This is a genomic window from Streptomyces sp. NPDC048612 (assembly GCF_043199295.1).
Lineage (GTDB): Bacteria > Actinomycetota > Actinomycetes > Streptomycetales > Streptomycetaceae > Streptomyces.
Genome location: NZ_JBICVV010000002.1, coordinates 56,682 through 111,249 on the forward strand (window position 1 = coordinate 56,682; position 54,568 = coordinate 111,249).

Sequence of the window (54,568 nt, forward strand, 5' to 3'; positions counted from 1 at the left end):
CCGGCGACGCTCTGCGGCGCGTGCCGGCGCAGCTCGGCGAGATGGGCGGCGACGGTTCCGGCGTCGCCCCGGGCGACCGGGCCGGTGAGCGCCGCGTCACCGGACCGCAGCGTGTTGTCCAGGGCGGCGCCGAGCAGCGGGCCCAGCATCCGGTCCGGGGCCTGCACCCCGGCGTCGTGCAGCAGCTCCATCGACTGGGCGACGAGTGTGACCAGGTGGTTCGCGCCGATGGCCAGCGCCGCGTGGTAGAGCGGGCGGGCGGATTCGGTGATCCACTCGGGCTCCCCGCCCATCTCGATGACCAGCGCCTCGGCGGCCATCCGCAGCTCGTCGGGCGAGGTCACGCCGAACGAGCAGCCGGCCAGCCGCTGGACGTCCACGGAGGTGCCGGTGAACGTCATGGCCGGGTGCAGGGCGAGCGGCAGGGCGCCGGCGCGGGTGGCCGGGTCCAGGACCGCCGTTCCGAACCGGCCCGAGGTGTGCACCAGCAGCTGGCCGGGCCGTACGGCGCCGGTCTCGGCGAGGCCGCTCACCAGGCCGGCCAGGGCGTCGTCGGGGACGGTCAGCAGGACCAGGTCGGCGCGGGCGAGGACCTCGGCCGGGGGCACCAGGGGAACGTCGGGCAGCAGCTCGGCGGCGCGGCGTACGGAGGCGTCGGACACGCCCGACACGGCGACCGGGCGGTGCCCCGCGAGCTGCAGCGCGGCGGCCAGGGCGGGCCCGACCCGGCCGGCGCCGACGACGCCGACGGTCAGCCGGGCGGGGCGGTCCTGGGCCTCGAGAGGTGGGATTGCATTCACGCGGCAATGGCCTTCCGTTCCAGTCCGCGGGGGGTACCGGACGATTCCTCGCCATGCTACGCGAGTGTTTCCGGTGGCTTTCAGAGCTGTACGGAAGGTGAGACCGGGGTCTCTTCCGAGAGTTATCCACAGGGGTCGCGGAGCGGCGCGGGGCTGCGCGACGATCGGTGCGTCGGCACGCGAAGGCGTGGGGAAAGAGCGGTCAGGGGGGTGTGAGGCGGATGCGGGAAGCAGGTGGACTCGGTCCGGACAGGGGCTCGCGGGAAGCCGCGGGTGGTAGCTCGGGGAGTGGTTCGGCGGATACCTCGGGCGGCGTTCCGGGCGATGCCCCGGGGGACGCCGCGAGCGGGGCGGGTGCCGCCCGCCCCGCGCCGGAACGGATGCGCGCGGCGCTCCGAGGCGCCCGGCGCGTGCTGCCGGGCGGCCTCGTGCGGGAGACGGTCCGCGAGCGGCTGGACCGCCTGGTGGCCGACGCTCCGGCCGCGTACGACCTGGACAAGGCGGTCGACATCTACGGGGACGGGGACAGCGTCATCGGCGAGCTGGAACGCCGGACCGCCGCCGCCCTGGGCACCGAGGCCGCCGCCTTCTTCCCGACCGGCACGATGGCGCAGCAGGTGGCGCTGCGCTGCTGGGCGGGGCGTACGGGCAACGCGACGGTGGCCGGTCATCCGCTGTCGCATCTGGAGGTCCATGAGCGCGATGCCTATGCGGTGGTCAGCGGGCTGCGGATGGTGCACCCGACGAGGGCCCCACGGCCGGCGACCGCCGCGGAGATCCACGCCCTGCGGGAGCCGTTCGGCACCCTGGCACTCGAACTCCCGCTGCGGGACGCCGGGTTCGTGCTGCCGTCGTGGGACGAGCTGACCGCGGCCGTGGAGGCCGCGCGGGACCGTGACGCGGTGGTGCACTTCGACGGCGCGCGACTGTGGGAGTGCGGCCCGCACTTCGGCCGCACGCTCCCGGAGATCGCGGACCTCGCGGACAGTGTGTATGTCTCCTACTACAAGTCGCTGGACGGCATATCGGGCGCCGCGCTCGCGGGCACCGAGGACTTCGTCGACGAGGCGCGGGCCTGGCGGCACCGGTACGGGGGGCAGCTGGCCCAGCAGTGGCCTGCCGCACTGGCCGCCCTCGCCGGCCTGGACCGCGAACTGCCGCGGCTGCCCGCGTACGTGGCGCACGCGAAGGTGGTGGCCCGTGCGCTGCGGGAGGGCCTGGCCGGGGCCGGGGTGCCGTGGTTCCGGGTGGACCCGGAGACGCCGTACACACATGAGTTCCGGCTGTGGCTGCCGTACCCACCCGGCCTGCTGAACGAGGCCGTGGTGCGCCAGGCGGAGGAGACCGGGACGGCGCTGTTCAGGAGCTGGTACGAGCCGGACCAGGCCGGCCCGACCGGGGTGACGCTGACCGAGATGACGGTGGCCTCGTCCGCCCTGGCATGGACGGAAGGAGACATCCGGGCGGAGGTGGGCAAGTTCGTGGACTTCGTCGAGGCCGTGAGGGCCGGGCGGATGAGGTGACGCGAGGGGACGGGACGGGCGGTCGCCGAGGGGGCGACCCACAAGGGGTCACGGCGCCCCTGCCCCGGCCCCCCTGGCGCCCCGGCGGAGCAAGGTCGTGGCGGCGGTGCGGAGGGCGCCGCGGAGGCGGCCCGGGAGGCGGTCGGTGGGGGCCGTGACGACGGCGCGGAAGCGGTACCACCGGCGGATCTCGCGGGCGGTGCGGACGGTGTGGGTGCCCGGGGCGGGCGGGGCGGACTCGTCTCGCCGGGAGGCACGGTAAAGGTCGAGGAGGTGCTGCTGACCGGCGTTCATGGCCCTCACTGTGCGGTGGTCCGGCCGCTCGGCGCGCGTCGTTTGACGGGAGCCGTCAAACGACGTCCACGCAGGTGGGAGCCTCACGCATGATGGGCGCATGGCCAACGTCATCGACATCACCGGGCTGCCCCCGGAGCGCGTCGTCTTCGCCCCGTCCCCCTTGGCGGAGCTGGGCGCCGCACTGCACGCACTGTCCGAACCAGGGCACCATCCGGGGCTGCACGGCTGGGTCATGGCGACCAACGCGGCGCTGAAGACCGACCTCGCCGACCGGCTGTGCGAGGCCGACTTCCTGTGGCGGTCCGCCCGTTCCGATATCCTGCTGCCGGCCCGCCCCGGGGCGACGCTGGCCGAGGACCTGGACGAGCTGGACAGGATCGATGACGAGCGGTTCGTGGCCGCCGCGTTCGAGATCAGCTGCTCGCCGCGCTACAGCCTGCCCACCCCGTCGCCGCTGGTCGACGCGGACGAGCGGGCGCGGGTGCGGGAGATGGCGGCCGCTCGCGGCCCGCGGCAGGCGGCCTTCACCGACCGGATGCTCACCGACCCCGACGGCCTGCGGGTGTGGCTGCGCCGCCTGTTCGAGGACTGCGAGGAGGCGTTCTTCGGGGACATCTGGCGGCGGGTCGGCATCCAGCTGGCGGCCGACGCCCGGCACAAGACCGAGCTGCTGCGCCGCAAGGGCCTGGCCGAGACGCTGTCCGCGACCTCGCGGGCGCTGCGACTGGAGGACACGCAGGACGGCAGCGGCGGCACCCGCATCCTCCTCGACAAGCTGGCCCAGGGGCGCACCACGGCGTTCGCTGACCCCGCCGATCCGGGCGTCACCTTCCTGCCGACGTCCTTCGGCTGGCCGCATCTGCTGTTCAGCCATGCGCAGGGCTGGCGCCCCGTGCTCCAATACCCCGTCGCCGGGCAGGAGTTGCCGCCGCCGGCCGCGCTGGAACTCGTCCAGCAGCGGCTGGAGGCGCTGGGCCACCCGATGCGGATGCAGCTGTGCCGGACCCTGTCGCGGGGGCCGCACACGACCGGGGAGCTGGCGAACGCGTTCGGCATCACCTCGCCGGAGGTGTCCCGGCACATCGCGACGCTGAAGAAGGCCGGCCTGATCCAGACCCGGCGCCGGGGACGCTATGTGCTGCACCAGCTGGACCTCCAGGTGGTGGCCCGGCTGGGCAGCGACTTCCTTGAGGGCGTGCTGCGTTGAGGACCCGCCGGGTGCGCGGCGGCCCCGGGCCCTAGGCCCCCGACCCGCCGGCCCGCACCAGACCCGTCTCGTACGCCAGGACCACCGCCTGGACCCGGTCGCGGAGGCTCAGCTTGGTGAGGATGCGGCCCACGTGGGTCTTGACGGTGGCCTCGGAGAGCACCAGCCGCGCCGCGATCTCACCGTTCGACAGGCCCTGGGCGACCAGCAGCAGCACCTCCCGCTCCCGCTCCGTCAGCCGCTCCAGCTCGGGCCGGGACGGCTGGCCGGAGGTGCCGGGCAGCATCGGCGTGAAGCGGTCGAGGAGCCGGCGGGTGGTGGACGGCGCGACGACCGCGTCGCCGCTCTCCACCGCCCGGATCGCGGCGAGCAGCTCCCCCGGCGGGACGTCCTTGAGCATGAAGCCGCTGGCCCCGGCCTTCAGCGCGGAGAAGGCGTACTCGTCCAGGTCGAAGGTGGTCAGGATGAGGACCTTCGGGGCGCCCTCCTTCTGGCCGCCCTCGCAGATCCGGCGGGTGGTCTCCACCCCGTCCAGCTGCGGCATCCGGACGTCCATGAGGATCACGTCGACCTGGGTGCCGCGCAGCACCTCCAGGGCCTCCACCCCGTTTCCGGCCTCCGCGACCACCTCCATGTCGGGCTGTGCGGCGAGCACCATCCGGAAACCGGTGCGCAGCAGCACCTGGTCGTCGACGAGCATCACACGGATGGTCATGGCAGGGGGTCCCTTCGGGGAGGAGTGGGGGGCGAGCGTACGGGGTGGGGTGCGGGGGGCCGGTGTGGTCCCCTCATAGGACGCCGTCCGGTCCGGACCGGTTCGCGCGGTCACCGGGCCGGTTTGAGCGGGAGGACGGCGCTGACCCGGAAGCCGCCGCCGGGGCGTGGTCCCGCGGCCAGGGTGCCGCCGACCATGCCGACGCGCTCGCGCATCCCGATGAGGCCGTGGCCGAGGCCGTCCGCCCCGCCCTCCTCGTAGAGCTCGCGCTGCGCGCCGCGGCCGTCGTCCTCGACGAGCAGGTCGAGATCCTCGTCCCGGTAGGCGAGCCGGACGGTCGCGCCGACATGGGGGCCGCCGTGTTTGCGGGTGTTGGTGAGCGCTTCCTGGACGATGCGGTACACGGTCAGGGCGACGCTGCTGGGCAGTTCGCGGGGTTCGCCCACGGTCCGGAAGTCGACCGGCAGTCCCGCGCCGCGCACCTGCTCGATGAGGTCGGTGAGCTGCTCGACGCCGGGCTGGGGGACGTATTCGCCGCTCTCGGGCTGCTCGCCGGTGCGGAGCACACCCAGCAGGCGGCGCATTTCGGCCAGCGCCTGGCGGCCCGTGCCGGAGATCGTCTCCAGGGCCTGCCGGGTCTGTTCGGGCGCGGAGTCGAGCACGTAGGCGGCGCCGTCGGCCTGGACGACCATCACCGAGACGTTGTGGGCGACGACGTCGTGCAGTTCGCGGGCGATACGGGCGCGCTCGGCCGCCACCGCGATCCGGGACTGCGCCTCGCGCTCCTTCTCCAGCCGGGCGGCCCGCTCCTCCAGTTGGGCCCAGTAGGCGCGGCGGGTGCGCATGGAGTCGCCGAGCACCCAGGCCAGGACGAACGGCACGGTGAGCAGCACGGTCACGAACAGGCTCTCCCCCACCCGCCGGCCCTCGGCGCTGCCGCTGAAGCGCCAGAAGGAGAGGGCGGGCCCGAAGACGGCGCCGGCGAGCGCGCAGCGAGAGGCCCAGCGGGGGATGGCGGGCCCGGACGCGACGGTGTAGGTGATCACGAACATCGCGGCGTCGCCGGGGTTGGTGTCGATGCCGAAGATCAGTTGGCAGACGCCGATGGCGGCCGTCAGCAGCAGCATCTTCACGGGGGCCCTGCGGCGCAGCGCGACGACGAGACACAGGCCGACCGTGCAGACCCCGGCGAGCACCTTCTGGAAGCCGCCCGTCTCGAACGCCACCCAGGGGACAGTGACCCCGAGCAGGAGGACGGCCCAGAAGCTGTCCACCCCTGTCGGGTGCCTGCGGATGAAGTCGTAGAGGCGCTGCACGTAACCCAGCGTAGGCACCGGGAATACATGTACGAGTCAACCGAGCGAGCGATCCTGTCCGCCGCGCCTACTCCCCAAGGTGGAGACTCTGCTCCGAATGTGTCGGCCCCCTGGACGGAAGGCACCTGGTGCCGTCCGTCCGGGGGCCGGTGCCCGCCCGTACCGTGGGGCAGATGACGAACGAGTGGTGCGGGTGGCGCGAGGCCACGGAGCGGGCGCTGTACGGCCCGGAGAGCGGCTTCTACACCCGGCCCGGCGGCCCCGGCCCGGCGGGCCACTTCCGCACCTCCGTCCATGTCTCCCCGCTCTACGCGGGTGCCGTCGCCGGCCTCCTGTGCCGCGTCGACGCCGCGCTGGGCCACCCGGACGAGCTGGCGCTGGTCGATGTGGGCGCGGGGCACGGCGAGCTGCTCACGGGGGTGCTGGCGGCGCTGCCCGCCGAGGTGTCCGCGCGGCTGCGCCCGTACGCCGTGGAGCGCGCCGGGCGCCCCCAGGGCCTCGATCCGCGGATCGTGTGGCGGGACGAGCTGCCCGCGCCGGGTTCGGTCACCGGGCTGCTGTTCGCGAACGAATGGCTGGACAACGTGCCGGTCGAGGTCGTCGAGACGGATGACGACGGTGTGCCGCGCCGGGTGCTGGTCCGCGCCGACGGCACCGAGCGGCTGGGCGAGCCGGTGGACGGCGCGGACGCGGAGTGGCTCGCCCGCTGGTGGGCGCCGCCGGCGGGCGCCACCGGGGGCGGCCCGGGGCTGCGCGCCGAGGTCGGCCGCCCCCGGGACGCGGCCTGGGCTCGGGCCGTCGGCACGCTGCGCGCCGGTCTGGCCGTCGCCGTCGACTACGTGCACGAACGGGGCGGCCGCCCGCCGTTCGGCACGCTCACCGGCTTCCGCGACGGCCGCGAGGTGGCGCCCGTCCCGGACGGCAGCTGCGACATCACGGCGCATGTGGCGCTGGACGCCTGCGCCGGGCCGTCGGCGAAGCGGCTGACCCAGCGGGCGGCGCTGCACGCCCTGGGGGTGGACGGCCGGCGCCCGCCGCTCTCCCTGGCCGCCACCGACCCGTCCGGGTACGTACGGGCCCTCGGCGCGGCGGGCGCGGCGGCGGAGCTGACCGACCCGGCGGGCCTGGGCGGCTTCGGCTGGCTGCTGGAGCCGGTGGGCGGGGCGTGCGCGGCCCTGCTCAAGGACTGGGACGGCTGAGGGCCCAGGGGTCCGGTGGGGCGGTGGCCTGCGAGACTGTTGCCATGACGGAGACGACGGTCGGCATCGGCGGCGCGGCGGAGAGCACCGACATGGTGCTGAACATCGGCCCGCAGCATCCCTCGACGCACGGCGTGCTGCGGCTGCGACTCGTCCTGGACGGCGAGCGCATCCAGCACGCCGAGCCGGTGATCGGCTATATGCACCGCGGCGCCGAGAAGCTCTTCGAGGCGCGCGACTACCGCCAGATCATCATGCTCGCCAACCGGCACGACTGGCTGTCGGCGTTCTCCAACGAGCTGGGCGTGGTGATGGCCGTCGAGCGGATGCTGGGCATGGAGGTGCCCGAGCGTGCCGTCTGGATGCGGACCCTGCTGGCCGAGCTGAACCGGGTGCTGAACCACCTGATGTTCCTCGGCTCGTACCCCCTGGAGCTGGGCGGGATCACCCCCGTCTTCCACGCCTTCCGGGAGCGGGAGGAGCTCCAGACCGTCATGGAGGAGATCTCCGGCGGCCGGATGCACTACATGTTCAACCGCGTCGGCGGCCTCAAGGAGGACCTGCCGGCCGGCTGGCTGGGCCGGACGCGGCAGGCGGTGGCCGATGTGCGCTCCCGGATGGGCGTCTACGACGACCTGGTCCTGGGCAACGAGATCTTCCGCGGCCGTACCCGCGGGGTCGGTGTCCTCGCGCCGGAGACGGTGCACGCGTACGGGGTGTCCGGGCCGATCGCCCGCGCCTCCGGTGTCGACTTCGACCTGCGGCGCGACGAGCCGTACCTGGCGTACGGGGAGCTGGGGTCCACGCTCGATGTGGTCACCCGGCAGGAGGGCGACTGCCTGGCCCGCTTCGAGTGCCTGCTGGCACAGAGCCACAACGCGCTCGCCCTGGCCGACGCCTGTCTGGACAGGCTCGCCGAACTGCCGCCGGGGCCGGTCAACCAGCGGCTCCCCAAGGTCCTGAAGGCCCCCGAGGGCGCGACCTACGCCTGGACCGAGAACCCCCTCGGCATCAACGGCTACTACCTCGTCTCCAAGGGCGAGAAGACGCCCTACCGCCTCAAGCTGCGCTCGGCGTCGTTCAACAACATCCAGGCCCTGGTGGAGCTGCTGCCGGGCACGCTGGTCGCCGACATGGTGGCGATCCTGGGCTCGCTGTTCTTCGTCGTCGGCGACATCGACAAGTAGGCGGAGGCGGGTGCGGTCGGGGCCCTGAGCCCCGTCGGCGTACCGTCCCGCGGCGCACGGCGCGCGGCGGCTCCTCCACACCCTGTGGACAACGGGCCCGCCCGGCCCGGAACGCGGATCGGCCCCGGAGTTCAGGAGAACTCCGGGGCCGATCGGCTGTCCGGCCGGATCAGGAGATGGCGGTGCGCAGTGCGCCGATCTCGAACTGCTCGGTCTCGTCGTGCGCGGTCAGGTCGATGACCTCACCGCTGCCGGTGGTCGTCTCCCCGTCCGTCTGCCCGTTCCGCTCGTCCGGTCCCGACGGCTCGTCCTGCCCGGACGGCCGGGCGTCGGCCTCGGCGGACTCCGCGGACGGCTGGGTACGGGCCGAGTGCTCGGCGACGGCCTCGTCCCCGACGACGTCCGCCAGGTCCTCCTCCATCGGCCCGGTCAGCTGCCGGGGACCGGAGTCCGAGTCGGCCGCGTTGCCGAAGAAGTCGAAACCACCCGTCGCACGGGACGTGGCGGGCCGGGACGGGGTGACGGCGGAGGCGGTGGCGGGCACCGGCCGGAGCGCGGGCCCGGCGGCGGTGGCCTTACCGGCGGGCCCGGCGGCGGTGGCCTTACCGGCGGGGCCGGTCCCGTCCGTACGCTGCGCGGCTGCCGCCGGGGCCTTCCCGCGGCCCTGCGCACCGTCCCGGCCGGCCCGGTCGCCGCGGCGGGCGGGCGGTCCGGAAGGGGTGAGGTCCTCGGCGCCGCCCTTCGGCGCGCGCGCCTGCTGGGCGGCGCGCTGCCGGGCGGCGTTGCGGGCCAGCCGGCGCAGCGCCTGGTCGGCCTGCGCGTAGGTGGCGGGCTCGCGGCGGCCCGGAACGAGCGGCTCCGAGGGATGGGCGGCGTCCCCCTGCGCGGACGAAGTCGAGAGCCGGAGGGGGGAGTTGACGAGCCGTGGAAGACCGGCGGCGGGCAGGGCCTTGGCCGGGGCCGCCTCGATGGCGAGCAGCCGGCGGCCCTCCAGGGCACTGGCCCGTTCGGTCTCGGCGGTGGCGTAACGGCGGAGCAGTGCGGCGTGTTCGCTGCGCAGCCGGGCCAACTCGGCGCGCTTGGCGCGGAGTTTGGTCTCCAGGCCGGCCCGGATCTCGCGGGCCTCCTCGACATCCGTCTCCAGCTCGGCGATCCGCTCCTCGGTGCGCCACTCGTCGCGCACCCGGGCGCGGGTGAGTTCGGCGACCCGGCGGCCGGCGTTACGGTCCCAGGTCCGCAGAAGGACGGCGCCGGTCAGTGCGGCGGCCGCGGCGCCCGCGGCGAGCACCCGTTGCACCAGATCGTCGCCGACACACCACGCGCCCGCGGCGCAGGCGATTGACGCACCGGCGACCGCCGAGGGAGGAAGCAGCCGGTGGAGGGGTGGGGATTGGCGGTGGCGTCCTCGTGGCATGGCCAGAAACTTACCGTGCGTGCGGGACTTATGGGGCCACGCACACCGATCCGTTTCACGCTGGTTACTTCTCCACCGGTCCTTCGCATTCTGAAGAGGCCGACGTCCTCGGGAGCGGGCCCGTACCCCCGCTGCCGTGCGTCTTCTCCCGCCCCGCCCCCGCGGTTCGCGGTCTCCGCGGCGCCGCGTCGGCCCGGCCCGGCGTCACACCGCCGCGTCCACCCCGCCGTTCCCGTTGCCGTCGTCGTCGGGCAGCTTGCACACCCGCTCCAGGAAGATCGCCGCGGCGACCACCGCCGCTCCGGCGAGGACCGACAGCCCGGCGTGGATCGCCTGGTCCCGGCGCGGCGCGACCTCCAGCCCGGCGGTCAGCAGAAAGACACCGACTCCGCCGTACAGCCCGGCCACCAGCGCCGCCACCAGCGCGCTGGCCTGACCGAGAATCACCGCACGGGCGGCCACCAGCGGTTCGACGCCCTTGGCGCCCGGCCGGCGCTCGCGCTGCGCGCGCAGCCGCGACCGGAAGGAGAACGCGGTGGCGGCGAGCATCGCGGCGATCAGCGCCAGCACGACCGGGGCGGCGACGGGAACGCTGGGCAGGGTGCCGAACGCGTCCCACAGCCGGGCGCCGCCCCAGGCCAGCACCCCGGCCGCCAGAAACAGCCCGACCAGCACCTTGATGTGTAGCTGCTTCACCGAGCGATCGCCCCTCGCACCGTCATGACCTTCCCTGCCGACACGGCCGCTCCTGTCGTCCCGGCCGCCGTGTCCGTTCCGTACGGATGCCTCCCTCGGGAAGCCCACCCGCAACCCTCACACCTACTCCGGCAGCCGCAGTTCCAGGTCCGCCCGCGGCTCGACACCGTCGCGGCCGACCGCGGACAGCAGCTCGGCCACCCCGCCGAGCCCGGGGACCACGGCCTCCGGGTCGATGTCGTGCCACGGCACCAGCACGAACGCCCGCTCATGGGCGCGCGGGTGCGGCAGCGTCAGCCGCGGGGCGTCGGAGACCACGTCCTGGTACGCCAGGATGTCGACGTCGATCGTGCGCGGGCCCCAGCGCTCGTCGCGGACCCGCTCGAAGGCCTCCTCGATCGCCTGCCCGCGCTCCAGGAGGGAGTCCGGCGGCAGCGTCGTCTTGATCAGCACCACGGCGTTGAAGTACGTCGGCTGGGAGCCGGGGTCCACGCCCCACGGCACGGTCTCGTAGACCGGGGAGACCGCCTTGACCCGCAGACCGGGGGTGTCCTCCAGCGCGTCGACGGCGCCCTGGAGGGTCTCCAGGCGGTTGCCGAGATTGCTGCCGAGGGAGATCACGGCGCGTTTGGGGTTGGAGAGCGTCACATCGGCGGCGTCCACCTGCTCCACCACGGAGGCGGGCACCGGCTGCACGGTCGGGTCGCCCAGGCCGGGACGCGGCGCTGCGGCTCCGGCGGGGGCGGTGGTCGGCTGACGGGCGGAATTCATACTCGGCTCCGAGTGATGGTGATGGTCACGTCATCGAAGGGGACGGTGATGGGCGCGTCCGGCTTGTGCACCACCACCTCCACCTCCTGCACGCCCTCGTGCTTGAGGCACTGGTCGGCGATGCGCTCGGCCAAGGTCTCGATGAGGTCGACCGGCTCACCCTGCACGACGGCCACCACCTCCTCGGCCACGACGCCGTAGTGCACGGTCTTCGCGAGATCGTCGCTGGCCGCGGCCCTGCGGGTGTCCAGGCCGAGCACCACGTCGACGATGAAGGTCTGGCCCTCCTCGCGCTCCCGGGGAAACACCCCGTGGTGGCCCCGGGCCTTCAGCCCACGCAGCGCGACACGATCCACGCGAATCACTCCCACTGGTCCACGGCACCTCTGGCGCCACTGTTCGTCGGATTCCGGGCCGCCGCCGGCAGCGACCGGCAACACTCCCCGCCGTCGAATCTACCTTCGAGCACCGACGGTCCTCGCCCACGGGGGCTATGGACAAGACCCCGTCCTGCTGCTAGATGCCGCCCCGTGAGGCAGCGGCCAGCGGGCCGGGAGATCGTCCGCGCGGCCCTCTTACCCCCCTGCCCACGCCCCACCCCTACCCGTGCCGCACTTGGCTCGAACGGGTGCGCCCTCACCCGGATGGCTGACGTCCGCCCCTACGGCCGCGCAGGCCGCCGCCCCGGACACAAGGGCGGGCGGTCATGGCAAGGCTCACACCCCGCCCGCGCCCGGGAGCCGCCCGGCCCGGCGGCCGCCTCCCGGACGGCGCTCAGAGGGCCTCCTCGCCGCCCTCGCCGGCTCCCCCGTCCTCGTCGTCCCCGTCCTCGTCCTCGCGGTCCGCGAGCACCGGTGAGCCGTGGTGCGACCACACCCGCCAGCCGTCCTCCGTGCGCCGGAAGACATTCGTCGCCACGACCAGCTGGCCGATCAGCGGCCCCACCGAGCCGTCGTCCTCGGCGGGCCCGCCGCTGAGGATGTTCTCGGTGCAGGTCACCAGCGCGGTGTCGCCGACGACGTCGATCTCCACATCCGTGAGGAAGAACTGGATGTACTCGGTGTTCGCCATGATCAGCGCATAGGAGCGCAGCACCTCGCCGCGCCCCCGCAACACCGGCCACCCCGGGTGGACCACGCTCACCTGGCCGTCCAGCCACAGCCCGGACAGCGCCTCGTGATCGCCGCGCTCGATGGTCTCGTACAGGGTGGTGTTCGCCTGCTCGACCAGCTCGATGTCCGTCTGCGGGCCCAAGCCGCTCACACCGTTCCCGTCGTGTCCGCCGTCGTCCCGCCTGCCGCGCACTCCACGGCACGGGCCACCCGTACCGCGTCCGCGCTCGCCCTGACCTCGTGCACCCGCACCGCCCAGGCCCCCTCTCGCGCCACGATCGCCGACACCGCCGCCGTCGCGGCATCCCGCTCCCGGGCCGGCGGTGCGGCGGCTTGCTCGCCGCCTGCCAGCACCCTGCCCAGGAACCGTTTCCTCGAAGCGGCCACCAGCAGCGGACGGCCCAGCGCGCGCAGCCGCTCCAGCCCGGCGACCAGCGCGAGGTCGTGCCCGGCCTCCTTGGCGAAGCCCAGGCCGGGGTCGAGCACGATCCGGTCCGGGTCGATCCCGCCGGACACCGCACGCTCCATGCTCTGCTCCAGCTCGGCGACGACCTCGGCGACCACGTCCCCGTAGACGGCACGGTTGTTCATGTCGATGGACTGGCCGCGCCAGTGCATCACCACGAACGGGACGTGGTGCGCGGCCACCGCCGGCACCATCGCCGGGTCGGCCGCGCCCCCGCTGACGTCGTTGACCAGCCGCGCACCGGCCTCCACGGCCCGCTGGGCGACGGAGGCCCGCATGGTGTCCACGGAGACCACCACACCGGCGGCGGCCAGCTCCCGGACCACCGGGACGACCCGGCGCAGTTCCTCGGCCTCGTCCACCCGCGCCGCGCCCGGCCGGGTCGACTCGCCGCCCACGTCCACCATGTCGGCGCCCTGCGCCACCAGGTCGAGACCGTGTTTGACGGCGAGTTCGGTATCGAACCAGTCACCGCCGTCGGAGAACGAATCGGGCGTCACATTGACGACGCCCATCACCGCGCAGCGTTCCCAGTCCGGCAGTCCGGCCACCCGGCCACGCAAGGTACTCATGGCACCAGCGTAGGCCGTGTGCCGACCGGCCGGATTGCCGCCACCGCATGCGGGAACCGGCCCCGGCCGGCCAGGGGCCACGGCCCGCCGCGCGCGGCAGGGGACGGCCCGTCCGGGCGGCCGTCCGGGCTCCCGTCAGGCGGCCCGCCCGACCGCCCCCGGCGCGGCGGCCGGCTGCGGCAGATGGGCGCACGGCCGCGGCGGCGCGGTCTTCCTGCGCCGCAGTACGCGCGGCAGGCCCAGCTCCAGGTAGCCCTCGGCCTGGAGCGCGGCCAGGCCGATGCGGGGAATGTCACGGCTGTTGCGGAAGACCACGAAGCGGGGCTCCCAGCGGGGCCGGAACTTGTCGTTGAACTTGTACAGCGACTCGATCTGGTACCAGCGGGACAGGAAGACCAGCATGCCGCGCCAGACCCGGATGACCGGTCCCGCGCCGAGCTTCTCGCCGCGCTCCAGCGAGGAGCGGAAGACCGCGAAGTTCAGCGACACCTGCTTGACGGCGAGGTCCGGGGCGGCCTGCAGCGCGGCGACGATCAGCAGCTCGTTCATCCCCGGGTCGGCGCCGCGGTCGCGCCGCATCAGCTCCAGCGAGATCCCGCTGTCGCCCCACGGCACGAAGTGCTGCATCGCCTTCAGGTCGCCGTACGGGCCGGGCTCCTCGCCCTCGGCCGCGGCCAGATGGGCGGTGGCGATCACCGCGTCGCCGTCGGCCTGCGCGTCGATCCGGCCCAGCGCCATGGAGAACCCGCGCTCGGTGTCGGTGTCCCGCCAGGCGTTCGCGGCCTGCTGGATCTGCGCCAGCTCGGCCGGGTCCAGATCACGCACCCGCCGCACCTGGGTCCGGTAGCCGTTGCGCTCGATGCGCTTGACCATCTGCCGGACGTTGCGCATCGCGCGGCCGCTGAGGGTGAAGCCGGCGACGTCCACGATCGCCTCGTCGCCGAGCTCCAGCGCGTCCATGCCGGTCTCCCGGGTCCACACCTGGCCGCCGGTCTCGCTGCAGCCGGTGACCGCCGGGGTCCAGGAGTGCGCCTTCGCCTCCGCCATGAAGCGCTCGATGGCGCCCGGCCAGGCCTCCACGTCGCCGATCGGGTCGCCGCTGGCGAGCATCACACCGGAGATCACCCGGTAGCAGACCGCGGCCTTGCCGGTCGGGGAGAAGACCACGCCCTTGTCGCGGCGCAGCGCGAAGTAGCCGAGCGAGTCCCGGGCGCCGTGCCGGTCGAGCAGCCCGCGCAGCTGCCGCTCGTCGTCGTCGGTCAGCCGGGCGGCCGGATGCTCCGGGCGGAAGGCGAGGTACGCGGTGGTGGCGACGGTCAGCAGGCCGAGCGCGCCGAGCGAGTAGCCGACGGTGTAGTCGACGTGGTGGGTGTAGCCGACCGGGCCCTCGAAGCCGAACAGGCCCCACAGGACGTGCTGGGCGCGCGCCCAGAGGGAGGGCGAGCCGATGGTCTTGTGGGGGTGCGAGCTGACGATGACCAGGCCGATGCCGAAGCTGACCCCGCCGAGGACGACGAAGTTGGCCAGCGCCTTCCAGCGGCTGCGCGGATCGGGCAGCGCCGCGAACTCCCGCCGGTGCCACACCAGGTACACCAGGAGCGCCAGCGAGAGCACCGCCCCTAAGACGGAGTGGCGGTAGACGAGCTGGGCGGCGATCCCCACCGGGAGCAGCGCCACGGCCGCGCCCCAGGCGCGCCGCTTACGCCGCTTGAGTCCGTGGGCCAGAAGGAGCAGCAGGATGCCGACGACGATGGAGGCGGCGGCCGCCAGCGGGCTCACCGCGCCCGGCAGCACCTCGGCCAGGGCGTGCATCCGGCTGTGCCGGAAGCGCGGGAAGACCCCCGCGGCCAGGTTCAGCAGGCCGACGACCACACCGGCCGTACCGACGATCCCCGGCACCGCTTCGGGCCGCGGGCCGCGGAGCCAGCGTGGCGTTCGCCACGCAACCGTCTCCGAATTTTCGCCATCTAGCCTGTCAGACATCACTTTCCCGTCGCCCCGGTCGAGAGAACGTGCGAGCCTTGTCGCAGCATCTGGACTTTTTGCGCCCTGTATGACGGCGTTTCAGGGCTCGGGGTTCCACCAGCGGTACGGATGGCCCGGCCGCCCGGAAGAAAGCACCACATGGGTCTCACCAGCAAGAAAGTGCTGCTTCTTGCCGTCCTCGTCGCGGTGGCACTGTTCGTCCTCACGATCTGGCTCTGGCCTCGCCTCTCCAAGGGGAACTGGCGCGCCGTTCTCGGCCGTATCGGCCTCCTGATGGCGACGCAGATCACCCTCTTCGCCGTGATCGGTCTCTACGCCAACAATTCCTTCGGGTTCTACGCGTCCTGGGCCGACCTGTTCGGCCAGGAACAGGAGCCGGGCGTGGTCACCGATTACAAGACCGGACCGCACGGCACCGAGCTGCGGATGCTGGGCACCGAGCGGGTGAGCGTACGCAACGGCTCCCGCCCGGAGACCGGCGGCCGGATCGACAAGGTGCTGGTGCAGGGCGAACACTCGCAGATCGCCAGCCCCGCGTTCGTCTATCTGCCGCCGCAGTACTTCCAGAAGAAATACGCGCACAAGAAATTCCCGGCGGCCCTGGTACTCACCGGCTACCCGGGCACCGCCCAGGCGCTCTACAAGAAGCTGCATTTCCCGCAGACCCAGCACGAGCTGCTCAAGAAGCGCAAGATGCAGCCGACCGTCCTGGTCATGATGCGCCCGACCGTCGCCCCGCCCCGCGACACCGAGTGCATGGACATACCGAACGGCCCGCAGACCGAGACCTTCTTCACCAAGGACCTGCGCGCGGATATCTCGGCGCACTACCGAATAGGGCGCGAGGCCAAGAGCTGGGGCGTCGTCGGTGACTCCACCGGCGGCTACTGCGCGCTGAAGATGACCATGCGCCACCCCGAGGCGTACTCCAGCGCGGTCGCCCTCTCCGGCGCCTACAAGGCCCCGCGCGACGCCACGACCGGTGACCTCTTCGGCGGCAGCCGGCAGCTGGAGCGCGAGAACAACCTGCTGTGGCGTCAGCGGCATCTGCCCGCGCCCCGGGTGAACCTGCTGGTCACCAGCAGCAAGCAGGGCGAGGCGAATTACGACCAGACGCTGCGGTTCATCCAGCAGACGAAGTCGCCGAGCCGGGTCTCGTCGATCATCCTCGACAGCGGCGGCCACAACTTCAACACCTGGCGCCGCGAGATCCCCGCCGCCCTGGCCTGGCTGGGCGGCCGCCTCACGGTCTGACGGGCGCCATCGAGCCCTGCACGACGCCCGGGTCCCTGCATCGCCCCGGGCCCGGGCATCACCAGCCGGTCCGCACCAGATGCCCGTTGGACAAGAAGCTCAGGTGCGGTTCGAGGCGGAAGCTGTAGAGCGTGAAGGGCTTCGTCCCACCAGCGAGGCGTGGCCTCACCGCACGGACCTGGACCCATTCGGCTTCCACAAGATCCACGGGATGGAGCTCGGGCACAAAGGTGCCGCGTCTGAGCCAGCTGTCCGCCACGATCAGCTGGGAGGTACGGCCGTCCGCACGCGGCGTGAACCGGGCTCCAATGATCTTCGCCAGCTCGGCCAGAAACGGGATGTTCGCGCTGACCAGCACCCGTCCCCGCATACTCCGTAACCGTGTGCCGTCGCCCTCTGCGTACCCGTCGAGGAAACCCTCGAATGTCTCGATGTCGCGCAGCACCACGCGCGGAAATCGCTGCCGCAAGTGATGAGCGTCCCCGCCCACGTACTGCCGCAGCGCATCCGCCAAATATGAGCACACAGGCCGGACCCGGAAGCCCGGGACGTCCCGCCCGAGGTAGCCCGACGGCCGGGTCACCGGCTGGACACGGACCACCAGCCCCGTCGCGCTTTCCAGGGCTTCGGCGTACTTGTCGGCGAACGCCTCGTCGTTCACCACCAGCGAGACGTAGGTCGAGCCCACCGTGCCGTCAGCGCACGTGGCTCCGATCAGGTAGCCGAAGTGATAGCCGGGACGGAGGGAAAGCCGCTCCCGGCACAGCTTCCGGGCGGGCGTCCACTCCACGACGGTATCCATGGCCTCGGCGGCATGCACCCAACCGTCAGGGCTTGAGAGCAGCAGGCTCGCATCTGCGGTGAACGCCGCCTTGTCCGTGGTGACATCGACCAGGCTCCGCGACTTCACGGTCGCCACCCCGGTAACGACCGTGCACACCGTCTGCCTGCCGACCACCGTCCAGAGCCGGTCCCCCACCCCGACGTCCTTTGCCCGCTTGCGCCCCCCTACGGCGTTCACGGTCTGCCTGCTCGGCAACCCGCCGTTGCCCATACCGCCACCCCTAGCCTGTGAACGACTCGTCACAGAAAGTACAAGAGACCACTGACAGCTGGGCGCGCTCGGCGCGGGACCGGAACTAGCGGGCCATTATCAGGCTCATCGCCTCTGCACGAGTGGAGGCGTCCCTGAGCTGACCCCGCACCGCAGAGGTCGTCGTCTTCGCACCAGGCTTGCGAATGCCGCGCACGGACATACACATGTGCTCCGCCTCTACCACCACGATGGCGCCCCGGGCTTCGAGGATGCTCATCAGCGAATCGGCGATCTGCGTGGTCAACCGCTCCTGAACCTGGGGCCTGCGGGCATAGACGTCCACCAAGCGGGCGAGCTTCGACAGACCTGTGATCTTTCCGGAGTCCGCCGGGATGTAGCCGACATGGGCCACTCCATGGAAGGGCAGGAGGTGATGCTCACAGAGGCTCACGATCTCGATGTCCTTCACCAGGACCATCTCGTCGTGCCCCAGATCGAACGTGGTCGTCAGCACCTCCTCCGGCTTCTGCCAGAGTCCGGCGAGAATCTCCCTGTACGCCCGTGCCACCCGTGCCGGCGTCTCCAGCAGTCCCTCGCGGTCCGGGTCCTCGCCCACCGCGATGAGGAGTTCGCGTACGGCGTTCTCGGCGCGCTTCTCGTCGAACGTGCCGATCTTGCCGCCGACGTCCAGCGTCACAGGGTCCGTCATGTGGTGCCTCGTTCCTTCTGCGCCCGCTCGAATCGCGGTGGAAACGCGGAATGCCGCGCCCCCCAGACTAAACCGGGGTGGCGCGGCATCTATTCCAGGGCCCCGGAGGGCCGCCGGGATCAGCTCTCGGGCCGCTGCTCCTCGGGTGCCTCCGCCTTCTCCGTGGAGACGGTGGCGGTGGTGGTCACCGAGCCGTTGGCCGGGGCCAGCTCCTTCGGCGACAGCACCGGCGGGCGGCTGGAGGGCGTACGGCGCGACGAGCCGGTCCACGCCGGGCGGGCCGGGCGCTTGACCACGTGCTTGAACAGCTCGGCGATCTCCTCCTTGCCGAGCGTCTCCTTCTCCAGGAGCGTCAGCACGAGGTTGTCGAGCACGTCGCGGTTCTCGACCAGGATCTCCCACGCCTCGTTGTGCGCGGTCTCGATGAGGCTCTTGACCTCCTCGTCGACCAGCGCGGCGACCTCTTCCGAGTAGTCGCGCTGGTGACCCATCTCACGGCCCAGGAAGGGCTCGGAGTTGTCGGTGCCGAACTTGATCGCGCCGAGCCGCTCGGTCATGCCGTACTGCGTGACCATCGCGCGGGCCGTGGCGGTGGCCTTCTCGATGTCGTTCGCGGCACCCGTGGTCGGGTCGTGGAAGACCAGCTCCTCCGCCGCGCGGCCGCCCAGCATGTACGCCAGCTGGTCGAGCATCTCGTTGCGGGTGGTGGAGTACTTGTCCTCGTCGGGCAGGACCATGGTGTAGCCCAGGGCCCGGCCGCGGGACAGGATCGTGATCTTGTGGACCGGGTCGGAGTTCGGGGAGGCCGCCGCGACCAGGGCGTGTCCGCCCTCGTGGTACGCGGTGATCTTCTTCTCCTTCTCGGACATGATCCGGGTCCGCTTCTGCGGTCCGGCCACGACGCGGTCGATCGCCTCGTCCAGGAAGTGGTTGTTGATCAGCTTCTCGTCGCTCCGGGCCGTCAGCAGCGCGGCCTCGTTGAGGACGTTCGACAGATCGGCACCGGTGAAGCCGGGGGTGCGCTTGGCGACGGCCGAGAGGTCGACGTCCGGCGCGACCGGCTTGCCCTTCTGGTGGACCTTGAGGATCTCCAGACGGCCCTGCAGGTCCGGACGGTCGACGGCGATCTGCCGGTCGAAACGGCCGGGGCGCAGCAGCGCCGGGTCGAGGATGTCCGGACGGTTCGTGGCGGCGATCAGGATCACACCGCCCTTGACGTCGAAGCCGTCCATCTCGACCAGCAGCTGGTTGAGGGTCTGCTCACGCTCGTCGTGGCCACCGCCCAGGCCCGCACCGCGGTGCCGGCCGACGGCGTCGATCTCGTCGACGAAGACGATCGCCGGGGCGTTCGCCTTGGCCTGCTCGAAGAGGTCACGGACCCGGGAGGCACCGACACCCACGAACATCTCGACGAAGTCGGAGCCGGAGATCGAGTAGAACGGGACGCCCGCCTCACCGGCGACGGCACGCGCCAGCAGCGTCTTGCCCGTTCCGGGCGGGCCGTACAGCAGCACGCCCTTGGGGATTTTGGCACCGACGGCCTGGAACTTCGCCGGCTCCTGGAGGAACTCCTTGATCTCGTGGAGTTCCTCGACCGCCTCGTCCGACCCCGCCACGTCCTTGAAGGTCGTCTTGGGGGTGTCCTTGGTGATCAGCTTCGCCTTCGACTTCCCGAAGTTCATCACCCGGGAGCCGCCGCCCTGCATCTGATTCATCAGGAACAGGAAGACGATGGGAAGCAGAATGAAGGGGAGCAGCGTGATCAGCAGGCCGACGAACGGGCTCTGCTTCTCCGGGGAGACGGTGTAGCCGTCCTTGATCTCGCCGGTCTGGTACTTGGCCTGCAGGTTCTTGGCCACGTCGACGCCCTGGTCGCCGATGTAGCTCGCCTGGATCTTGTTGGAGCCCTCAACCTTGTTGGAGCCCGACAACTCGACCTTGATCTTGTTCTCGTCACCGGTCGTCAGCTCGGCGGACTTCACCTTGTTGTCAGCGATCGCCTTGACGACCTGACCGGTGTCCACCGTCTTGTAGCCGCCGGACGAGCCGACGACCTGCATCAACACGACCACGGCGAGGACGGCCAGCACGATCCACATGACCGGCCCACGGAAGTATCGCTTCACGTCCATCCATACGGAGCCGCTGAGGCCCCGTCCCTCCTGCCACAGTGAGGCACAACGCCCTTGGTAGGGCTGGTCGTGCGTTGCGTACGGTGTATTACTGGCCCGAAAAAAGAACTGCCTTCGGACGGTACCCCAGCATTGTCACTCGGCGCCTGCGCCGACGGTGAACATGCGGCCCGGGATTCCGCTCTCCCTGCTCCAACGGCGGGAGACCCCGAAGGGTTCCCGCCGGGCCGCGGCGGACCGGCCGCAGCCCGTCCGGCCACGCCCAGCCGGACGAGCGCCGGGACGCCTCAGCCGCCGTAGACGTGCGGCGCGAGAGTACCGACGAACGGCAGGTTCCGGTACTTCTCCGCGAAGTCGAGGCCGTACCCGACGACGAACTCGTTGGGAATGTCGAAGCCGATCCACTTCACGTCGATGGCGACCTTGGCCGCGTCCGGCTTGCGCAGCAGCGTGCAGACCTCCAGCGAGGCCGGCTCGCGCGAGCCGAGGTTCGACAGCAGCCACGACAGCGTCAGGCCGGAGTCGATGATGTCCTCGACGATCAGGACGTGCTTGCCCTTGATGTCGGTGTCGAGGTCCTTGAGGATGCGGACCACGCCGGAGGACTGGGTGCCCGCGCCGTACGACGACACGGCCATCCAGTCCATCGTGACGGGGGTGGACAGCGCGCGCGCCAGGTCCGCCATCACCATCACGGCGCCCTTGAGGACGCCGACGATGAGCAGGTCCTTGCCCGCGTACTCCGCGTCGATCTTCGCGGCCAGCTCCGCCAGCTTCGCGTCGATCTCTTCCTTGCTGATGAGTACCGACTGAAGGTCGGAACCCATGTCCTTGTCGTCCACCCGTGCCACTCTCGCTCAGTTCGGTGTTCGCGTCAGTCGTGAGACTTCGGAAGCGGGGCAGCGTCTGCGGCTCAGCCCTGCCGAATCACCAGTCTGCCACCCTGCCGTCGCACACCCACGCGCCCGGGGAGGTTGATGGCCCCCTGCCCCCTCCAGGCCGTGATCAGCCGGTCCACTTCCTCGATGTGGCGGGCGAAGAGCGAACCGGCCGGTGAACCGGCGCCGATCACGGCCCGGCGCAGCACCCGGCGGCGCACCGCGGGGGGCAGCGCGAACAGGGCGGAGATGTCCAGGGAGCCGTTGTCGTCGAGCACCGAGCCCTCGGCGTCGGCGGCCCAGGCGTCCAGGGCGTCGGCGTCGTCGCGGGAGAGCTGGGCGGTGCGGGCCAGCGCCTCGACGACGCCCTTGCCGAGCGCCTTCTCCAGCGCGGGCAGACCCTCGTGGCGGAGCCGTGAGCGGGTGTAGGCGGGGTCGGCGTTGTGCGGGTCGTCCCAGACGGGCAGCGCCTGGATCAGACAGGCCTTGCGGGCGGTCTGGCGGTCCACGTCGAGGAAGGGCCGGCGATAGCGCCCGTCCCGGCCGCTGGTCGCGGCCATCCCGGAGAGCGAGCGGGTCCCGGAGCCGCGGGCGAGACCCAGCAGCACCGTTTCCGCCTGGTCGTCGCGGGTGTGGCCGAGGAGGACCGCGGTGGCGCCGTGGCGCTCGGCGACGGCGTCCAGGGCGGCGTAGCGGGCGTCACGGGCGGCGGCTTCCGGGCCGCCGGCCGGGCGGCTGCCGCTCCCCCGGCACGCGGTGCCGTGCGCCACCTTGTTCGGTTCGCCCACGTCGACGGCGACGGCCTCTACGGGGTCGAGCCCCAGTGCCCGCAGGCGCAGGGAGACCTCGGCGGCGCGGAGGTCCGAGCCCTCCTGGAGGCCGTGGTCGATGGTGACGCCCCCGGCGCGGAGCCCGAGCTTGGGCGCCTCGAAGGCGAGAGCGGAGGCGAGCGCCATGGAGTCGGCGCCGCCGGAGCACGCGACGAGCACGAGCGGGGGCTCGTGCCGGTCGTGCGCGGAGTGGTGGGTGAGCACGTCGTGGAGTACGCGGCGGACCGCCAGGCGTATCGCGGCGACCGCTGGATGGGGACCCATGTCCGTTTCCAATCGTTCAGCTGGGGAGCCTCGGGCCGTGGACGGCACTTCGTCACACAGAGTGCCTAGATGGTGACAGAGGCGAGCGGTTCCCCGAGCATTGCACGCCTATCCATCCGTAACGGTCCCTCAGACGGGTGATTGAAGGGGCGCTCTACTGCCACGTGGCGTGCCCAGCACACACCGCTCGCCTACGGTGCCCCGTCCGCCTTGCGGTGCACCCGCGCGATCCAGTCCGCCGGTTTGGCGATCTCCTGTTTGGTCGGGAGGGTGTTCGGCGACGTCCAGATCCGGTTGAAGCCGTCCATGCCCACCTCCTCGACGACGGCGCTGACGAACCGCTCGCCGTCGCGGTACTGCCGCAGTTTGGCGTCCAGGCCGAGCAGCTTGCGCAGCGCCTGGTCCAGCCGGCCGGCGCCACTGGCCCGGCGCTTCTGGAACTTCTCCCTGATCTCCGCGACCGACGGCACGACATCGGGGCCCACGCCGTCCATCACATAGTCCGCGTGCCCCTCCAGCAGGGACATCACCGCGGTCAGCCGGCCCAGGATCTCGCGCTGCGCGGGCGTCTGGACGAGGTCGACCAGCGAGCGGCCCTCGTCCTCGCCCTCCTCGCCCTCGGGCTTGGCACCGGCCAGCGACTGGGCGGCCTCCCGCAGCCGCTCCAGGAGCGTGCCCGGGTCGATGTCCGTCTCGGAGAGGAAGGACTGGATCTCGCCCTCGATGTGGTCGCGCAGCCACGGGACGGCGGTGAACTGGGTGCGGTGGGTCTCCTCGTGGAGGCACACCCACAGCCGGAAGTCGTGCGGGGCCACTTCGAGCTCGCGCTCGACGTGCACGATGTTCGGCGCGACGAGCAGCAGCCGGCCGCCCTGGGCCGCGGCCGGCAGATCCCGGGAGGCCGGAGCGAAGGTCTCGTACTGGCCGAGCACCCGCGACGCCAGGAACGACAGCAGCATGCCCAGCTCCACGCCGGTCACCTTGCCGCCGACCGCGCCGAGCACCGCGCCCCCGGGGCCGTTCGGGCGGCGGTCCTCCATCTTGGCCAGCAGCGGCTTGAGCACGGCACGGAACCCGGCGACGTTCGCCTTGATCCAGCCCGGCCGGTCCACGACGAGGACCGGCGTGTCATGCGGCGCCTCGCCCGTCGCGTCGGGCTGTGCCATCCGCGTGAACGCGCGGACATGCGCCTCGGAGGACTTGGCGTGCTTGCGCAGCTCGGCGACGATCGCGCGCGCCTCGTCCCGGCTCACCTCTGGGCCCGGCCGCACGAACCGGGTCGCGGTCGCGACCGCGAGGTTCCAGTCGACCATCTCGGTTCCACCGATGCTCGTCATGAGTTCACCGTACGTGGGGGCTTGGCGTGGGGGTAGCCGGTTCGCTGCGCTTTGGCTGCGCTTTGGCGGCGCGCCCCACGTGTTCGGCTTTCCCGCCGTGGGGGCTGGGGTGGGGTCGCCTGCGGCGGGCTCGGTCCGCTGCGCGGGGCTGTCGGGGTGCGGGGACGGGCCTCCGGGGCCTCATGTGCGGACTGCTTCGCTTTACGTCCGCACATGAGGCCCCGGAGGCCCGTCCCCTCCCGTGGGTGGGTTGGGGGAGGTGGGTGGGGGTGGGGCTTGGTGGGTTGCTTTCCGTTGGGGGCTTCTCTGGGGGGGGCGTCCAGTGGGCGGGCGGCTGTCCGGTGGGTGGCTGTCCGGTGGGTGGCTGTCCGGTGGGGCTTGCCCTGAGGGGATTTCCTTAGCGGCAGCCGCAGTTGGCTACTGCCGAGGCGAGTTTGTCCAGGGCGGTCTGGGCGCCTTGGGGGTCGGTGGTGCCGGTGGTCATGAAGGAGAAGACGAGGAGGCGGCCGTCGGCGTCGACGACGGTGCCGGCCAGGGTGTTCACGCCGGTGAGGGTGCCGGTCTTGGCGCGTACGGCGCCGGCGCCGGCGCTCTGGCCCCGGTAGCGGTTGCTGAGGGTGCCGGTGAAGGCGGCCACCGGGAGGCCGGTGACGACGGGGCGCAGGGCCGGGTGGTCGGGGGACGAGGCGTGCAGCAGGAGGCGGGAGAGCAGGGCGGCGGTGACCCGGTCGTCGCGGTCCAGGCCGCTGCCGTCCGCGAAGACGGCGCCGGACAGCGGGAGGTGCTCGCGCTGGAGGGTGGTGCGGACGGCCTTTCCTGCACCGGCGAAGCTGGCGGGCTGCCGGGAGGCGAGGGCGGTCTGGCGGGCCAGGGCCTCGGCGATGTCGTTGTCGCTGTGGGTGAGCATGCGCTCGACGAGCGCGGACAGCGGCAGGGAGTGGACGGCGGCGATCCGCTCGCGCTTCTTGGGGGCCTTGGCCCCCTTGGGGTCGCCGTGCACGGTGATGCCGCGGTCGTGGAGCAGATCGGCGAAGGTGCGGGCCGCGGTGCGGGCCGGGTCGGCGTCGCGGGGGGCGGTGCCGTGGTCGGAGTCGTCGAGGCGGGCCTCGTCGGTCATCAGCGCGGTGACGGGGGCGATGTTCTCGTTCGGGCCGATGGGGTGCTCGGCGGGGCCCGTGTAGGCGGAGGTGTCGTAGCCCAGGCCGATCTTGGTGGTGTGGCGCTTCTTGAGGGCGCGGGCGGTGGCGTCGGCGAGGGTGCGCAGGCTCGCGGGCTGCTCCTCGGCGCCGGAGTGCGGGGCGCGGGCGGTGAGGGTGGGGTCGCCGCCGCCGACCAGGACGAGGCGGTCCTTGCCGGCCAGGACGGTGGTGGTGTCGATGCGGTGGTCGGGGCCGAGTGCGGAGAGCGCGGCGACGGCGGTGGCGAGCTTGACGGTGGAGGCGGGGGTGGCGGCCTTGCCCTGTCCGTCGCCGAAGACCTCGCGGCCGGCGGCCACGTCCAGCACGGAGGCGGTCCGCAGCGGGCCGAGCGCCGGGTCCTTCAGCAGCGGTGCGAGCGCGTCGGCGAGCCCGGCGTCGGTGGGGGCGGGCGCCGCGCCACGGCCCGCGGCACCGTGCGCGCGGCCGCCGAGCGCGGGCAGGACGGGCGGTGCGCTGGGCGCGGGCCGGGCGTCCGGAGCGTGATGCTCGCCACTGGCGCCGTCCATCGCCGCCGCCTCGGCCCGCTCGGCCGTACGCTGACCCGAGTCCCACGGCCCGGACGCCGCCACCGCGACGACCGCGACCGCGAGGCCGGTGGCTGCGGAGACCGCTGTCAGCTGCCAGGTCTGCTGGGTATGGCGCGGTGTGGCGTGCCATACCTGCTGCGTGGTCGCGACCGCAGTCTGTGCCGACCGGACCGCCGCGCGCGTCGCCGACCGCGCGGCTCGTTCGGCCGACTGCCATCTGACCTGCCACTTTCCGGTCTCCGGCACCTCGGACCAGCCCCTTTCGCCACCACACACCTGCGTGGGGGACACTTAATCACCAGACGTATGTGTTGATCATGGAGGAGCCACCCGTGGAGTTCGACGTCACCATCGAGATCCCGAAGGGTTCGCGGAACAAGTACGAGGTGGATCACGAGACCGGTCGAATCCGCCTGGACCGTCGACTCTTCACCTCGACCAGCTACCCGGCCGACTACGGCTTTGTCGAGAACACCCTGGGCGAGGACGGCGACCCGCTGGACGCCCTGGTCATCCTGGACGAGCCGACCTTCCCCGGCTGCCTCATCAAGTGCCGCGCCATCGGCATGTTCCGGATGACGGACGAGGCCGGCGGCGACGACAAGCTGCTGTGCGTGCCGGCGTCCGACCCGCGGGTGGAGCACCTCCGGGACATCCACCACGTGTCGGAGTTCGACCGCCTGGAGATCCAGCACTTCTTCGAGGTCTACAAGGACCTGGAGCCCGGCAAGTCCGTCGAGGGCGCCAACTGGGTCGGCCGCACCGAGGCCGAGGCGGAGATCGAGGCCTCCTACAAGCGCCTGGAGGCGCAGGGCGGCGCGCACTGACGTAGCGTCCCGGCACCTCGCCGGCGGGGCCGGGAGCGGCCCCGTCCGGGGAGGTGCGCGCTCCGCTTTTCGTACGCGAACGGGCGGCACCCGGTCAGGTGCCGCCCGTCGTGCGTGTCGGGGCCGCGTGCCCGGCTCACTTCCCGCGGTACGGATATGGAGCACCCACGGGCCGGCGGCCTGCGCCCTCCTCAGGCAGAGGTGAGGGCGGGCGCCGCGGCGGTCTTCCCGGCCGGCAGCGCCGCGCGCTCCTCGTTCCGGGTCAGGACGTAGAGGAGCGCCGGGTGGGTGGCGCCGAAGGCCAGCACGAAGCGGTTGAGCCCCATGAACTGCCCGATTCCCAGGTGGAACACCGTCATCGAGCCGAGCCACGCCTTGGCGGCGGGCTTCGGGAGCACGAAGACCAGCGGGAAGCCGACCTCCGCGGCGATCGTTCCCCAGGTGATGAGCTTGCCCAGCATCGGGTACTTGTGCACGAGTTCGAAGATCCGCGGGTCCCCGTAGTTGTGCGTACGGATGACGCCGCTGAAGGCCTCACCGCTGAGCCACACCGGGGAGACCAGCTTGACCACGCCGGACGCGACGTAGGAGATGGTGGTCTCCAGGGCCAGGGCGCGCATGGCCACGTCGCGGGCCTTCTCGCCGTCCTTGAAGGTGCCGGTCGAGGCGAGGACGACGTTGATCACCTGCTGGAGCTGGTCGGCGCCGTCGCCGCCGAAGGGGGAGCGCAGCCGCCCGGCCGCACCCGTCACCGCCAGCACGGCACTGCCCGCCGCGCGTACGCCGCGCTTGTGACCCCAGATCAGCGTGGCGGCGGAAGCACCCGCCTGGACCCCGTAGAGGGCGACCGCTGCCTTCTTGGAGTTGAGGGCGCGGGTCAGCCGGGGAAAGCGCTTGGCCAACTGGGGGCGCATGTTCGCCAGTTGACCGCTCAGCATTTCGCCGTCTTCGAACTTACGCGTCTGGCTCAGCATTTCCAGTGCGGAGACCAGCGTACCCAGCGAAGCCACTCGGCGTGCCGTGACCTCGGGCGGAGCGCTGAGGAACATGGATGGGTGCTCCCGTTGATGTGATGCGAGTACGGTGGGTATGGAAAACGGCGGCACGGTATGCGTATCGGGCGTACCGTGCCGCCGTGTCTTTTCTCAGACGGGGCTAACGATGCCGGTCAGCATCGCCTGCCGGCCGGCTGATTCAGCGCTGGATGTCCTTGGTGACCTCGTGCAGCGCGTAAGCGGTGGCGGAGGTCACGGCGACGCCCTCGGGGGTCGCCAGGGTGGCCAGCGGGGTGAGCATGGTCGGGGTCGCGTCGTTGCCGATACGGCCCGGGGTCACGTCGGCCAGCTCGGTGTTGGCGAAGTCAGCCACGATGGACATTGCGTTCCTCTTTCTCTAAGAAAGTCTTTGAGCGAGTTCTCCAGCCGTTCGGCGGGAGGGCGCGGACTCACGCGGCACGGGATGCCGAGTGAGCTCGCGGCTTCCAGTCGAGGGGGTTGATCGGCTCGCTATGCGGCAACCAGGGACGGTGCGTTGTCGGGAGTGACGTCTCCGTCCAGCGGGAATTCCAGGGAGACGAAGACCGGATCGATGTGCCGGTCCTGCGGGCTGTTGAGGTGCGAGTGCAGCAGCATGAACTGGCAGTGCGAGGCACCTTCGGCGTGGGGCAGGTGGAGCTGGATGTAGCGGGCCAGCAGCCGGTACCCGGACGCCGTGGTCACGGGGAGCACTTCGGAGCCGAAGGCCACCGCCTGGGCGAGGGTGTGCTGGGTCGCGTCGAACAGCGCCTTCGGGGGCCGGTTGCGGGCGTTCCACGCCAGCGCGTACCACGGCCGGTCGCGGACGATCGGCACCTCCGTCCACTCACCGGGCTTGCCGTCCGTGATGTCCCGGTAGAGAAGGTGGTTGTCCTTGGTTCCGGGATTCGGCCCGAAGAAGCGCCAGTTCGGGGTCGGAATCCGCACCTTCCCGCGGCGCATGAGGTTGTCGAAGCGCTGCTCGGGAATCTGCGCGGCGGCCGTCGCGACCAGCCATGCGGCCAGTGACGCCGTGACGGCGGCCGTCTTGACGCGTTCGGTGTCCACTTTCATGATCACGCGAGTTCCTCCACCCGCTCCGCGGCGCTCCGGCGCCCCTTGGTGGACGGCTGCCACGACGATCCGAGCGGCCCGGCGGGCGGTTCGCCGGCGATCAGCTCCGCCACCTCTTCGGCGTGCGGCCGCACGGCGAGGATGGACTCGTGGTCGGAGCCCGCGACGAAGTGATGCCGGGCCCGCTCCGAGATGACGGCCAGCCTGGCCTGGATACCGGCGTGCAGGGTGTTGTCACCGACGTTGTTCTCCGCCGTGACGACGGTCAACGGGCAGTCCAGGCCGGACAGTTCCGGATAGGTCATGGCGTCCCGGTACTCCCGGTAGGCCTTGGCCCAGGTACGGGAGTCCGACAGGAAGGCCGTGTAGCTCCGGTTGATGTCCGGGCGGTATTGCTGGTTCGTGTTCATGGCGGGGCGGAAGACCGACAGGCCGGTCGCCGCGAACACCTGCTCCATCAGCATCCGCTGATGGGACCACCGGTCGACGTCGGTACGGCGGGAGTGGCGCAGGCTGACCACTTCGGTGGCGTCGATCATGACCACCTGGGTCACGCCCTCCACCGCGTCCGGATGCAGCGACGCGTAGGCCGCGACGAAGTATCCGCCCAGGGAGTGGCCCGCCAGGACGACCGGGAGGCCGGCGATGTAGGTGTCGCGCAGCTCCTGCAGCAGCTCGAAGTGCGGCTCCAGGCCGTAGCGGGTGTCCGGTGTGCTGAGCCCGTAGCCGGGGCGGCTGAACCGCACGTACCCCATGTCGTCGGGCAGTGCGCCGCAGACCCAGTCCCAGTATTCCTGGGGCGCACCCATACCGTTGTCGAACAGCACGACGCGCTGCGCATGAGGAGGAATGTGGACGTCGACCTCGACGAGGCTGCCGTCCGGCCTCTCATGCAGCTGATAACGACGCGCACGCTCACGCCTACCGGTGTATCGCGTCACTGCGCCGGTCAGAAGGCTTGCGCCGGCCAGTCCAGCCATGCCTACGGCAAAATGGCGCTCAAGAGACGCCACATTCCCTCCCCCGTGATTAGAAGTGGCTGTTACCCCGGAACTTAGCACGCAACTCCGGGGTAAATTAACGAGTTACTTTACTCTGGTGGCGGGGTGGGTCTTCCCACGCTGCATAGGAACACGCACCGCCGGACTCCGACTGCAGTTACGGAGTTCCAGGTAAAGCTCGCCGATCGTGGCCTTCAGTGAAGCGATTTCCCGGGTCAGTTCAGCGACCCGGGCGGCATTCTCGGTTCCCCTGCCACTCTCGCCGGCCAGGCCATTACGGCCTCCCTCAATAAACTGCCGGCGCCAGTTCGACACGGACTGCTCGGAGACTCCGGCCTCGCGAGCGGCTTCCGCTGCGGTCAGTTCGCCGGTGACCACTCTCAGCACGAGAGCGGATTTCTTGTCGGCCGGCAATATCGGAGGACGTCCCACGGTCAACCCTCTTTCGTCATCCGTTTTCTGTGTGCGCCTTCAGGGCTTGACGTAGCAACAGATGAACATGGGGTCCCGTTCGCTGTACGGGGTGCCGTCCCACCGCGCCATACGGGCCTCGCACTCCAGCCCGGCCGCGCGGGCGTAGCCGTCGACGTCGTCCGGCGTGGTCAGCCGGGTGACCTCGGAGCCCACCCGGGTGCTGCCGTCGGCCTGGTACAGGATGTGCGAGCAGTGCCACAGGCCGCCGTCGAGCAGCGTGGAGTGGGTCTGCACACCGGTCCCGGGCTCCGGGTACGGGACGAAGTAGGTGGTGCGGGTGCTGCCCTCGTGCAGGTCCAGGATGGAGGGCTTGTTGTGCGTCTCGATCACCAGCCGCCCGCCGGGGGCGAGCAGGGCGGCCGCTCGCCGCACGGCCTGCTGCTGCTCCTCGGCGGTGCACAGGATCGAGAGGGTCGCGCAGACGGCGTACACCAGCCCGTAACGGGATTCCGAGGTGTAGGTGCGGAAGTCCCCGTACACCGGGTCGACGTCTCCGCCGTCTTTCAGTTTGACGCGCAGCGCGTCCAGCATCTCCGGTGACGAGTCCACGCCCGTCACACGGCCGACGCCCTCGGAGAGCGGGAGGGCAATCCGTCCGGTGCCGACTCCGAACTCAAGGGTTCCGGCCTCAGGAGCGGGGTGGAGGGCCAACAGCCCTTTTACCGCTTCTGTGGTAACCCCGTCATCCGGGATCAGCCGGTCGTACCAGCCCTTGAACTGCCGGCCATAGCCAATGTCTTCAACCCCGTTGTGCACCCGAGCTTCCTCTCTTTATCCCCACTGCGATACCGATGGGAATGCCGCGAAGCCGAAGAGCTCGAACGAGGCACGACGTGATACGCGGACGAGGCGGCGGCGCAAGGGAAGCGAAGCCCTCTGCACGGTTGGTCGGACCGGCAGAACCTGTCGATTGCGTGATGACGTCTCAACGGAACGTGTGGGGGGGTACCTTCATTCAGACAATATCAGGCCACAATGGCGTGTCCAGTGGCTTCCCGGTGTCGTACTCCACAGCAGAAGCGGGCAGTTGGGGTTGGCTGACGGAGCGTCGGCCAGGCCCCGGCCGGCATTAGCCGGGACGCCCGAATTCGGGGGAATCAGACTTGGGCGACAGGCTGGGCAAATCGCGTATACCGAAACGGTGCCGGAGCGCGGAGAGCGCGGCCAGACAGCCGGACATGCCGTGCACGCCGGGCCCCGGCGGGGTGGCCGAGGAGCACAGGAAGACCCCGGGCAGCGGTGTGCGGTAGGGGTCGAGGCGGGGAACGGGCCGCGCGAGGCTCTGGTACAGCGTCATCGCCCCGGAACCGATGTCCCCGCCCACGTAGTTGGGGTTGTAGGCCTCGTACGCGGCGGCGGACGTGGAGCGGTGGTCGATGACCGTGTCCCCGAAGCCCGGGGCGTAGCGCTCGATACGGGCGCGCACCAGGTCGTAGGGGTCGGTGGCGTCCCCGTTCGGCACGTGCGCGTACGCCCACACGGGACGCTTCCCGGGCAGCGCACGGCCCGGGTCGGTCACCGCCGGGTCCACGAGGAGGACGAACGGCTCCGCGGTCCGTACGCCCCGTGCGTTCGCGGTCTCCTGCCGGACCATCTCGGCACGGGTGCCGCCCAGGTGCACCGTTCCGGCGCGGCCCACCGCGGGGTCGGACCAGGGGATCGGCTCGGACACCAGGAAGTCGACCTTGGCGGCGCCGGGGCCGTAGCGGTAGCGCTCCAGGCCGCGGGCGTAGGAGCGGGGCAGCCGATCGCCCGCCAGGGCCAGGAACCCCTTGGGGGCGGTGTCGAGCAACACCGCCCTTACGCGGCCCAGTTGGGCCAGGTCCGTCACGCGGTGGCTGGTGTGGAAGACGCCGCCGTGCGCGGTGATGTCCTGGGCCATCGCCTCGGCGATCCGGCCGCTGCCGCCCCGCGGCAGCGGCCACCCGGTCCCGTGCGCGAGGTGGCCGAGCAGCATGGCCACGCCGCCGCCGGCCGGGCTCGGCAGCCGGCCGACCGCGTGCGCGGCGACTCCGGTGAGCAGCGCGGCCGCCTCCTCGCCCCGGAAGTGTGCCGCGCCGAGCCCGCTGCCGTGGACCGCCACCCGGCGGGCCAGCAGCAGGGCCGCCACGGGATCGCGCGGCAGCCGGCGCTGCCCGGAGAGGAGCAGGTCGGCGACGCCCTCGCTGTGCTCCAGGAGCGGGCCCATCAGCTGCCGCCAGCGCGGGCCGTCGGGCCCCAGGTGCTCACAGGTCGCGGCCAGCGAGCGGTGGGCCAGGGCGGCGCGGCCGCCGTCCAGGGGGTGGGCGTAGCTGATCTCGGGGTGCAGCAGCTCGACCCCGCGGGCCGCCAGGCCGAACGCCCGGAAGAACGGGGAGGCGGCGGCCATGGGGTGGACGGCGGCGCAGAGGTCGTGCACGACACCGGAGTCGAAGAGGGGGGCCGTGCGCAGGCCGCCGCCGATGGTCTCGGCCCCCTCGTACAGCTCCACCCGCAGCCCGGCCCGGGCCAGGACCACTCCGGCCGCGAGGCCGTTGGGCCCGGTGCCCACGATGGCCACGTCGCACGCGCTCACCACCGCTCGTCCCCCCTGATCGGCCGGAGGCGGACCGTCTGCTCGGCGAGACCGGCGTACGCGGGCCAGCCGATGGCGAGGGCGGGCGGCGGGGTCCACGGTTCCATGGGGACCGGGGCGGCGTAGCCCGGGGCGGCCACCGGGGTGACGAGGCCGGCCCCGGCGTGCAGTTGCGAGCCCGCCAGCCGCCGGTAGAGCTCGTCGTGCTCCATCAGGTCCCGGTGCACGCCGGTGGCCCGGACCCGGCCGCCCTCCATCACCACGATCTTCTCGGCGTCGACCACCGTGGAGATCCGGTGGGCGATGGCGATGACCGCGCACTGTCCGGAGATCCGGCGCAGCACGTCCCGGAAGTCCCGCTCCGAGTCGGAGTCCAGGTTGGAGGTGGCCTCGTCCAGCAGCATCACCGCGGGCTTCTGCAAGAGCGTGCGGGCGATGCACAGCCGCTGGCGCTGGCCGCCGGACAACCCGCTGCCCTGGTCTCCGAGTTCGGTGTCCAGGCCGCGCGGGAGACCGGCGACCACCGAGGCCAGACCGGCCATCTCCACCGCCTCCTGGATCTCGTGGTCCGTGGCGTGGGGGTTGGCGTAGGTCAGGTTCTCGCGGACCGTGCCGCGCATGGCGGCGCTGTCCTGCTGGACATAGCCGACCAGTCCGCGGACCGTGTCGAGCGGCAGGCTTTCGATGTTCTGGCCGCTGAGCTGGACGCGGCCGCCGTCCGGTGCGTAGAAGCGCTCGATCAGCTGGAACATGGTGGTCTTGCCCGCGCCGGACGGCCCGACCACCGCCGTCAGCCCGCGGGCCGGCACGGTGAAGGAGACGCCGTCGAGCACCTGCGTCAGCTCCTCCTGCTTCCCGCGCCGGTAGGCGAACCGCACATTGTGGAATTCGACCGCCGGCCGGTGCCCGGCCAGCGGCCCGAAGGATTTCGGGGGCCGGGCGTCCGCCGTCCCGTCGCCCTCCTGGGGCATACGGGCCAGCTCGTCGACCCGCTGGATCGCCGCCCGGCCCTGGACGAACTGGCCCACCCCCATGAAGAACGTCACCAGGGGCGAGACCAGTTGGAAGAGGTACATGATGAACGAGGTCAGGGTGGCCATGTTCATCTCGCCGCGGGCCACCCAGGTCATGCCGACGCCCACCACGACGGCCAGCGCGCCCTGTGTGCCGACGTTCATGGAGGGCATCAGCAGGGCGTTGTAGGCGTTGACCCGGATGCCCGAACGCCGCGTCTTGTCGGCCAGCCTGCCGATGCGCGCGGCCTCACGGTGCTCGGCGCGGGATGCCTTGACGGTGGGCAGCGCGGACAGCACGCGCTGGATGTCACTGGCGAACTCGCCGGTGTCGTCGCGGTTCTCCAGCGCGACCTTGCGCAGTTTGCGGGCGAGCAGGAGGGAGACGACGCTGGCGGCGCCGAGGCAGCCCAGGGTGATGACCATCAGCCACAGGTCGATGAGGAACATCAGCACGACGCCGCCGATGACCGTGGCGCCGCTGACGATCAGCTGCGCGAGGCTCTGCGAAAGGGCGATCTTCACCAAGGAGGTATCGGTAACCGTACGGGTGAAGATATCGCCCTGCGAATGCTTTCCGAATGCGGTGAGATCGGCGCGCAGCAGCCGTCCGGTCAGGATTCCGCGGACATCGAAGACGATATTCTCCCCGGCCCGGCCGATCATGTAGGCCTGGAGCGAGGAGAAGAGGGCCCCCGCGCAGAAGAGCCCGACCAGCTGGGTGATGGGGCCGGCCAGCGAGCCGCCGCTGCCGGCCGCCTCGATCAGTTTGCCGATGGCCCAGGGCTGGGTGAGCGCGGACGCCACCCCCAGCAGTCCCAGCAGCACGCCCGAGACCAGTAGCGTGGTGTGCTGTCTGGAGACACTTGCGACCGACCCGGTGCCGGTTTTTTTGGTCCCGCCTCTCAGGCTCGCGTGGTGCGCATGACTCGCCATGAGTGCTCCCCCCGTTTTGACGACGGTCGCTTCGTGCGCGCGAGAGCCCGGTCTGATGGGTCCGCCGTCAAGAGGCTCGAAGCTAACATGGCGCCCGGTATCAAGTTATGCGTTAATTGACCGCCCGCCGCGCATTCCTTCCGTGAATGGCGAACGCACGCGACCGGCCTCAGTTAATTGCTTTCTTTTTTCTTTGCCCGGTGGGTCGTTGTGGGGCGGGATGCCTGTGGCCGTGACCCTGCCCGGCCGGCGGCGCCTTGTCCGGGCAGGGGCGGCGCACATCCCAACTGAGCGCCCATGTCCGGCTTTCCGGGCTCTCCCGGACGTACTCCCGCTGCTGACACCGGTGTTAGCGGGACGTTAGCGCAGCGGCAGCACCGCGACAGCGGCCCCGGCCAGAGTGGTTGAAGTACCGAGAAGACACCGTCACCGACTGTCCTGGGGGACCCGACATGAGCTCCACCACCGCCCGCACGCCCCGCCGCCGCACCCTGCGCCTCGCCGTCGCGGCCCTGACCGCAGTCGCCGGTCTCACCCTGACGGCCTGCTCCGGCTCGGACGTCACCGACGCGGCGCCCGCGGACAAGGCGGAGGCGGGTGCTGCCGCCACGTCCGGCGGTGCGGGCTCCTCCGGCGGCGCGCCGGGCTCCGACGCCCCGGCGGACCCCGGCGCGAAGGACGGTGGCAAGGACGGCGCCAAGGGCGACGCCAAGGCGGGTGCCGCGGGCAAGCAGTCGGGCAGCGCGCAGTCCTCGGGCGGCGGGAAGGCGGGCTCGGGCTCCCGCTGCCACACCTCGGAGCTGAAGGCGTCGTTCGCCACGGGTGAGGACGCGGTCCCGGACCCGAACGGGGAGGGGGCGACGACCACCAGCGTCGTGCTGACCAACAAGGGCAGCCGCAACTGCGTGATCGGCGGCTTCCCGGGCGTGGACCTCAAGGCCGAGAACGGCGGTGGGCTCTGGTCGCTGACGCGCTCGTCGGCCAAGGGCGGCTCGATCCCCCTGAAGCCCGGGGACAGCACCGACTTCACCATCAACCTCGGCCTGTCCGAGGACGCGGGCTCCTGGAAGCCCGCCTCCGCGGTGATCACCCCGCCGAACGAGACCACCTCGCTGACCCTGGACTGGCCCTGGGGCGCGCTCACCGACCAGCGGAGCGCCACCCACCCGGCCACCTTCGTCAACCCCATCGGCTGACGCCCTCGGTACGGCCCGGGACAGCGGACCAGAACCTCTCTGAGCAGGACCAGCTCGGAGCGTCGAAGATGAGCAAGGAGAGCAAAAGGCCGCTGCCCCGGTGTGTCACACCGGGGCAGCGGCCTTTTTGCTCCTGCGGCCGGGCGGGCGCTAGAAGCCCCGGGTGCGCTTGGCGGCGCGGCGGCCGCCGGCCTCCTCGATGCCGGGTGCGCGCAGGAACAGCCGGGCGACCTCGGCACCGAGGTTCACGCCGACCGCGATGGCGAGCGCCAGCGAGGCGGCCTGGATGAGGGAGGTGAGGCCCTCCGGCAGGTGGCCCTGGGCGAAGTTGAGCAGGCCGAAGTAGGTGGCACTACCGGGCAGCAGCGGGCCGATGGCCGCGGTGACGTAGGGCAGCGCGGAGGCATAGCGGTAGCGGGAGAGCAGCTGCCCGAAGAGGCCGACCAGGCCGGCCGCGATGGCGGTGGCGGGCACCGGGTTGATCTCGGCGACCCGCAGCGCGCCGTACACGGCCCAGGCGACACCGCCGTTCAGGGTCGCGAACGCCACGGTGTGACGTTCCTGCTGGAGCAGCACACAGAACGCCAGCGCCAGCAGCATGGACGCGACGATCTGCACCACCGGTACGTCGTACGAGCCCAGCGCCTCCTCGGGGTTGAGCCGTCTCAGGCCGGGGTTCAGCTGGAGGCCGATGTACAGGACGCTGAGGACGCCGACGACGATGCCGACGATGAGGTAGCCGACCTCCAGCAGCCGGGCGGCGGCGGTGATGTAGTAGCCGGTCAGGCCGTCGTGGACGCCGGCGACCAGGGCCCGTCCCGGGATCAGCGCGAAGAGGCCACCGGTGATCACCGCGGAGGCCTGCACATTGGCGTGCGCCAGGCCGAAGGCGACGCCCACTGCGGCGGGCGGCATCGCGGCGACCACGAACTGGTAGAACTCCGGCAGCCCGCGTCCGGACGCGAGCCAGGCCAGCCGGTCACCGAGCATCGAGCCCACCGCGGCCGCGACGAACACCAGCATTCCGCCGCCGACCAGCATGGAGGCCGCGCCGGACAGCAGCCCGGAGGCCACCGTCAGGGCCCAGCTCGGGTAGGGGTGGCGGTTACGGCGGATCTCGGCGAGGCCGCGGTAGGCCTCCTCCAGGGTGATGCCCTCGGAGGCGATGTCGTCGACGAGCCGGAAGACCGCGGACAGCCGGGTGTAGTCGACGCCGCGGCGCCGTACCGTCCGGCTGGCGGTGACCGGGTCGTCGACCAGCGACGGCTGGTAGGAGATCGACAGCAGGGTGAAGGTGACGGTCGGCTCGACCCGCTCCAGCCCGTAGGCGTGCGCGACGCCGAACATCGCCGCCTCGACGTCCTCCGCGCCCTCACCGCCGGCGAGCAGGATCTCGCCGATACGGAGCGTCAGGTCGAGTACGCGGGGAACGGCCGGGCCGGTGTCCTCATCGCCGCGCTCCAGGCGCTCGGGGACCGGGCGCTCGTGGACCGGCATCCGGAGCATCGTCCGCATCCGGTCCTGCCAGGGGGCTTCCTTGGTCAGGCTGACGGCGGGGATGCCGTGCGGCGGGGTGAAGGCGCTCATCGCCGTGGCGCCGACGGGGGTGGGCAGCGGGGTCTGGCCGGTGGTGCTGCTCGGCAGGGTGAAGGCGGAGCCCTCCTGCTCGGCAGGGGCCTCCGGGCGCAGGCCCGCGGGCAGCGCGAACTCTGAGGTGGGGTGCTCTTCCTCGGGGGCGGGCGGGTAGGGCACGCCCAGCGGAGGAGTGAAGGCGCTGTGTGCCTCGTCCGACACCGGCTTGCGGTCCTCGGCGGAACCGCCCGGGTCCGGGGCACCGCTGATGCCGCTGCCGCTGCTGCCGCGCTGGCCGCGTTGTGGGTCCGACGCCACCGTTCTTCGCTCCTCGTTCGCCTCCTGACGGATGTCAAGGACACGATGCCTGATGGCTGTGGGCTGCGCTTCCTCGGGGCGGGCGTTTTCGGCTGGGGCGCCGTGCCTGGTTCGGGAGCTCACCCTCTCCCGCCTGCCCCGGGCCGGAAGGAGGCACGCCCCCCGGCGGCTGCACCGGGGGGCGTGAGGAGTGCCGCGGGGCGGGGCCGGGCGCGGGAAGGGAGCCGGGCGCGGGGGTCAGCGCTTGGCGTGCCGGCCGCGGCGCGCGGGCTCCGCGGGAGCGCCGTCCTGGGGGGCGGCGGGCGCGGGCGCCTCGTTCTTCTTCTTGCCGCGGGCGCGGAGGTACTCGATGACGATCGGCACGACGGAGATCAGCACGATCGCGACCAGGATCAGCTCGATGTGCTTGTGGACGAACTCGACCTTGCCCAGCGAGGCGCCGAGCAGCGTGACACCGGCGCCCCAGAGGGCGCCACCGATGAGGTTGAAGGTGATGAAGGAGCGGTAGTTCATCCGGCTCACACCGGCGATGATCGGGGTGAACGTGCGCACGATCGGGACGAAGCGGGCCAGGATCAGCGACTTGGGGCCGTGCTTCTCGAAGAACTCGTGCGCCTTCTCCACGTTCTCCTGCTTGAAGAGGCGGGAGTCGGGGCGCTTGAAGAGCGAGGGGCCGACCTTGCGGCCGAAGAGGTAGCCGGCCTGGTCTCCGAGGACGGCGGCCAGCACGATCAGGGTGCACACCAGCCACAGCGGCCGGTCGAGCTTGCCCGTCGTGACCAGCAGGCCGGTGGTGAACAGGAGCGAGTCGCCCGGCAGGAAGAAGCCGATCAGCAGGCCGGACTCCGCGAAGACGATGACCAGGACGCCGATCAGGCCGAACGTCGCGATCAGATAGTCCGGGTCCAGCCACTGGGGGCCGAGCGCGAGAGTGTTCACGGGGTGAAGGCTCCTGGGTCGAGGGCGCCGGAACATGCGGTACGGCGGGCGGGGCGACGGGATACCGGCGCGTGTGCGGCCAAAACTATCAACGCCGGATACCCCGCCATGGTTCCAGACGCCCCCGGCCCACCCGACGGCCCCCGACCGCTGGCCGCCCCCACGGCGCCGGGTGATGCTGGCCGTGAGGAGGTGCGCACCATGGGCATCGATGAGTACGGCGGCGGGCAGCACGCGCAGTCCGACGTCCTGGTGGTGACGACCAACGACGTCCCGGGGTTTCACGTGGAACGGGTGATCGGCGAGGTCTTCGGCCTGACGGTGCGCTCCCGGCACCTCGGCAGCCAGATCGGCGCGGGCCTGAAGTCGATGATCGGCGGCGAGCTGCGAGGCCTGACCAAGACCCTGGTCGAGACCCGTAACCAGGCGATGGAACGGCTGGTCGAGCAGGCCCGCTCGCGCGGTGCGAACGCGGTGCTGATGTTCCGCTTCGATGTGACGGAGGCCGCCGACGTGGGCACCGAGGTGTGTGCCTACGGGACGGCCGTGGTGCTCTCGCCGCAGAGCTGACCCCGGGGGCCGGGGCCCTCCCCGGTACGCGCTCCACGAAGCGGCCGCACGCCGCGTGAGGTGCGAGTCCACATGATGAAAACCCATGAGGCGCCGGATGGGCGGGTGAGATCCTGCGCCTCATGCTGGGGATAACGGATCTGCCCACGTATCTGGTGGGGCTCGCGCTGATCATTCTGCTGCCCGGACCGAATTCGCTGTACGTCGTGTCGGTGGCGGCCCGGCGCGGTCCGCGGGTGGCGTACCGGGCGGCGGCCGGGGTGCTGTGCGGTGACACGGTGCTGATGACGCTCTCGGCGGGCGGGGTGGCCTCGCTGCTGCAGACCAACCCGGTGCTGTTCGCGGTGGTCAAGTTCGCCGGTGCGGGCTATCTGACCTGGCTGGCGGCCGGGATGCTGCGCGGCGCCTGGGCGCTGTGGCGCGGCCGGGAGGCGCGCCGGGCCGGGCGGGACGCCGCGGTGCCCGCGGAGCCGAAGGAGGCCGTGGAGCGGCCGTACCGCAGGGCGCTGGTGGTCAGCCTGCTCAACCCGAAGGCGATCCTGTTCTTCATCTCCTTCTTCGTGCAGTTCGTGGACCCGTCGTACGCCCACCCGGTGCTGTCGTTCCTGACGCTGGGCGCCTGGGCGCAGCTGTTCAGCTTCACCTATCTGTCGGTCCTGATCTTCAGCGGGACGTTTCTGGCGGCGACCTTCCGCCGCCGCAGGCGGCTGACGGCCGGGCTGTCCGCGGGCGCGGGTGCGGCGTTCCTGGGCTTCGCCGCGAAGCTGTCGCTGGCGAGCGCGGGCTGAGCCGGCGCGCGGCGGCCGCGCGGGTACGGGCGGGTGGCGGTCCTCCGGGACGGCCGCCCGCCCGTCGCGCTTCCACTGGGTGAACCCTGGAGGCCCCACACCCCCTATGCCCTTATTGTCGGGTTCGAGGAGGTATGCCGATGTCCGTGCATGACATCCATGTGGCCGTCATCTACTACTCGTCGACCGGCACCGTCGCCGAGCTGGCCCGGCTGATCGCGGACACCGCCGAGCACGCGGGGGCCGATGTCCGGCTGCGCCGGGCCGCGGAACTCGCCCCGCAGACCGCGATCGACGCCAACCCGGCCTGGGCGGCCAACGCCGCGGCGACCGCGGACATCATGGAGGCCACCCACGAGGACCTGCTCTGGGCGGACGCGGTGCTCTTCGGGACCCCCACCCGCTTCGGCAATGTGACCTCGCAGCTCAAGCAGTACCTCGACACCCTGGGCGGCCTCTGGCAGCAGGGAAAGCTGGCCGACAAGGTCTACAGCGGCTTCACCGCCAGCGCCACCCGGCACGGCGGCCAGGAGTCCACGCTGCTCGCGCTCTACCAGACCGTCCATCACTTCGGCGGCATCCTCGTGACGCCGGGCTACACCGACCCGGCGAAGTTCCGCGACGGCAACCCCTACGGCACCTCCCACGTCGGCGGGCCCGAGACCCCGCCCGACGACGACGCACGCACCGCCGCCCGCATCCAGGCGGAGCGCGTCGTGAAGTTCACCAAAGCCATCAAACACGGCCTTTCGCAGGCACGTTGACGGGTAGGCGCGACTGATGACTCTGCACAAAGGCGCATCGCCATCCGACCGCAAGCACTCCGGGCATCCGGTCAACCCCTTCTACGGCGAGGCCGACCCGGTCGCCGGAATGGAGACCGCGCCACCGCAGCACACCCTGCCCGACGGCCCCATCTCCCCGCACACCGCCTACCAGTTCGTGCACGACGAGCTGATGCTGGACGGCAACTCCCGGCTGAACCTCGCCACGTTCGTCACGACCTGGATGGAGCCGCAGGCCGGCGTCCTGATGGCGGACTGCCGGGACAAGAACATGATCGACAAGGACGAGTACCCGCGCACCGCCGAGCTGGAGAAGCGGTGCGTGGCGATGCTCGCCGACCTGTGGCACGCCCCCGACCCGGCCGCCGCCGTCGGCTGCTCCACCACCGGGTCGAGCGAGGCCTGCATGCTCGCCGGGATGGCCCTCAAGCGCCGCTGGATGCAGCGCAACAAGGACCGGTATCCGGGGCAGGCCCGGCCGAACCTCATCATGGGCGCCAACGTCCAGGTCTGCTGGGAGAAGTTCTGCAACTTCTGGGAGGTCGAGGCGCGCCAGGTCCCCATGGAGGGCGACCGCTACCACCTGGACGCGGCCTCCGCCGCCGCGCTCTGCGACGAGAACACCATCGGCGTGGTGGCCATCCTCGGCTCGACCTTCGACGGGTCGTACGAGCCGGTCGGCGAGATCTGCGCGGCGCTCGACGAGGTCCACAAGCAGCACGGCTGGGACATCCCGGTGCATGTGGACGGCGCGTCCGGCGCCATGATCGCGCCGTTCCTCGACCCGGAGCTGGTCTGGGACTTCCGGCTGCCCCGGGTGGCCTCCATCAACACCTCCGGGCACAAGTACGGCCTGGTCTACCCGGGCGTCGGCTGGGCGCTGTGGCGCGACACCGAGGCGCTGCCCGAGGAGCTGGTCTTCCGGGTCAACTACCTGGGCGGCGACATGCCGACCTTCGCGCTCAACTTCTCCCGCCCCGGCGCCCAGGTCGCCGCGCAGTACTACACCTTCCTGCGACTCGGCCGGGCGGGCTTCCGCGCCGTACAGCAGGCCACCCGTGACGTGGCCCGCTCGATGGCCGGACGGATCGGCGCGCTGGACGACTTCTGGCTGCTGACCCAGGGCGACCAGCTGCCGGTCTTCGCCTTCACCACCGCCGGCCACATCACCGCCTTCGACGTGTTCGACGTCTCCCGGCGGATGAAGGAGCGCGGCTGGCTGCTGCCCGCCTACACCTTCCCGGAGAACCGCCAGGACCTCTCCGTCCTGCGGGTGGTCTGCCGCAACGGCTTCTCGCTGGACCTCGCCGACCTGTTCCTCTCGGACCTGGAGTCGCTGCTGCCCGAACTACGGGACCAGCCCGGCCCGATGGAGCGCCCGGAGAACGTCGCCACCGCGTTCCATCACTGACCGGCGCCCGGCCCCGGCCCGCCGCGCCGGTCCTCCCCCGGGGCCTCCGCCGCCTCCGCGTCCCGCGTCGCGTACGGGTTCTCCTGCCCGTCCGCCAGGACGCCCACGAACGGCTCGCCCTCGCCGGCGAAGACATACGCCCCGCCCTCGATCCGCTCGATCAGCCCCTGGGCCCACTCGGCGCCGCTGTCCGCGGAGTGCACCCACATGTTCATGATCTCGCCGATGTGGCCGAGCTGTCCGGTGCCGCCCTCGGGGGTGTAGTAGCCGGTGACCGTGCCGCGCCACTCCCGCAGCGCCCGCACCCGCTCCCTGAGCAGCGCCACCGCCTCGGCCCGCGGCAGATCGACGACGAAGCCGATGCCCGCGCTGAGCATGTCGGGCTTCTGATCGTGCTGGGAGAGCGCGGCCCGCAGCAGCGCGAAGTACTCCGCCTCGCCCGCCGCGGTCAGCTCGTACTCGGTCCGCGGCGGACCGCCGGCGGTGCTGGGCGCGATGTCGTGGGCGCGCAGCAGCCCTTGCTTGGCCATCTGCTTGAGCGCGTGGTAGATCGAGCCGGGTTTGGCGTTGGACCACTCGTGGGCGCCCCAGTACTCCAGGTCGTTGCGCACCTGGTAGCCGTGCGCACGGCCGTGCTGCCGCACGGCGCCCAGTACCAACAGCCGGATCGCCGACACCGTCTTCTCCGTCCCTCACGCGCCCTTCCCGCCACCCTACGGGCGCCCGGGCACGGGTCAGGACCTACCCCTGGGCCGCGCGCTCCTCGTCCACCAGCTCGAAGGCGGTCTTGCCGTCGAGGGATTCCCGGAGGATGTCGGCGTGGCCCGCGTGCCGGGCGGTCTCCTCGATCAGGTGCAGCAGCAGCCAGCGCATCGACTGCCGGGCCCCGGCCGGGAACCACGGCGCCGGGGGCAGCGGGAAGGTGTCGTTCAGGCTGGGCACGGAGCGGATGAACTCCTCCGTCCGCTTGGCCACCCGGTCCCAGAACGCCAGCACCTCGGCCAGCGTCTCCCCGTCGGCCAGCTGGAAGCTCAGATGCCAGGTGTCCTGGGTGCGCTCGATGGAGTGCGGCAGCTCCTGCGCGACCTCGACCCAGCCCTGCTCGGTCTCCGCGACGTGCTTGACCAGTCCGGCCAGCGACAGCTCACTGGCCGCCGGCCGCTGGGTCGCCCGGTCGTCGGTCAGCCCCAGGACCGCCCGGCGCAGCCCGCCGCGCTGGGCCTCCAGGAAGGCCAGCAGCGCGCCGGTCTCGTCGCCGTGGGCCTCGGCGAGAACGTGAGTGGGCATGGGGTCCGCCTTTCGTGACGTCTCTCGGCGTCCGGCCCGTCGCCGTCCGCCGTCCGACAGCACTCAACGTAGAAGCCCATGCGGTCAGCTTCTGTCCGCAACGCGCCAGGGACCGCTCCGGCGCGTCCGGAACGGGGCGCCAGGCCTCAGAACGGGAACCGCGACCGCCCGTGCTGGATGGAGATCCACTTGGTGGTGGTGAAGGCCTCCACCATCGCGTCACCGTTCAGCCGCCCCACCCCAGAGCTCTTCTCGCCGCCGAACGGCACGATCGGCTCGTCGTGCACCGTGGCGTCGTTGACGTGGAACATCCCGGTGTCGACCCGCTTGGCGAACCGCACCCCGCGCTCGATGTCGCCGGTGTGCACGGCCCCGCTGAGCCCGAAGGAGGTCGCGTTGGTCAGCCGCACCGCCTCCTCGTCGCCGTCGAACGGCACCAGCAGCACGACGGGCCCGAAGATCTCCTGCCGCAGCAGCGGGGAGTCCTCCGGCAGACCGTTCAGCACGCTCGGCGCGACCAGCGTGCCGCGGGTCTCGCCGTGCAGCAGCGCCGTGGCGCCGTCCTCGACCGCGCGGTCCACCAGCGCGGAGATCGCCTCGGCCTGGCCCTCGTTGATCAGCGGACCGATATGGGTCTGCGGGTCGGTGGGGTCGCCCACCTTCAGCGAGGCGACCTTGGCGACGAACTTCTCGGTGAACTCCCGCTCCACGGCACGGTCCACGAGCACCCGGTTGGCGGCCATACAGACCTGCCCCTGGTGGACGAAGCGGCTGAAGACGGCGGCGTCCACGGCGTAGTCGACATCGGCGTCGTCGAGGACGACCAGGGCGCTGTTGCCGCCCAGTTCCAGCACCGTGTGCTTGAAGTGGGCGGCGGCGACCGTCGCGACGTGCCGGCCGACCTTCTCGGAGCCGGTGAAGGAGATGGTCTTGGGGACCGGGTGCTCGATCAGCGCATCGCCGATCTCGGCGATGTCGGTGACGACGACGTTCAGCACGCCCGCCGGCAGCCCGGCCTCCTCGAAGAGCCTGGCGACCAGACCGCCACCGCAGACCGGGGTGTTCTGGTGCGGCTTGAGGACCACGGCGTTGCCGAGCGCGAGGGCCGGTGCGACCGACTTGAGCGACAGCAGGAAGGGGAAGTTGAAGGGGCTGATGACACCGACGACACCGACCGGCAGCCGGTAGAGGCGGTTCTCCTTGCCGTCGATGGGCGAGGGCAGGATGCGGCCCTCGGCGCGCAGCGCCAGCTGAATGGCCTCGCGCAGGAACTCCCTGGCCAGATGGAGTTCGAAGCCCACCTTCGCGAGCGTGCCACCGACCTCGGCGGCGATCGCCTCGCCCAGCTCCGCCTCACGGTCGTCGATGATCCGCAGCACCCGCTCGAAGACCAGCCGCCGGGTGTACGGATTGGTGGCGCCCCACTCCCGCTGTGCGCGCTCGGCGGCACGGTAGGCCTGATCGATCTCCTCTACCGTAGCGACGGGTATGGAGGTCAGTTTCTCGCCGTTGTACGGATTGAAATCGACGATGTCCCACGAGCCGCTGCCGGAGCGCCACTCACCGTCGATGAACTGATACGCCAACTCGTCGAAGTAGGACATGCCATCCCGATCTGGAGAACAGGGCGCTCAGGGCGCCGCATTGGGGGGTGCTGACTCCTGATGGTGCGCCATCCTACCGACGCGTCACATGAGTTGGAGCAGCCCGCGCAAGAGGTCCCTGGTCTCGGCCGGATTCGGCCCCTCCTCCTGGAGGCGGTCCATCACCCGTGCGTACTGGGCGACTTCCTCGGGCTTGTCCACATACAGCGCGCTCGTCAGCTGCTCCAGATAGACGACGTCCGGCAGCCCCGACTCCTGGAAGCCGAGCATGGTGAACGCACCGCTCTCCCCCGCGTGCCCGCCCAGGCTGAACGGCATCACCTGGAGCCGCACGTTGGGCCGCTCGGACACCTCGATCAGATGCTTCAGCTGCTCGCGCATCACCGCGCGGTCGCCGTACGGGCGCCGCAGCGCGGCCTCGTCCAGCACACAGTGGACCTGCGCCGACCGCTCGGCCACCAGGAGCTTCTGGCGCTCCATGCGCAGCGCGACCCGTCTCTCTATCTCGGCGGGCCCGGCGTCGGGCATGCCCCGCCGGACGACGGCCTGGGCATAGCCCTCCGTCTGCAACAGCCCGTGGACGAACTGGACTTCATAGACCCGGAGGAGAGACGTGGCGCCTTCCAGGCCCACATACGTCTGGAACCACCCGGGCAGCACATCGCTGTAACTGTGCCACCAGCCGGCGACGTTCGCCTCCCGCGCCAGGGAGAGCAGCGCCTCGCGCTCCTGGGCGTCACCGACCCCGTACAGGGTGAGCAGGTCCTCCACATCCCGTGCCTTGAAGCTCACGCGGCCCAACTCCATGCGGCTGATCTTCGATTCGGACGCACGGATCGAGTAGCCGGCCGCCTCGCGGGTTATCCCACGCGATTCACGCAGCCGGCGGAGCTGCGACCCGAGCAGGATTCGCCGCACCACCGACCCGCTCGACTCACTTGCGGACACCTCTCAGACCCTCCTGTGACCCCACCCCGTCCAACAGAGGGCCGCAAGTCTGCCACGTTCGGGCTTCGTTGAGTGCTCATCCGGTTACGGATACGTGCGGCCCCCGCAACCCCTCCACAAGATGGCGCAGGAAGAATCACCGTCAAACCGGCGCACACGGGGGCAATCACGTCAGGTGCACGTGCATCTGCCCTTGCATCTGTCTCGCGCATTGGGAACCATAGGCGTCGCACGCATGCACGCTCGTGAAAGATCCGCCTGATCCGGCTGCCCGGCCCGGGTCATGACGTCCGCGAACGCCAGGAGTGCCTCGCATGGGGACCAAGGTTTTGACCATGCTCGAGCCGTTATGGCAGGGCTTTCCTCCCGTCGACCCCCTGGCCGTCTCCGGATCTGCGTCGCACACACTCCCACCGCGCTATGAATCGGTGCGCTGTGCACGGGCGTTCACCCGCGAGACCCTCCAGGGCTGGGACCTGGACGAGCTGTTCGACTCGGTCGCCCTGGTGGTCTCCGAACTCGTCACCAACGCCCTGCGGCACGCGATCCTCGCCGCCCCGGAGCACGGTGACGCCACCCCGCCCGCCCGGCTCCACCTGATGCGCTGGTCCTCCCGGCTGGTCTGCGCCGTACGGGACCCGAGCGACGACTCACCGGTCGCCGGCGAGGCGGACTCCGCGGCGGAATCGGGGCGCGGGCTGTACCTCGTGGACTCCTTCAGCGACAGCTGGGGCTGGCATCCGCTGGCCGGCGCCGCGCACGGCAAGATCGTGTGGGCGCTCTTCCGGCTGCCGTAGCCGTGCCGTACACCGGGCGCACCGCGATCCGCGGGCGCCCGGTTTCCGTGTGCGGACGCCGCACCGCCTGCGGGCGCGCGCTCTCCTCCGGCCGTCCGTTGTTGAGGGGCTCAGTCCCGGACGAGGTGGTCGAACTCGCCGTCCTTGATGCCGAGCAGCATCGCCCGCACCTCGGCCGGGGTGTAGACGAGCGCCGGACCGTCCGGGAAGCGGGAGTTGCGCACCGCGATGTCACCCCCGGGCAGCTTGGCGAACTCCACGCAGGAGCCCTGCGAGTTGCTGTGCCGGCTCTTCTGCCATGCCACATCACGGAGATCTGTGGCGGCCATGCCGTTGTATGCGTGGGGCACAGGGGTCTCCCGGTGATAAATGGTGTCAACTGCCCGGGATCATAGCTGCGTTCACATGCGGATGCATGCGCAGATGCACGTGCACGACAGCCGGTACCGGGGCCGTCACCGCTCGTCGAGCACGGTCACCGGCCCCTCACCCACGGTCGTCGCCGGCCGTCTCCCCCGCAGCGATACGCCGTCACCTGGTACGGACCGGCGGGGCTCTTGCCCTCATGGCACCTGAGAGACGTGCGCCACGCCCTCCGGGTTCCGGGTCCGGGCGCCCCGTCCGCCCCGGACGGGGGACCTGCCCCTGCGCACGCCCCGGACAAACGCAGGAGGCCCCCTACGCGTCGGACGTAGGGGGCCTCTGCCCGTCACGGGACGGTGTGCGTCACCGGGAGCCGTAGGGCAGCAGCGCCATCTCCCGCGCGTTCTTGATCGCACGGGCCAGCTGCCGCTGCTGCTGCGCGCTGACCCGGGTCACCCGGCGGCTGCGGATCTTGCCGCGGTCCGAGATGAACTTCCGCAGCAGATCGGTGTCCTTGTAGTCGATGTAGGTGATGCCGGCCGCGTCCAGCGGATTGCGGCGGGGCGGGGGTGTCCGGCGCGGGTCGTGCCGTCGGGGCATGGGGAGCTTCCTTGTGCGTGCGGGGGGGGGCGGTCCGGTGCGGACGGACGCGGCCCGGTTTACGAAACGGGGTCGAGGAGCGCGTCGAAGGCGGGCGGCAGGCTCTTCCAGGCCTGCGGGCCGCCCGCGTACTCGGCGTCGGTGAGCAGACAGGAGTCCAGCAGGGACAGCAGCCCCTCGCGGTCCAGGCCCGGCGAGGTGAAGACCAGGTGCTGGGTGCGGTCACCGTGCTCGGGGTGCCAGTCCAGCGCGGCGGCGGCCCGGCGCGCCGGCGGCACCATCTCCCAGGCGGCATCCGGCAGCGCGGCCAGCCACGGCCCGGCGCTCTCCACACAGAGCGCGCCGCCGGCCGCGTCCCAGGACAGCAGCGTGTCCGGGCGGTCGGCCAGCCAGAACCGGCCCCGGCTGCGCGCGGCCGCACAGGTCAGGTCCTCCAGCGCGGCGTAGAGCCGCTCCGGGTGGAAGGGCCGGTCCCGCCGCCAGACGAGCGTGCCGACACCTTCCGCGTCGGCCTCCTGCGGCAACAGCGCACAGGCCGGGTGCTGGCGGTCCGCGGCCGCGGCCACATCGAACCCGGCCGTCGCGGCGGCCGCCAACTCCCCCGATTCCACGGGGACCTGCCGCGCCATCGGGTGCAGCTGGCCGAGCAGCGCCAGGTCGGCCGGCTCCGCCGGCTCCTCCCCCGTCGCGAGCGCCAGCACCGGCGCGTACTCCAGCTGGCGCGCCCAGGTGTCGGCGACCGTGCGCTGGTCGGAGGCCGCGGCGGCGAGGCCTGCCTCCGCGAGGTCGTCGCCGCAGCCGAGGTAGGGCAGCAGCAGCGCCGGGTCGACGGCGGTGAGCACACCGGTCAGCGCGAGGTTCTCGCTGCCGCAGGCGGTGACCACCTCGGCCATCGCCTTGGGCTCGACCGAGTCCCACAGTTCGACGACCGCCAGCCGGCAGGTCCGCCCGGCGGCCAGCCGCTCCAGCTCGGGCACCAGGTCCTCGCGCAGCGCACAGCAGGCGCAGTCGTTGACCAGCGGTGCGTCCCCGGTGTCGAGCGTGCCGCCCGCGTCACGGACGGTACGCCGCACGGTGCCGTCGGCGGCCGAGGCGAGGTCGTGGTGGAGGGCGACGCTGCCCGGGACGGTCCGCAGCAGCCGCTCGACGGCGGCCCGCCGCGCGTCCGCGTGCAGGCCGCCCACGAGGACGACGTCGAGCCGCTCCATCAGCGGGCCCCGCGGTTGCCGTAGCGGCGCTCGAAGCGCTCGACGCGGCCCGCGGTGTCCAGCACCCGCGCGGTGCCCGTGTAGAAGGGGTGGCTCGCCGAGGAGATCTCGACGTCGATGACGGGATAGGTCCGGCCGTCCTCCCACTCCAGCGTCTTGTCACTGGTGGCGGTCGAACGGGTCAGGAAGGCGAAGCCGGCGGCCCGGTCGCGGAAGACGACCGGCCCGTAGGCGGGGTGGATTCCAGGCTTCACGGTGCTCAGCGCTCCTCTCGGAAAGCGACGTGCCGTCCGGCCACCGGGTCGTACTTGCGCAGTTCCAGGCGGTCGGGGTCGTTACGGCGGTTCTTGCGGGTCACGTAGGTGTAGCCGGTGCCGGCGGTGGACCGGAGCTTGACGACCGGGCGTAGTTCGTTGCGGGCCATGGGGTTAGTATACGGAAATGGTTTCCATTTTCAATAGGCTCTCACCGGGGCCGACGACCGAAGGGATCGCACCGTGTCCGCCCACTGCCAGCTGACCGGCCGCTCGCCGGGATTCGGCAAAGCCGTCTCCCACTCGCACCGCCGCACCCCCCGCCGCTTCGACCCGAACATCCAGCGCAAGCGCTACTGGCTGGAGAGCGAGGGCCGGCACATCCGGCTCACGCTGAGCGCCAAGGGCATCAGGACCGTGGACACGATCGGGATCGAGGCGGCCGTCGCCCGCATCCGCGCACGAGGAGGAAAGGTCTGATGGCGAAGCAGAGCAAGATCGCCAAGAACGAGAAGCGCCGCGCGACGGTCGCCCGCTACGCGGCCCGGCGCGCCGTCCTCAAGGCCGTCATCCGCAGCCCGCACACCCCGGAGCAGGAGCGCACCGCCGCCCGGCGCGAACTGTCCCGCCAGCCGCGGGACGCCAGCGCCACCCGGGTCCGCAACCGCGACGGCGTCGACGGCCGCCCGCGCGGCTACTTCCGCGCCTTCGGCCTGTCCCGCGTACGGCTGCGCGAGCAGGCCCACGCGGGCTATCTGCCGGGCGTCCGCAAGTCCAGCTGGTAGGCCGCCCCACCGGCCGTCCGGCCCGGGGCACCCCCTGGACCGGACGGCCGGACCGTTCGGGTCATACTGGACAGAACGTCCGCCGTCCCCCGACGAAAGCGAGCGCCCCCATGCTCCGCAACGCCTTCGAGCCCTGGCATCTGATCCTGATCATCGCGGTCCTGGTACTGCTCTTCGGCTCGAAGAAGCTGCCCGACATGGCGCGCGGCCTGGGCCGCTCGATGCGCATCCTGAAGTCCGAGGCCCAGGCCCTCAAGGACGAGAAGCCGTCCGGGACTCCGGCCGAGGCCCCGTCGGAGGCGCCCCGCCAGGAGTCCGCCGCCCGGCACTGACACCGGGGCGCCGGCGTCCCTCAGTGGTCGCCGCCCTCGTCGATCAGCCGCCGCACCTCGCGGTCGATGAGCCCCAGCCGGGCCTCGGCGACCAGCGGCACCGCGCGGCGCTGCCGCCGCGCCTCGGCGAGATCGATCTCCACCGCGACCAGCGCGGGCTCCCACTTGGGCGCCTGCGCCACCACGGCACCCCGCGGGTCCACCACCCGTGAGCCGCCCCAGAACGCCGCCCCGTGCTCATTGCCCACCCGGTTCACGAAGACCACCCAGCACTGGAGCATCTTCGCCGTGTAGGACAGCAGGGTGTCCCAGTAGAGCCCGGTGTCCATCGCCTCCGGGTCCAGGCTCGCCGCACTGTTCGTCGGCACGAACAGCACCTCGGCGCCGTCCTGCACCGCCAGCCACGGCAGCGCCGGCTGCCAGGCGTCGTTGCACACCAGCGTGGCCCCCCGGCCGCCGCTCCTGGCCCGCTTCAGCTCGTACGCCCGCAGCGACTGCCCCGGACTGACGTGCTTCCGCTCCTCCCAGGCCAGGTAGTTGGGGAGATACAGCTTGCGGTGTGCGTGCACCAGCTCCCCGGCCGCGTAGTGGGCCGCGGTGTTGTACGCCCGCAGACTGGTGTGCTCGTGGAAGCCGACCAGCACATCGGGGCCGCGGGTGCTGAGTTCCAGCAGCCGCGGATCGTTCGCCTCCAGGGAGGCATCGCGCCGGAGCGCGCCCAAGTGATAGCCGTGCAGGCTGAGTTCGGGGAAGACGACGAGATCCGCGCCCTGCGCCGCCGCCTGCTCGATCTGCTCGCGGGCGGTACCGAGGTTCTCCTCCACGTCACCCAGCACACAGTCGGTCTGCGCCAGCGCAATGAGCATGTCCCCACCTCACCGACTCATCACTTTTGCGGCTTTCACCCCAATTTTGCCAGAGGCGGCAGAAGGCGGCACGATCCCGCGGAACATCCTGTTCTGCCCCGCTTCAAACCCCCCGGAGCCCGGTCCCCACCAATGAGCGAAAGAACGATCCTTCCCGTACCGGACAAGGGGTTCAGCCGTTGATCCGCACGACGTCGTACACCCCGCAGGGCCGCTTCCAGCCGCAGCTCCGCCCGGCGAACGCGGTACGACGGTTCACGGTCGGGCCGTCCGGCGATGCCGACGGTCGGCTCGACCGGGCGGCACCGGCCGAGCGGCCCGCCGGACCCGCTCGGCCGGCCGCCGGCCCCCGGAGAACTCCCGGTGCCCGCCCGCTCACCTACGGCGCGTACGGGACCGGCGCAACAACAGCGCCCCGCCCACCAGCAGCCCGCCGCCGGTCGCGGCCAGCGCGGCCAGCTCCTCCGCACCGGTGGCCGCCAGCAGCGCGGACCCCGCCGACGCCCCCGCCCGCGCCACCGCGTCCACCCGCGGCTGCTGCGCCTCCTGCGCGGGCGTCGGGGCGGGCCGGGCGTGCCTGGGGGCGGTACGCCCGGTGGTGTGCTCCACCGGTGCCGGTGCCGGGGCCGGACGCCCGGCCCGCTCCGGGGCAGGACGCCGCACCGGCTCCGCGCGGTGCTCCGGCCGCGGGGCCGTCCAGTGCACCCCCGGCGCCTGCTCAGCGCCCGGAGGCCGCTGCGCCACCGGCGGGTGCGGTCCCGGCTGCTGCCGCACGGCCGGCCCGCCGTTCCCGCACGTGTTGCCCATGGCCGGGTTCAGCGCCGCGCCCCCGTCCACCGAATTGCCACACACATTGACCGGGGCGTCCACGGTCACCTGGATGTTGTTCCCGGACAGCACCCCGGGAGAGTTCGTCGCGCTCCCCCCGGCGCCGGCGTCCGCGTACGCCGCGCCGCCGTTCCCGAGCACCCCCGACGCCGCCGCTGCCACGAACACACAGGTCTTCAGGCTCTGTCGCATCTCTCATCCCTCCTCTGCGGTCCCGGGGTGCGGGCCGCGCCCACACCCCGTGCCGCTCACACGGCCGGGCGGCCGGCAGCGCGAACGCGGCGCCGACCGCCCGGAGACGCAAGCGGTGATACGGCCGAGGCCGTTGGCCGTCAGTGGTTGCCGACTCCGTTGCCGGAGAGGACCGGAATGCCGTTGACGATGTGCGACAGCGGCTCGTCGCCCTTGGCCTGCGACGAGTTCTCCGTGCACTGCTGGTTCTGCGGGTTGGACAGCACGTTGATGTCCTGCACCGCGATCGGGGCCGCGCCCGGGAGGACCTGGGCGGCCACCTTGCCCAGAGCGAGGCAGGGCTGGTTCAACGAGCCCTGGACGAGCCCGAGCTGGGTGCTCAGATTGCCGCCCGTGGTGGAGTTGCCGTACACGGAACGCGCGCCGTTTCCGTTGACCGTCCTGGTGCCGTCCTGGTCACCGATCGCCATGGCCTGGGGAGCGGCCATGGCGGAAACGCCGACCAGCGACGCCGCCACAGCCGCGCCCGCGATCATCTTGTTCATCACAAAACCCTTCAGGAGAAGGAACTCCCGATACGGGAGCCCTATTTGAACAACCCGCCACACCGGCTTGAGTTCTGCACCATCACCCGAATAGCAGGCACCACTCCTCCCGCAAGGCACCGCCAGCCCCCTGATACCGTCGACTGCGCACCAATTCACTTGCCGACAATGCGACTTTTCGTGCCGGAAGGTGGATGCCCCTGACACGAAGAAGGGCCTGCGATACCGGAACGGATTCGCAGGCCCTTCTTCGTTACGGACGGCATGCCAACGCCCTGGCAGCCCCATCAATCCGCAAGGGCACTGGCACGCTTCCCTCCACACATCATTCCCAACGATCCGGTCCACCCGATCTCAGTCACGAGCGAATAACGTTTCCGTTCCGGAGCCGGACAGCGAAAACCCGGGCCGCCCGGAAGAAGGAGGGCCGGGCGGCCCGGGTCGAACTCAGCCGATCAGTGGTTGCCGGCGCCGTTGCCGGAGAGGATCGGAATGTTGTCCAGAATGTGCGACAGCGCCTCGTCCCCCTTCGCCTGGGTGGAGTTCTCGGTGCACTGCTGGTTCTGCGGCGACGACAGAATGTTGAGGTCCTGGACCGCGATCGGGACCGCCCCTCCAAGGGCCTGGATGGGCAGCTTGCCCAGAGCGATGCAGGGCTTGTTCAGCGAGCCCTGGATCAGGCCGATCTGCGGGCTCATGTACCCGTACGTGGTCGAGTTCCCGTAGAACTGCGTGGCGCCGTTGCCGTTGACGGAAGACGTTCCGTGCTGGTTACCGATCGCCATCGCGTCGGGGGCGGCAGCGGCGGCTACGCCGACAACGGACGCAGCCGCGGCTGCGGTCGCCAGAGCCTTCTTGATCATGTTGGTCCTTCGTGTTTCGGGGTGCCCTTGGGCCGGGCATTCTGCCCAACTCACAAGGATGTTTTTTGGTTGTTCTCATTCACCCAAACAGCCGCGCGCCCTGATCCGCGTTTTCCGGCCGTCGTCCGATTCCACCCGGCTTCCGGAACGAGAAAGGGTCGAGGCGTGGCGCCGTTCCGGGATCACCTGTCCCATGGGCGGATACCGCGGCACTCGGCATCGCGTCGAAAACAGCAGGCACGGCCGGGGGGACAGCGAGGTCCACTCACGGTGGACAACTCCGTCGCCCCTGGGATTACTTGAGCGGAAGCCCACCGAGCAGCGAAGTCTTCTTTGCCGTCCCGGAGACGCCACGGAGCAGCTTCTTCGCGTTGGTCGACCTGACCTTGTCCCCCGTGGCCTTGACCGTTTTCACCAGCGGCATGAGCTGATGGCCGTCCAGCTGCTTGTTGCTCAGCGCATCGGTCAGCCCTCCGTTGAGGCTCATGGTCGGAGCCCCGGGCTGTGCGGCGAAAGCGGGAACGGCGGCCGCCAGTGCCATGACGGAACCGACAACAACCGCAGCAGACTTGGCGTACTTCACTTCACATGTCCCTTCTCGGGCGGTGGTTCACGGTCCCGCGACTTCAGCGCCGTGCGAGCAATCGCTTCGCTGCTCGGATCACCGCTTTCAGCGTGACTAACGACTGCCTTCGTCCGGAGAAACCCTGAAGCGGTGTTCTTCTCGGCACCATCGCCCGAAAATTGGGCGGGTGACACGTGTGCCCGTCGGAGGCAATTGCGACCGGCCCCGGTGCACAGAAATCCGCGCACCGGGGCCGGGTCACATGGACACCGCTCGAATTCCTTCGAGTCAGTGGTTCAGGCAGGTGTTGCCGAACGCCGGGTTCAGCAGCGCGACGATGTTGATGGTGTTGCCGCACAGGTTGACCGGGATGTGCACCGGAACCTGGATGGCGTTGCCGGAGAGGACACCGGGGGAGTTCTTGGCGCCGCCCGCGGCACCCGCGTCGGCGAACGCAGGCGCTGCCGAGCCCACCGCCATGAGAGTTCCGGCAGTGATCGCTGCGACCTTTGCGTACTTCACTTTCAGCCCTTCCTTGCAGCGGGTCCGTAGCGAACACGACCGTCGTGTCGCTCGGGCGCTGAGCTGCTCGCCCGTAACACCGCTGACGATATTGGTAACGAATTGCCCTCG

The 54,568-nt window shown here is 71.4% G+C and carries 58 protein-coding genes (1 of these 58 running past the window's edge); 15 read left to right on the forward strand and 43 right to left on the reverse strand.

From position 1 onward, the window contains the following. A protein-coding gene (locus tag ACGFN2_RS03615) for a Rossmann-like and DUF2520 domain-containing protein (RefSeq protein WP_393357239.1) crosses the window boundary here: on the reverse strand, positions 1–800 show its 5' portion. 187 nt of this gene lie to the left of the window's left edge; only the first 800 of its 987 coding nucleotides appear in the window; the start codon lies at positions 798–800; its stop codon lies beyond the left edge, outside the window. Between the two features lie 380 nt (positions 801–1,180). On the opposite strand from ACGFN2_RS03615, the gene ACGFN2_RS03620 reads away from it, so the two are divergent. Continuing rightward, a complete protein-coding gene (locus tag ACGFN2_RS03620) occupies positions 1,181–2,323 on the forward strand; it encodes a threonine aldolase family protein (protein ID WP_393357241.1) in 1,143 nt (380 codons plus the stop codon). Positions 2,324–2,371: 48 nt separating this feature from the next. Here ACGFN2_RS03620 and ACGFN2_RS03625 read toward each other — a convergent pair whose 3' ends face one another. Then, entirely contained in the window at positions 2,372–2,617 is a 246-nt protein-coding gene (locus ACGFN2_RS03625; RefSeq protein WP_393357243.1) for a hypothetical protein, read from the reverse strand. Between the two features lie 100 nt (positions 2,618–2,717). Here ACGFN2_RS03625 and ACGFN2_RS03630 point away from each other — a divergent pair, with 100 nt between their 5' ends. Beyond that, complete coding sequence (locus tag ACGFN2_RS03630; protein WP_362610584.1) at positions 2,718–3,827, forward strand: DUF5937 family protein; 1,110 nt, start codon at positions 2,718–2,720, stop codon at positions 3,825–3,827. Between the two features lie 31 nt (positions 3,828–3,858). On the opposite strand, the gene ACGFN2_RS03635 is transcribed toward ACGFN2_RS03630, so the two are convergent. After that, positions 3,859–4,542, reverse strand: a complete 684-nt coding sequence (locus ACGFN2_RS03635) for a response regulator (RefSeq protein ID WP_393357245.1) — start codon at positions 4,540–4,542, stop codon at positions 3,859–3,861. A 110-nt stretch (positions 4,543–4,652) separates the two neighbouring features. Next, positions 4,653–5,858, reverse strand: coding sequence for a sensor histidine kinase (locus tag ACGFN2_RS03640; RefSeq protein WP_393357247.1), 1,206 nt, complete (start codon positions 5,856–5,858; stop codon positions 4,653–4,655). Between the two features lie 173 nt (positions 5,859–6,031). Here ACGFN2_RS03640 and ACGFN2_RS03645 point away from each other — a divergent pair, with 173 nt between their 5' ends. After that, complete coding sequence (locus ACGFN2_RS03645) at positions 6,032–7,057, forward strand: SAM-dependent methyltransferase (RefSeq protein WP_393357249.1); 1,026 nt, start codon at positions 6,032–6,034, stop codon at positions 7,055–7,057. 44 nt (positions 7,058–7,101) lie between these two features. After that, a complete protein-coding gene (locus ACGFN2_RS03650; RefSeq protein WP_362610594.1) occupies positions 7,102–8,244 on the forward strand; it encodes an NADH-quinone oxidoreductase subunit D in 1,143 nt (380 codons plus the stop codon). A 169-nt stretch (positions 8,245–8,413) separates the two neighbouring features. On the opposite strand, the gene ACGFN2_RS03655 is transcribed toward ACGFN2_RS03650, so the two are convergent. The 7 genes from ACGFN2_RS03655 to ACGFN2_RS03685 all read right to left on the reverse strand — a co-directional run bounded on the left by ACGFN2_RS03655 (position 8,414) and on the right by ACGFN2_RS03685 (position 15,258). Continuing rightward, complete coding sequence (locus ACGFN2_RS03655) at positions 8,414–9,658, reverse strand: hypothetical protein (protein WP_393357252.1); 1,245 nt, start codon at positions 9,656–9,658, stop codon at positions 8,414–8,416. A 204-nt stretch (positions 9,659–9,862) separates the two neighbouring features. Then, entirely contained in the window at positions 9,863–10,354 is a 492-nt protein-coding gene (locus tag ACGFN2_RS03660) for a DUF3180 domain-containing protein (RefSeq protein ID WP_362610597.1), read from the reverse strand. A gap of 123 nt (positions 10,355–10,477) precedes the next feature. After that, positions 10,478–11,125: a 2-amino-4-hydroxy-6-hydroxymethyldihydropteridine diphosphokinase gene (gene folK / locus ACGFN2_RS03665; RefSeq protein WP_393357254.1), complete on the reverse strand. Its 648-nt coding sequence runs from the start codon at positions 11,123–11,125 to the stop codon at positions 10,478–10,480. Next, positions 11,122–11,481, reverse strand: a complete 360-nt coding sequence (folB, locus tag ACGFN2_RS03670; protein ID WP_362610600.1) for a dihydroneopterin aldolase — start codon at positions 11,479–11,481, stop codon at positions 11,122–11,124. Before folB ends, folK begins: the two co-directional genes overlap by 4 nt. Before the next feature lie 418 nt (positions 11,482–11,899). Further along, complete coding sequence (locus tag ACGFN2_RS03675) at positions 11,900–12,379, reverse strand: nuclear transport factor 2 family protein (protein ID WP_362610603.1); 480 nt, start codon at positions 12,377–12,379, stop codon at positions 11,900–11,902. Between the two features lie 5 nt (positions 12,380–12,384). Next, complete coding sequence (gene folP, locus ACGFN2_RS03680) at positions 12,385–13,275, reverse strand: dihydropteroate synthase (RefSeq protein ID WP_362610605.1); 891 nt, start codon at positions 13,273–13,275, stop codon at positions 12,385–12,387. 135 nt (positions 13,276–13,410) lie between these two features. Continuing rightward, the gene (locus ACGFN2_RS03685; RefSeq protein ID WP_393357257.1) at positions 13,411–15,258 is read right to left on the reverse strand and encodes a phosphatidylglycerol lysyltransferase domain-containing protein; all 1,848 of its coding nucleotides are present in this window, start codon (positions 15,256–15,258) and stop codon (positions 13,411–13,413) included. Positions 15,259–15,399: 141 nt separating this feature from the next. On the opposite strand from ACGFN2_RS03685, the gene ACGFN2_RS03690 reads away from it, so the two are divergent. Then, positions 15,400–16,515 (forward strand): alpha/beta hydrolase-fold protein, encoded by a 1,116-nt coding sequence (locus ACGFN2_RS03690; RefSeq protein WP_362610610.1) that lies wholly within the window; start codon positions 15,400–15,402, stop codon positions 16,513–16,515. Between the two features lie 58 nt (positions 16,516–16,573). On the opposite strand, the gene ACGFN2_RS03695 is transcribed toward ACGFN2_RS03690, so the two are convergent. The 7 genes from ACGFN2_RS03695 to dacB all read right to left on the reverse strand — a co-directional run bounded on the left by ACGFN2_RS03695 (position 16,574) and on the right by dacB (position 25,673). Then, positions 16,574–17,569, reverse strand: a complete 996-nt coding sequence (locus ACGFN2_RS03695; RefSeq protein WP_393357259.1) for a hypothetical protein — start codon at positions 17,567–17,569, stop codon at positions 16,574–16,576. Positions 17,570–17,654: 85 nt separating this feature from the next. Continuing rightward, positions 17,655–18,260 carry a GTP cyclohydrolase I FolE gene (gene folE / locus ACGFN2_RS03700; protein ID WP_362610613.1) on the reverse strand — a complete coding sequence of 202 codons (606 nt, stop codon included), beginning with the start codon at positions 18,258–18,260 and terminating at the stop codon, positions 17,655–17,657. A 119-nt stretch (positions 18,261–18,379) separates the two neighbouring features. Further along, positions 18,380–20,392 carry an ATP-dependent zinc metalloprotease FtsH gene (ftsH, locus tag ACGFN2_RS03705; protein ID WP_362610615.1) on the reverse strand — a complete coding sequence of 671 codons (2,013 nt, stop codon included), beginning with the start codon at positions 20,390–20,392 and terminating at the stop codon, positions 18,380–18,382. 287 nt (positions 20,393–20,679) lie between these two features. Beyond that, entirely contained in the window at positions 20,680–21,219 is a 540-nt protein-coding gene (hpt, locus tag ACGFN2_RS03710) for a hypoxanthine phosphoribosyltransferase (protein ID WP_030077134.1), read from the reverse strand. Positions 21,220–21,305: 86 nt separating this feature from the next. Further along, a complete protein-coding gene (gene tilS / locus ACGFN2_RS03715; RefSeq protein ID WP_393357262.1) occupies positions 21,306–22,364 on the reverse strand; it encodes a tRNA lysidine(34) synthetase TilS in 1,059 nt (352 codons plus the stop codon). 191 nt (positions 22,365–22,555) lie between these two features. Next, positions 22,556–23,701 (reverse strand): zinc-dependent metalloprotease, encoded by a 1,146-nt coding sequence (locus tag ACGFN2_RS03720; RefSeq protein ID WP_362610619.1) that lies wholly within the window; start codon positions 23,699–23,701, stop codon positions 22,556–22,558. 397 nt (positions 23,702–24,098) lie between these two features. Continuing rightward, positions 24,099–25,673 carry a D-alanyl-D-alanine carboxypeptidase/D-alanyl-D-alanine-endopeptidase gene (gene dacB / locus ACGFN2_RS03725; protein WP_362611147.1) on the reverse strand — a complete coding sequence of 525 codons (1,575 nt, stop codon included), beginning with the start codon at positions 25,671–25,673 and terminating at the stop codon, positions 24,099–24,101. An 86-nt stretch (positions 25,674–25,759) separates the two neighbouring features. Between dacB and ACGFN2_RS03730 the strand changes: the two genes are divergently transcribed. After that, a complete protein-coding gene (locus ACGFN2_RS03730; protein ID WP_108151010.1) occupies positions 25,760–26,254 on the forward strand; it encodes an inorganic diphosphatase in 495 nt (164 codons plus the stop codon). A 191-nt stretch (positions 26,255–26,445) separates the two neighbouring features. Here ACGFN2_RS03730 and ACGFN2_RS03735 read toward each other — a convergent pair whose 3' ends face one another. The 8 genes from ACGFN2_RS03735 to ACGFN2_RS03770 all read right to left on the reverse strand — a co-directional run bounded on the left by ACGFN2_RS03735 (position 26,446) and on the right by ACGFN2_RS03770 (position 34,319). Then, complete coding sequence (locus ACGFN2_RS03735; RefSeq protein WP_362611145.1) at positions 26,446–27,303, reverse strand: hypothetical protein; 858 nt, start codon at positions 27,301–27,303, stop codon at positions 26,446–26,448. A 145-nt stretch (positions 27,304–27,448) separates the two neighbouring features. Further along, positions 27,449–27,631, reverse strand: coding sequence for a linaridin family RiPP (locus tag ACGFN2_RS03740; protein WP_362611144.1), 183 nt, complete (start codon positions 27,629–27,631; stop codon positions 27,449–27,451). Positions 27,632–27,759: 128 nt separating this feature from the next. Then, a complete protein-coding gene (locus tag ACGFN2_RS03745) occupies positions 27,760–28,341 on the reverse strand; it encodes a hypothetical protein (RefSeq protein WP_362611153.1) in 582 nt (193 codons plus the stop codon). 2 nt (positions 28,342–28,343) lie between these two features. After that, entirely contained in the window at positions 28,344–29,282 is a 939-nt protein-coding gene (locus ACGFN2_RS03750; protein ID WP_393357265.1) for an alpha/beta fold hydrolase, read from the reverse strand. A 144-nt stretch (positions 29,283–29,426) separates the two neighbouring features. Further along, a complete protein-coding gene (locus tag ACGFN2_RS03755; protein ID WP_393357267.1) occupies positions 29,427–29,774 on the reverse strand; it encodes a transposase in 348 nt (115 codons plus the stop codon). A 39-nt stretch (positions 29,775–29,813) separates the two neighbouring features. Beyond that, positions 29,814–30,467, reverse strand: a complete 654-nt coding sequence (locus ACGFN2_RS03760) for a class I SAM-dependent methyltransferase (RefSeq protein ID WP_393357986.1) — start codon at positions 30,465–30,467, stop codon at positions 29,814–29,816. Positions 30,468–30,885: 418 nt separating this feature from the next. Next, positions 30,886–32,370, reverse strand: a complete 1,485-nt coding sequence (locus ACGFN2_RS03765) for a phytoene desaturase family protein (protein WP_393357269.1) — start codon at positions 32,368–32,370, stop codon at positions 30,886–30,888. After that, positions 32,367–34,319 carry an ABC transporter ATP-binding protein gene (locus ACGFN2_RS03770; protein WP_393357271.1) on the reverse strand — a complete coding sequence of 651 codons (1,953 nt, stop codon included), beginning with the start codon at positions 34,317–34,319 and terminating at the stop codon, positions 32,367–32,369. Before ACGFN2_RS03770 ends, ACGFN2_RS03765 begins: the two co-directional genes overlap by 4 nt. 452 nt (positions 34,320–34,771) lie before the next feature. Between ACGFN2_RS03770 and ACGFN2_RS03775 the strand changes: the two genes are divergently transcribed. After that, entirely contained in the window at positions 34,772–35,515 is a 744-nt protein-coding gene (locus tag ACGFN2_RS03775; protein ID WP_393357273.1) for a DUF4232 domain-containing protein, read from the forward strand. Between the two features lie 150 nt (positions 35,516–35,665). Here the strand turns inward: ACGFN2_RS03775 and ACGFN2_RS03780 are convergent, their stop codons facing one another. Then, positions 35,666–37,405 (reverse strand): threonine/serine exporter ThrE family protein, encoded by a 1,740-nt coding sequence (locus ACGFN2_RS03780; protein ID WP_393357275.1) that lies wholly within the window; start codon positions 37,403–37,405, stop codon positions 35,666–35,668. Positions 37,406–37,642: 237 nt separating this feature from the next. Next, positions 37,643–38,344, reverse strand: coding sequence for a VTT domain-containing protein (locus ACGFN2_RS03785; RefSeq protein WP_362611126.1), 702 nt, complete (start codon positions 38,342–38,344; stop codon positions 37,643–37,645). Positions 38,345–38,545: 201 nt separating this feature from the next. Between ACGFN2_RS03785 and ACGFN2_RS03790 the strand changes: the two genes are divergently transcribed. The 4 genes from ACGFN2_RS03790 (at position 38,546) to ACGFN2_RS03805 (ending at position 41,898) form a co-directional block, all read left to right on the forward strand. Beyond that, positions 38,546–38,914: a YbjQ family protein gene (locus ACGFN2_RS03790; RefSeq protein ID WP_362611123.1), complete on the forward strand. Its 369-nt coding sequence runs from the start codon at positions 38,546–38,548 to the stop codon at positions 38,912–38,914. Between the two features lie 122 nt (positions 38,915–39,036). Continuing rightward, the gene (leuE, locus tag ACGFN2_RS03795; protein ID WP_362611121.1) at positions 39,037–39,702 is read left to right on the forward strand and encodes a leucine efflux protein LeuE; all 666 of its coding nucleotides are present in this window, start codon (positions 39,037–39,039) and stop codon (positions 39,700–39,702) included. 140 nt (positions 39,703–39,842) lie between these two features. Then, positions 39,843–40,466 carry an NAD(P)H:quinone oxidoreductase gene (gene wrbA, locus ACGFN2_RS03800; RefSeq protein WP_362611119.1) on the forward strand — a complete coding sequence of 208 codons (624 nt, stop codon included), beginning with the start codon at positions 39,843–39,845 and terminating at the stop codon, positions 40,464–40,466. Positions 40,467–40,482: 16 nt separating this feature from the next. After that, positions 40,483–41,898, forward strand: a complete 1,416-nt coding sequence (locus ACGFN2_RS03805) for a glutamate decarboxylase (protein ID WP_393357278.1) — start codon at positions 40,483–40,485, stop codon at positions 41,896–41,898. Here the strand turns inward: ACGFN2_RS03805 and ACGFN2_RS03810 are convergent. From ACGFN2_RS03810 to ACGFN2_RS03825, 4 genes are all read right to left on the reverse strand, one after another. Continuing rightward, the gene (locus tag ACGFN2_RS03810) at positions 41,892–42,575 is read right to left on the reverse strand and encodes a PadR family transcriptional regulator (protein ID WP_393357280.1); all 684 of its coding nucleotides are present in this window, start codon (positions 42,573–42,575) and stop codon (positions 41,892–41,894) included. The two genes, ACGFN2_RS03805 and ACGFN2_RS03810, sit on opposite strands and share 7 nt — an antisense overlap. 64 nt (positions 42,576–42,639) lie before the next feature. Next, the gene (locus ACGFN2_RS03815; protein ID WP_362611113.1) at positions 42,640–43,185 is read right to left on the reverse strand and encodes a DinB family protein; all 546 of its coding nucleotides are present in this window, start codon (positions 43,183–43,185) and stop codon (positions 42,640–42,642) included. Positions 43,186–43,331: 146 nt separating this feature from the next. Continuing rightward, positions 43,332–44,789, reverse strand: coding sequence for an aldehyde dehydrogenase family protein (locus ACGFN2_RS03820; RefSeq protein WP_362611111.1), 1,458 nt, complete (start codon positions 44,787–44,789; stop codon positions 43,332–43,334). Between the two features lie 84 nt (positions 44,790–44,873). Further along, positions 44,874–45,737, reverse strand: a complete 864-nt coding sequence (locus tag ACGFN2_RS03825) for a helix-turn-helix transcriptional regulator (protein WP_362611109.1) — start codon at positions 45,735–45,737, stop codon at positions 44,874–44,876. 314 nt (positions 45,738–46,051) lie between these two features. Here ACGFN2_RS03825 and ACGFN2_RS03830 point away from each other — a divergent pair, with 314 nt between their 5' ends. Then, positions 46,052–46,534, forward strand: a complete 483-nt coding sequence (locus tag ACGFN2_RS03830) for an ATP-binding protein (protein ID WP_362611107.1) — start codon at positions 46,052–46,054, stop codon at positions 46,532–46,534. 110 nt (positions 46,535–46,644) lie between these two features. Here ACGFN2_RS03830 and ACGFN2_RS03835 read toward each other — a convergent pair whose 3' ends face one another. The 5 genes from ACGFN2_RS03835 to rpmG form a co-directional block, all read right to left on the reverse strand. Then, the gene (locus ACGFN2_RS03835; protein WP_362611105.1) at positions 46,645–46,884 is read right to left on the reverse strand and encodes a DUF397 domain-containing protein; all 240 of its coding nucleotides are present in this window, start codon (positions 46,882–46,884) and stop codon (positions 46,645–46,647) included. 376 nt (positions 46,885–47,260) lie between these two features. Then, entirely contained in the window at positions 47,261–47,497 is a 237-nt protein-coding gene (gene rpsR / locus ACGFN2_RS03840) for a 30S ribosomal protein S18 (RefSeq protein ID WP_362611102.1), read from the reverse strand. 59 nt (positions 47,498–47,556) lie between these two features. Beyond that, positions 47,557–48,705 carry a CobW family GTP-binding protein gene (locus tag ACGFN2_RS03845; protein ID WP_393357283.1) on the reverse strand — a complete coding sequence of 383 codons (1,149 nt, stop codon included), beginning with the start codon at positions 48,703–48,705 and terminating at the stop codon, positions 47,557–47,559. After that, positions 48,705–48,959, reverse strand: coding sequence for a type B 50S ribosomal protein L31 (locus ACGFN2_RS03850; RefSeq protein WP_362611097.1), 255 nt, complete (start codon positions 48,957–48,959; stop codon positions 48,705–48,707). Before ACGFN2_RS03850 ends, ACGFN2_RS03845 begins: the two co-directional genes overlap by 1 nt. Positions 48,960–48,964: 5 nt before the next feature. Next, positions 48,965–49,129 carry a 50S ribosomal protein L33 gene (rpmG, locus tag ACGFN2_RS03855; protein WP_006604069.1) on the reverse strand — a complete coding sequence of 55 codons (165 nt, stop codon included), beginning with the start codon at positions 49,127–49,129 and terminating at the stop codon, positions 48,965–48,967. A gap of 73 nt (positions 49,130–49,202) precedes the next feature. On the opposite strand from rpmG, the gene rpmB reads away from it, so the two are divergent. The 3 genes from rpmB (at position 49,203) to tatA (ending at position 50,076) form a co-directional block, all read left to right on the forward strand. Beyond that, a complete protein-coding gene (gene rpmB, locus ACGFN2_RS03860) occupies positions 49,203–49,439 on the forward strand; it encodes a 50S ribosomal protein L28 (protein WP_362611095.1) in 237 nt (78 codons plus the stop codon). After that, the gene (gene rpsN, locus ACGFN2_RS03865) at positions 49,439–49,744 is read left to right on the forward strand and encodes a 30S ribosomal protein S14 (protein WP_362611093.1); all 306 of its coding nucleotides are present in this window, start codon (positions 49,439–49,441) and stop codon (positions 49,742–49,744) included. Before rpmB ends, rpsN begins: the two co-directional genes overlap by 1 nt. 110 nt (positions 49,745–49,854) lie before the next feature. Beyond that, positions 49,855–50,076 carry a Sec-independent protein translocase subunit TatA gene (gene tatA / locus ACGFN2_RS03870; RefSeq protein ID WP_362611091.1) on the forward strand — a complete coding sequence of 74 codons (222 nt, stop codon included), beginning with the start codon at positions 49,855–49,857 and terminating at the stop codon, positions 50,074–50,076. 20 nt (positions 50,077–50,096) lie between these two features. Here tatA and ACGFN2_RS03875 read toward each other — a convergent pair whose 3' ends face one another. The 6 genes from ACGFN2_RS03875 to ACGFN2_RS03900 all read right to left on the reverse strand — a co-directional run bounded on the left by ACGFN2_RS03875 (position 50,097) and on the right by ACGFN2_RS03900 (position 54,457). Then, complete coding sequence (locus tag ACGFN2_RS03875) at positions 50,097–50,942, reverse strand: nitrilase-related carbon-nitrogen hydrolase (protein WP_362611089.1); 846 nt, start codon at positions 50,940–50,942, stop codon at positions 50,097–50,099. Positions 50,943–51,317: 375 nt separating this feature from the next. Continuing rightward, entirely contained in the window at positions 51,318–51,962 is a 645-nt protein-coding gene (locus ACGFN2_RS03880) for a chaplin family protein (protein ID WP_393357287.1), read from the reverse strand. A 140-nt stretch (positions 51,963–52,102) separates the two neighbouring features. Next, positions 52,103–52,507 (reverse strand): rodlin, encoded by a 405-nt coding sequence (locus ACGFN2_RS03885; RefSeq protein WP_393357289.1) that lies wholly within the window; start codon positions 52,505–52,507, stop codon positions 52,103–52,105. Between the two features lie 455 nt (positions 52,508–52,962). After that, entirely contained in the window at positions 52,963–53,370 is a 408-nt protein-coding gene (locus tag ACGFN2_RS03890) for a rodlin (protein ID WP_393357291.1), read from the reverse strand. A 295-nt stretch (positions 53,371–53,665) separates the two neighbouring features. Further along, positions 53,666–53,953: a hypothetical protein gene (locus ACGFN2_RS03895; RefSeq protein ID WP_393357293.1), complete on the reverse strand. Its 288-nt coding sequence runs from the start codon at positions 53,951–53,953 to the stop codon at positions 53,666–53,668. 270 nt (positions 53,954–54,223) lie between these two features. Beyond that, the gene (locus ACGFN2_RS03900; RefSeq protein ID WP_159744056.1) at positions 54,224–54,457 is read right to left on the reverse strand and encodes a chaplin; all 234 of its coding nucleotides are present in this window, start codon (positions 54,455–54,457) and stop codon (positions 54,224–54,226) included. Positions 54,458–54,568: the final 111 nt, after the last annotated feature.

What these genes read in the sequence shown, in the direction of transcription:
- ACGFN2_RS03805 (WP_393357278.1), top strand. Translation starts at nt 40,483, where the DNA reads ATGACTCTGCACAAAGGCGCATCGCCATCCGACCGCAAGCACTCCGGG.
- ACGFN2_RS03720 (WP_362610619.1), bottom strand. Translation starts at nt 23,701, where the DNA reads ATGACGAGCATCGGTGGAACCGAGATGGTCGACTGGAACCTCGCGGTC.
- ACGFN2_RS03620 (WP_393357241.1), top strand. Translation starts at nt 1,181, where the DNA reads ATGCGCGCGGCGCTCCGAGGCGCCCGGCGCGTGCTGCCGGGCGGCCTC.
- tilS (WP_393357262.1), bottom strand. Translation starts at nt 22,364, where the DNA reads ATGGGTCCCCATCCAGCGGTCGCCGCGATACGCCTGGCGGTCCGCCGC.
- leuE (WP_362611121.1), top strand. Translation starts at nt 39,037, where the DNA reads ATGCTGGGGATAACGGATCTGCCCACGTATCTGGTGGGGCTCGCGCTG.
- rpsR (WP_362611102.1), bottom strand. Translation starts at nt 47,497, where the DNA reads ATGCCCCGACGGCACGACCCGCGCCGGACACCCCCGCCCCGCCGCAAT.
- ACGFN2_RS03685 (WP_393357257.1), bottom strand. Translation starts at nt 15,258, where the DNA reads ATGTCTGACAGGCTAGATGGCGAAAATTCGGAGACGGTTGCGTGGCGA.
- ACGFN2_RS03815 (WP_362611113.1), bottom strand. Translation starts at nt 43,185, where the DNA reads ATGCCCACTCACGTTCTCGCCGAGGCCCACGGCGACGAGACCGGCGCG.
- ACGFN2_RS03740 (WP_362611144.1), bottom strand. Translation starts at nt 27,631, where the DNA reads ATGTCCATCGTGGCTGACTTCGCCAACACCGAGCTGGCCGACGTGACC.
- wrbA (WP_362611119.1), top strand. Translation starts at nt 39,843, where the DNA reads ATGTCCGTGCATGACATCCATGTGGCCGTCATCTACTACTCGTCGACC.
- ACGFN2_RS03845 (WP_393357283.1), bottom strand. Translation starts at nt 48,705, where the DNA reads ATGGAGCGGCTCGACGTCGTCCTCGTGGGCGGCCTGCACGCGGACGCG.
- ACGFN2_RS03695 (WP_393357259.1), bottom strand. Translation starts at nt 17,569, where the DNA reads ATGGGCAACGGCGGGTTGCCGAGCAGGCAGACCGTGAACGCCGTAGGG.
- ACGFN2_RS03735 (WP_362611145.1), bottom strand. Translation starts at nt 27,303, where the DNA reads ATGTTCCTCAGCGCTCCGCCCGAGGTCACGGCACGCCGAGTGGCTTCG.
- ACGFN2_RS03890 (WP_393357291.1), bottom strand. Translation starts at nt 53,370, where the DNA reads ATGATCAAGAAGGCTCTGGCGACCGCAGCCGCGGCTGCGTCCGTTGTC.
- ACGFN2_RS03650 (WP_362610594.1), top strand. Translation starts at nt 7,102, where the DNA reads ATGACGGAGACGACGGTCGGCATCGGCGGCGCGGCGGAGAGCACCGAC.
- ACGFN2_RS03625 (WP_393357243.1), bottom strand. Translation starts at nt 2,617, where the DNA reads ATGAACGCCGGTCAGCAGCACCTCCTCGACCTTTACCGTGCCTCCCGG.
- rpsN (WP_362611093.1), top strand. Translation starts at nt 49,439, where the DNA reads ATGGCGAAGCAGAGCAAGATCGCCAAGAACGAGAAGCGCCGCGCGACG.
- ftsH (WP_362610615.1), bottom strand. Translation starts at nt 20,392, where the DNA reads ATGGACGTGAAGCGATACTTCCGTGGGCCGGTCATGTGGATCGTGCTG.
- folE (WP_362610613.1), bottom strand. Translation starts at nt 18,260, where the DNA reads ATGACGGACCCTGTGACGCTGGACGTCGGCGGCAAGATCGGCACGTTC.
- ACGFN2_RS03745 (WP_362611153.1), bottom strand. Translation starts at nt 28,341, where the DNA reads ATGAAAGTGGACACCGAACGCGTCAAGACGGCCGCCGTCACGGCGTCA.
- ACGFN2_RS03635 (WP_393357245.1), bottom strand. Translation starts at nt 4,542, where the DNA reads ATGACCATCCGTGTGATGCTCGTCGACGACCAGGTGCTGCTGCGCACC.
- ACGFN2_RS03790 (WP_362611123.1), top strand. Translation starts at nt 38,546, where the DNA reads ATGGGCATCGATGAGTACGGCGGCGGGCAGCACGCGCAGTCCGACGTC.
- folP (WP_362610605.1), bottom strand. Translation starts at nt 13,275, where the DNA reads ATGAGTACCTTGCGTGGCCGGGTGGCCGGACTGCCGGACTGGGAACGC.
- ACGFN2_RS03655 (WP_393357252.1), bottom strand. Translation starts at nt 9,658, where the DNA reads ATGCCACGAGGACGCCACCGCCAATCCCCACCCCTCCACCGGCTGCTT.
- ACGFN2_RS03885 (WP_393357289.1), bottom strand. Translation starts at nt 52,507, where the DNA reads ATGAACAAGATGATCGCGGGCGCGGCTGTGGCGGCGTCGCTGGTCGGC.
- ACGFN2_RS03830 (WP_362611107.1), top strand. Translation starts at nt 46,052, where the DNA reads ATGGGGACCAAGGTTTTGACCATGCTCGAGCCGTTATGGCAGGGCTTT.
- ACGFN2_RS03645 (WP_393357249.1), top strand. Translation starts at nt 6,032, where the DNA reads ATGACGAACGAGTGGTGCGGGTGGCGCGAGGCCACGGAGCGGGCGCTG.
- ACGFN2_RS03630 (WP_362610584.1), top strand. Translation starts at nt 2,718, where the DNA reads ATGGCCAACGTCATCGACATCACCGGGCTGCCCCCGGAGCGCGTCGTC.
- tatA (WP_362611091.1), top strand. Translation starts at nt 49,855, where the DNA reads ATGCTCCGCAACGCCTTCGAGCCCTGGCATCTGATCCTGATCATCGCG.
- ACGFN2_RS03775 (WP_393357273.1), top strand. Translation starts at nt 34,772, where the DNA reads ATGAGCTCCACCACCGCCCGCACGCCCCGCCGCCGCACCCTGCGCCTC.
- folK (WP_393357254.1), bottom strand. Translation starts at nt 11,125, where the DNA reads ATGAATTCCGCCCGTCAGCCGACCACCGCCCCCGCCGGAGCCGCAGCG.
- ACGFN2_RS03875 (WP_362611089.1), bottom strand. Translation starts at nt 50,942, where the DNA reads ATGCTCATTGCGCTGGCGCAGACCGACTGTGTGCTGGGTGACGTGGAG.
- hpt (WP_030077134.1), bottom strand. Translation starts at nt 21,219, where the DNA reads ATGGGTTCCGACCTTCAGTCGGTACTCATCAGCAAGGAAGAGATCGAC.
- rpmG (WP_006604069.1), bottom strand. Translation starts at nt 49,129, where the DNA reads ATGGCCCGCAACGAACTACGCCCGGTCGTCAAGCTCCGGTCCACCGCC.
- ACGFN2_RS03880 (WP_393357287.1), bottom strand. Translation starts at nt 51,962, where the DNA reads ATGCGACAGAGCCTGAAGACCTGTGTGTTCGTGGCAGCGGCGGCGTCG.
- ACGFN2_RS03820 (WP_362611111.1), bottom strand. Translation starts at nt 44,789, where the DNA reads ATGTCCTACTTCGACGAGTTGGCGTATCAGTTCATCGACGGTGAGTGG.
- ACGFN2_RS03690 (WP_362610610.1), top strand. Translation starts at nt 15,400, where the DNA reads ATGGGTCTCACCAGCAAGAAAGTGCTGCTTCTTGCCGTCCTCGTCGCG.
- ACGFN2_RS03770 (WP_393357271.1), bottom strand. Translation starts at nt 34,319, where the DNA reads ATGGCGAGTCATGCGCACCACGCGAGCCTGAGAGGCGGGACCAAAAAA.